The organism is Mycobacterium sp. 852014-52450_SCH5900713 (assembly GCF_001667075.1).
In the GTDB taxonomy this organism is placed as follows: domain Bacteria; phylum Actinomycetota; class Actinomycetes; order Mycobacteriales; family Mycobacteriaceae; genus Mycobacterium.
The window spans coordinates 1-56,880 of record NZ_LZIL01000070.1 but is presented as its reverse complement, the minus strand read 5'-3'; the positions used below and the strand labels follow the sequence as shown (position 1 = coordinate 56,880).

The following is a 56,880-nucleotide window of genomic DNA, read 5'->3' as shown; positions in this document are numbered from 1 at the left end:
GATCGGGATGGCGTTCGGACGGGCGAACGGCGGCCGGCCGGGCGGTCGCACCGTGGTGATCGCCGGGGACGGCGCCTTTTTCATGCACGGGCTGGAGGTGCACACCGCAGTGCAGTACCGGCTTCCCGTGACCTTCGTGTTGTTCAACAACAACGCCCACGCGATGTGCGTGACCCGTGAGCAGCTGTTCTACGGGGACCGCTACAGCTACAACCGCTTCCGGCCCAGCGCGCTGGGAACCGGTCTGGCGGCGATGTTTCCCGGGCTGACATCGGTCGATGTCAGCGACCCCGCCCAACTTGCCGCGGCGCTTCGGGTGGCGCTGGAAATCGAGGGCCCGGCGGTGGTCAGCGTCGAATGCAACGCCGACGAAATCCCGCCGTTCGCTCCATTTCTCACCGCGCTCTCAGGCAGTGCGGCTGTCACAGAACAGGTTCCGACCGTGAAGGAGAACCAGGCCGATGTCGCTGCCAGCGCTTGAGGATATCCCCACTCCCATCGACGGGGTGGTCCGAATCGAAACCAGCCCGCGGGAGAAGGCAACCCCGATCATCATGGACATGATGCGGTCGGTCTACCCGCACGATGAGGTCTTCGGGGAGTACTGCACGGTCAACGATTACGTTGCGTGCCCGCCCGATGAGTTGTACGAGTACCTGGCCGACACCCGCAGCCTCGAGGAGTGGACGTACAGCCTGCGCGGTTTCACGCCGACCGACGAACCCGGCCTGTGGCTGGCCTACGATCGGCTCGGCTCGGAGACCGAGATCTATACCCGGACCATCGCCAACGCGGCGGCGCGGACCGTCGACTACCACTGCGCGTGGGATCAGGGCAAACACCTGTGGATGGTCTATCTGATGCGCGTCGTCGACGCACAGGTGGTCCTGGACAAGCCGGGATCGGTTGTGCTGTGGACGAACTGCCACCACCCGTTCTATGACAACAACCCGTACCCGGAGGCGGCGCCGACGCAGCGGCCGGTGTGGGTGGGCGACTTCTGGGACATGTTCGGCGCCGGCCACGCGCTGGAGCTGCAGAACCTCAAGGCGATCGCCGAATACCGGCACCGCAACGGCCTGCCGGTGACGCCGAAATGGATGAGGTAGCAACATGAGCCAACCGAACGTCAGCCTGATCGACGTCTCCACCTATCTGCCCGGCGAACCGATCGGCGCCGACTACTACGCGCAATTCGCCGAGTCCGACGACCTGCGCGAGCACGTGATGTTCCGCGCCCCGAAGTTTCGCCACCACGTCGGGCCTGACGAGAGTTCGATCGACATGATCGAGTGCGCCGCGCAGGGCCTGATCGAGCGGCACGGCCACGACGTGGTCGAGGGCGCCGACGTGCTCATCACCCACACCCAGGTGCCCGACATGGCCTTCTACGGGCAAGGCGGCGGCATCGCGCACCGCCTGGGCATGCGACCGTCCTGGGTGCTCGACCTCAACAATGGCGGCTGCGCGGCGTTCGTGTTGGCGCTCAACGTGGCTCGCAAACTGCTGTCCTCCGGCAACGGGCACACCGCGCTGATCGCCATCGCCCAAAACGCGGCCGGACAGTTCTTCGATCAGCCGACCATCCGCCGCAAGGCGCAGTCCGCGGTGCCCGGGGACGGTGCGGCCGTGGGTCTGGTCACGCTCAGCGACCAATCACCCATCCTCGACGTCGAGTGCCGCACCTACGGTGAATACGCCGGCGAGATGACGCTGTCCTACGACCCGCCCCGCAAGTGGTGGCAGGCCGGGGCCGGCGAGGGCAGCATCGGCTTCACCGAGAGCAAGATCACCAAGGTGCTGGCCCGCGGCAACCGGCAGGTCCCCGAGGTGGCGCTGGCGGTGTGCGACCGAATAGGCCTGCGCGCCAAGGACATCGATCTGCTCGTCACCAACCAGCCGAACCGGGTTTTCCTGCGCAACTGGCGCGAGGCGCTCGAGTTGCCGCCCGAACGCCATCGAGACACCTTTGACGAGTGTGGCAACCTGTTCGGCGCCGGGATTCCGATCAACCTGGATCGCGCGATCTCCGATGGGCAGGCCGAGGCCGGGGATGTCGTCATGATGGCCGCCTTCGCGCACGCCGGCGACTTCGCCGGTGCGGCTGCGGTGCGCTGGGGTGGGCGAGGGTGATGCAGCCCGCCCCGAGCCCGTTGGCCGGCGACGGCTTCGATGCGTTGCCCGACGCGGTGGATCCGTTTGCGTTGTCGCTCAACGAGAATCCCTTCCCGCCGCTGTCGGCGGTCCGGTCGGCGTTGATGCGGTCCGTCCACGCCGTGAACCGCTACCCCGAGTTCCTGCCCGAGCGGCTGCGCGGTGTGATCGCCGACCACATCGGGGTGCCGGCCGACCGGGTGGTGCCGGGCGCCGGCGCGACGGGTGTCGTGCTGCTGGCCCTGCAGGCGCTGACCGCTCCGGGCGACACGGTGGCGATGGCGACGCCCACCTTCGACGGTTACCCGATCCTCACGCGGATGGCGCGGCTTAAGACACGGACAGTTCCCCTGGATGCGCATGGTCACCACGACCTCGACGGGTTGGCCCGCGCCGCCGCCGATGCCCGGGTGGTCGTCCTGTGCCGGCCGCACAACCCCACCGGAACGCTGGAATCCGCTGCCGCCGTTTCGGCGTTCCTGCGCCGCGTGCCGCGTGACACAGTCGTCCTGCTCGACGAGGCGTACATCGAGTTCACCGCGCCCGAGCACCGCATCGCCGTGTCGGCATTGGTCTCTCGCTTCCCCAATGTGGTGGTGGTGCGGACCTTCTCCAAGGCGTACGGGCTGGCGGGGCTGCGGATCGGTTATGGGGTGGCCTCGAAGGAGCTGGCCTCAAAACTGTGGTCCCATCAGCTGCCGTTCGGCGCCCCGATCACCAGTCTGGTCGCGGTAGCCGCGTCGTACGCAGCGGAAGACCAACTGCTGCAGCGGGTCCGGTTGATCAACGCCGAACGCTGTTATCTGCGGATGCGCCTCAGCGCGCTGGGGATCTACACGACGGACGCGCACGCAAACTTCATGTACCTGCCCGCCAAAAAGGATGGGCGGGGTGCGCGGTGGCATGAGGTCTTTGCCGATGACGGGCTACGGGTGCGGTGCTACCCGGACGGCGGCGCGCGGATCACCGTGGGCAATCGTGCCTCGACACTGGCGGTGCTCTCGGCGCTGGGGAAAGCCCACGCCCGCGCGCCAAGTGCGGTATGAAGGGGCGTGGCTGCCTCACGACCGCCGAAGCGTGATCCGATCGCCGCGGCGCGCGACAACTGGGAGCGCTCCGGTTGGAGCGACGTGGCCCAGGGCATGGTCGCGGTGACGTCGGTGATGCGGGCGCACCAGATCCTGCTGGCCCGCGTCGAGACGGCATTGCGTCCCTACGACCTGAGTTTCTCCCGGTATGAGTTGCTGCGCCTGCTGGCGTTCAGCCGGACCGGCGCGCTGCCGATCACCAAGGCGTCCGACCGGTTGCAGGTCCACGTCACCAGCGTGACGCACGCGATTCGCCGGCTGGAAGCCGACGGGCTGGTGCAACGGGTACCGCACCCCACCGATGGGCGCACCACTCTGGTGCAGATCACCGACCTGGGCCGCTCGACGGTCGAGGACGCCACGGTAACGCTCAACGAGCAAGTGTTCGCCGATATCGGCATGTCCGAAACCGAAGCGCGGGCGCTGGTTTCATCGATCGAGACGCTGCGCCGCGACGCGGGCGACTTCGCGGATTGAACGAGAAGAAGGCCATCCTTCGCCGAACGTGCACTGAGTGCGATTTTTCCCGCGCTATTTCGCAGTGAGTACACGCTCGGCGCGCCGCTGTGCCCGATCTAGCTGTCGCGCAGCAATTCGATCACTGCGCTGAAGTCCTTGTCGGCGTGGTCGGCCGCGAATTTGGCGTAGATCTCGGCGGCGTGCCTGCCCAGCGGCGCCGCGGACCCGGTCGAGGTCACCGCGTCCATGGCGAGGCCGAGGTCCTTGTTCATCAGTGCGGTCGCGAAACCCGGCTTGAAGTCGTTGTTGGCCGGCGATGTCGGCACCGGTCCCGGCACCGGGCAGTTGGTGTGCACGGCCCAGCAGTTGCCGGTCGCGCCGGTGATGACGTCGAAGAGGGACTGCGCCGAAAGCCCGAGCTTCTCGGCCAGCACGAACGCCTCACCGACGGCGATCTGCTGCACCGCCAGCACCATGTTGTTGCACACCTTGGCCGCCTGGCCGGCCCCGGCCGCGCCGCAGTGAATCACCTTGCCCGCCATGGGTTCCAGCACGGGCCGGGCGCGCTCCAGGGCGGCCTCGTCACCGCCGACCATGAACGCCAGCGTCCCGGCGACGGCGCCCTTCACCCCGCCGGAGACGGGCGCATCCAGCTGCGCAACCCCCTGCGACTCCGCGAGCGCGTGCACCTCGCGGGCGTCGTTGACCGAGATCGTGGAGCTGTCGATGAACAGTGCGCCCGACCGGGCGGCCGGCAGCACATCGGCGTAGCAACGCTTGACCAGGTCGCCGTTGGGCAACATGGTGATCACGACGTCGGCCCCCGTCACCGCGTCGGCCGCGCTGTCGAACGTCGTGACCCCGTTGCCTGCCGCCGCGGCGATGGCGGCGGGCACGGGGTCGAACCCGCGCACCGCATGCTTGGCGGCAACAAGGTTCGCCGACATCGGCCCGCCCATATTGCCCAGACCCAGGAAAGCCACCGTCAGGTGCTCGGTCATCGCCGACCTTTCTACGCGCTCGCCCGCACGCGCGCGGCCTCGGCCCTGCCGATGACCACCCGCATGATTTCGTTGGTCCCTTCCAGGATTCGATGCACCCGCAGATCGCGGACGATCTTTTCCAGACCATACTCACGCAGATACCCGTAGCCGCCGTGCAGCTGCAGGGCCTTGTCGGCCACCTCGAAGCAGGCGTCGGTGACGTAGCGCTTGGCCATCGCGCACAGCTCGACCTTGTCGGGGTCGTCGTTGTCCAACGCATCCGCGGCCCGCCACAACATCATTCGCGACGTTTCCAGCCCGATGGCCATGTCGGCCAGGGTGAACCGGATGGTGGGCTCGTCGAGCAGTGCCTTGCCGAACGCCTGCCGGTCGCGGACGTAGGCGCCCGCCTTGTCGAAGGCGGACTGGGCGCCGCCCAGCGAGCACGCCGCGATGTTGAGCCGACCGCCGTTGAGGCCGTTCATCGCGATGCCGAATCCGGCGCCTTCGCCCTCTGGGCCGCCCAGCATGGCCTCGGCGGGTACCCGCACGCCCTCCAGGATCACCTGTGCGGTGGGCTGGGCATGCCAGCCCATCTTCTCTTCCAGCGCCCCGAAACTGAGCCCGGGAGCGCCCTTTTCGACGATGAAGGCCGAGATTCCGCGCGGACCCTCACCGCCGGTCCGAGCCATCACCACGTAGACGTCCGAGGCCCCGGCGCCGGAGATGAACTGCTTGACGCCGTCGAGCACGTAGTCGCCACCCTGGCGGATGGCTCGGGTGCTCAGGGCGCTGGCGTCCGAGCCCGCGCCCGGCTCGGTGAGGCAGTAGCTGGCGATGACGTCCATCGCGGCCAGCCGAGGCACCCATTCCTTGCGCTGTTCGGGGGTGCCGAACTTGTCGATCATCCACGCGCACATGTTGTGGATGGACAGGAACGCCGCGATCGTCGGGCACGCGATGGCCAACTGCTCGAAGATCCGGACCCCGTCGAGCCGGCGCAGGCCGCTGCCGCCGACGTCCTCGCGGCAGTAGATCGCGGCCATGCCGAGCTCGGCGGACTCCCGCAACACGTCCGTCGGAAAGTGTTTGGCGGCATCCCATTCCAGGGTGTGCGGGGCCAGGCGTTTGGCGGCGAACGCGGCCGCCGTCTCGGTGATGACCCGCTCGTCGTCGTTCAGGGTGAACATAGGGCCCTAATCCATTGTGGGGATGACGAATTCGGCGCCATCCTTGATGCCGGACGGCCACCGCGACGTCACCGTCTTCGTCTTCGTGTAGAAGATGATGGACGAAGGGCCATGCTGGTTGAGGTCGCCGAAACCGGAGCGCTTCCAACCGCCAAAGGTGTGGTAGGCAACCGGAACCGGGATCGGCACGTTCACGCCGACCATGCCCACCTGCACCCGGGAGACGAAGTCACGGGCCGCGTCGCCGTCGCGGGTGAAGACCGCCACACCGTTGCCGTACTCGTGCTCCGAAGGCAACCGCAGCGCCTCTTCGTAGTCGTGGGCGCGCACGATGCACAGCACCGGCCCGAAGATCTCGTCGGTGTAGATCGACATGTCGGCAGTGACGTGGTCGAACAGCGTTGGGCCGATGAAGAATCCGCCCTCGAGGCTGGCGTCGTCGAATGTCAGGTCGTCGCTGGCGCGCTCCCGGCCGTCGATCACCAATTCGGCGCCCGCCTCGACGCCCTGGCCGATGTAGTCGCGCACCCGCGCCAGCGCGGCTTCGGTGACCAGCGGGCCGTAGTCGGCCTTCGGGTCCAGGCTGTGCCCGACGCGCAGGTTGTTGATCCGGTCGACGAGCCTGGCGCGCAACCGCTCCGCGGTCCGCTCGCCGACGGGCACCGCGACGCTGATTGCCATGCACCGTTCGCCCGCGCTGCCGTACCCGGCCCCGATCAGCGCGTCGACGGCCTGGTCCAGGTCGGCATCGGGCATCACGATCATGTGGTTCTTGGCGCCGCCGAAGCACTGCGACCGCTTGCCGGTGGCCGCGGCCGTGGCGTAGATGTACTGGGCGATGTCGGAGCTGCCGACGAAACCCACCGCCTGTATGTCGGGGTGGTGCAGGATGGCGTCGACGGCCTCCTTGTCGCCGTGCACGACCTGGAACACACCGGGCGGCAGGCCCGCTTCCAGGAAGAGTTCGGCCAGTCGCACCGGAACCGACGGGTCGCGCTCGCTGGGCTTGAGCACGAAGGCGTTGCCGCATGCGAGGGCCGGCCCGGCCTTCCACAGCGGGATCATGGCCGGGAAGTTGAACGGGGTGATGCCGGCGACCACCCCCAGCGGCTGGCGCAGCGAGTAGACGTCGATGCCCGGACCGGCGCCTTCGCTGTACTCGCCCTTGAGCAGGTGGGGGATGCCGATGGCGAACTCGATGACCTCGATGCCGCGCTGGACGTCGCCGCGCGCGTCGGCCAGCGTCTTGCCGTGCTCGAGGGACAGCAGCTCGGCGAGCTCGTCCATGTGGTCGTTGACCAGTTCGACGAATCGCATCAGCACGCGCGCGCGCCGCTGCGGATTCCACGCCGCCCAACCCTTCTGCGCCTCGACGGCCGAGGCCACCGCGGCGTCGATTTCGGCCTTGCCGGCCATCGGCACCTGCGCCTGCACCTCGCCGGTGCTCGGGTTGAAGACGTCGGCGGTGCGGGTGGACTGGCCGGCGGTGCGCTCCCCATCGATGAAGTGGGGGATTTGTGTGGTCATGGTGTCCTCGAGTTGTACGCGCGTGAGAGGCGGATACTTGGATATCCTAGTAACCGCGGACGGGCGCCGCAAGGACACCGGTTTTCACGCCGGATAGCCGCCGGCCGCCAGGTCTTCGAGCAGGCTCGGATGGGTGGGTCGCCAACCGAATCGCCGGCGGGTCAACTCGCTCGAAGCCGGTTGGTCCGCCTCGAAGACGGCACCGAGGAAGCCGAAATGGTCGGCCGGGACCGGCGCCGGGGGCACGTTGAGTTCGCGCCCGATGGTCTCGGCGAGCGCGCGCATCGGATCCCCCTCATCGGCAACCGCGTGCGCCACCGTGCCTGCGGTGGCCTCCTCGAGAACCAAACGGAACAGCCGCGCGGCGTCGAGGACGTGCACGGCCGGCCAGCGCTGGCTGCCGTCGCCGACATAGCCCGACACCCCGGTGCGTCGAGCGGTCTCGATGAGCAGGGATGCGAACCCGCACGGGCCGGCCGCCCGGTGCACGGACCGGGGGAGGCGGACCACCGAAGACCGGACCCCCTTGTCGGCCAGGTCCAGGGCGGCCCGGGCGTTTCGGCCGCGTCCGCGGATGGGTCCGTCGGTCGGCATCGGGTCCTCCTCGGTGGACGCACGGCCGGGCACCACCGGTGTCCCCGAGGCCATGACGAACGGCTTGCCGGTTCCCTCGAGGGCGGCGCCGAACGCCTCGACCGCACCGGACTCCTGGGTGACCGCCTTGGCGAAGTCGTCGAAGTGCAGGAAGGCGAGGTGAATAACGGCATCGGCCTCCGCGGCGCCCCGGCGCAGGCTGTCCGTGTCGTCGAGGTCGCCGCGCAGCACGTCGGCTCCCATGGACTGGGCGGCCTGTGCCGACGCGTCGGAGCGCGCCAGCGCGAGGACCTGGTGGCCTGCGCCGGTCAGCTCGGGCACGACGGCCGAGCCGATGCCGCCGGTGCCACCCGTGACGAAAACCCGCATGAGCAACTCCTCCGAGTGATGGGACTGATGTCTCATCACGCTAGCAGAGTGATGGGACAAAAGTCCCATCGCTACGATGACGGCATGCCCCGATGGGAACCGGATGCGCGAGCACGGCTGGTCGTCGCCGCGCTGCAACTGTTTTCCGAGCAGGGCTACGACCGGACCACCGTCGCCGAGATCGCCGATCAGGCCGGCCTGACCAGGAGCACCTTTTTCCGGTATTTCCCTGATAAGCGGGAGGTCCTGGCGGCCGGTCAGGAGACGCTGGCGCAACTCCTGACGGACGGCATCGCCTCGGCGCCCGCGGGGGCGAGCCCACTCGCCGCGGTGGCCGCCGGGCTGGAGCGGGCTGCCGGGCCGATGACGCCGTTCAATCGCGAGCTCGGCCCCCGGGTACAAGCGGTCATCGCCACCAGCACCGAGTTGCAGGAGCGCGACGCGCTCAAACAGGTCGGCCTGGCCGCGGCGATGGCGGACGCGCTGCGCGCACGGGGGGTTCCGGGCCGGCCCGCGGCCCTGGCCGCCGAGCTGGGGGTGCTCGCGTTCAAGGAGGCCTACGCCGAATGGGTTGCCGCAGAGAATGAGCTAGACCTTGCCGAACTGGCTCGCAAAGCCCTGGATGACCTCCGCGCCGCGGCGGTCGACCTCGGCTGAGCAGGCTAGCCTTCAGGCGTATGCGCACCATCGAGGCCGATTACCTGGTGGTCGGCGCGGGCGCCATGGGCATGGCGTTCGTCGACACGCTGGTGTCCGAGACGGACGCCCGCGTGGTGTTGGTGGACCGCAACCACCAGCCGGGCGGGCACTGGAACATGGCCTACCCATTCGTGCGGCTGCACCAGCCCTCGGCGTTCTACGGCGTCAATTCGCTGCGCCTCGGCAGCGACTCCATCGACGAATTCGGTTGGAATCAAGGGCTTTACGAGTTGGCCACCGCGGGGGAGGTGTGCGCCTATTACGACCATGTGATGCGCCGGCAGCTGTTGGCGAGTGGCCGGGTCTCCTACTTCCCGATGAGCGAATACCGCGGTGACGGCCGCTTCACCACGCTCGCCGGCGCCGACCACACCGTCACCGTCGCGCGCCGCATCGTCGACGCCACCTACATGCACGTCACGGTGCCCGCCATGCGGCCGGCGCCCTACGCCGTCGCGCCCGGCATCACCTGCGTGCCGCCCAACGACCTGCCGAAACTGGGAGCGCACGAGCGTTACGTGATCGTCGGCGCGGGCAAGACCGGCATCGACACCTGCCTGTGGCTGCTCGGGCAGGGCATCGCGCCGGACCGGCTGACCTGGATCATGCCCCGTGACTCCTGGCTGCTGGATCGCGCGACGATGCAGCCGGGACCGCTGTTCGCCGAGAAGATCAAAGCCGGCTTCATCGCGCAGCTGCGCGCGATCAACGATGCCGCGTCGGTTGATGATTTGTTCTCCCGCCTCGAGGAGGCCGGCAGCGTGTTGCGGATCGATCCGGCGATCCGGCCGACGATGTATCGCTGCGCGACCGTCACCCGGGCCGAACTCGAACAGCTGCGACGCATCGGCGATGTAGTGCGCAAGGGGCACCTGCTGCGCGTCGACGCGGACCGAATGATCCTCGAGGACGGCGCGGTGGCGCGCGAAGGTGACGCCCTGTTTATCGACTGCACCGCCGACGGTGCCGAAAAGCGCCCGGCAACACCCATTTTCGACGCCGGCCGGATCACGCTGCAAAGCGTGCGCGGATGCCAGCAGATTTTCAGCGCCGCGCTGATCGCCCACGTCGAAGCCGCGTATGCCGACGACCGGCTGAAGAACGGGCTGTGCGTGCCGTTGCCCCACCCGGACACCGATCTGGACTGGTTGCGGTTGGCGCTGGCGGATTACAGCAATCAGCTGCGCTGGCTCGATGATCCGGACCTGACCGCGTGGCTGTCCGCGGCGCGCCTGGACCTGTTCGGCCATCTGGTCGGTCATCTGCTGCCGCCGGCTTCGGCGAAGCCCCGCGTGCGCGACCGGCTGCTGAGCATGGCCAAATCGGTGTTCTCGGCGACCGCCACCAAACTCGACGAGCTGCTCAGTGAACAAACCTCGCTTGCGGCACCGTGATAACCGGTGTAACCCGGCTCGATATTCATCGGGTAGAGGAGGCACGTGGCGGCACAAAGCGAACCCGTCAAACGGCCGCTGCGGGCGGTGCCCGACAGCGGCTTTGACGATGGCTATCCGGACTGGGAAGCGGTATACCAGGACAACGCGTCCTGGGTCTACCGCACGCTGTTCGCCCGGGTCGGCAACCGGGCCGACGCCGAGGACCTCACCGCCGAGGTCTTCCTCGCCGCGCTGCGGCCGCTGCGGCTGACCGCGAGCGTCGGCGAGGTGCGCGCCTACCTGCGGGTCACCGCGCGAACGGTGCTGGCCGCGCATTGGCGGGAGACCCTGGGCCGGGAGATAACCTCGATCGACGACATCGAACAACCACCGGAAAGCGAGGAAGCGATCAGCACCGCGCCGCAGCGTGTCGCCCGGGTTCTGGACAACCTGCCGGACCGCTATCGGCATATCCTGGAATTACGCTTCCTGCAAGGGCATTCGATCAAGGATTCCGCCGCGGAACTCGGGGTCAGCGTCGCCAACGCCAAGGTGCTCCAGCATCGCGCGCTGCGGTTGGCGGCGCAGGTCAACGATGGGGGCTCACCATGAACGCGCGAGGGCTGCGCCGATACGTCGACGACCTGTTGCGGGGCCGGCGGCCCAGGCCGTTCGCCCCCGACGACTTCGAGGCGGCACAGCTGCGCACGGCGATCGAATTGCGCGCGGCCGGGCGCCGGGGCGAGGCCCCGCGCCCGGAATTCCTCGACGAGCTGCATGATCGCCTCGCCGAGCAGATGTCCGACGCGGGACCCCAACCGGCGCAGAAGCACAGCAGCACCCGCCGCCAGGTCATCGTCGGCACGTCGGCAGCGGCGGCCGCCGCGGTCACCGCGGTGTCCATCGACCGAGCCGTTGTTGTCGGCCACCCCGGCGGGGTTCCCGCCGCCGACAACGCGCCGCTCACGCCCAACGCCGGGACATGGCAGCGGGTGGCGGCCAGTTCGCAGGTACCCGACGGGATCATGCATCCGTTCGACCTGGGTTCGGTGAGCGGATTCGTCCGCCGAGTCGACGGTAAGCCGCAGGCCGTCTCCGGGGTATGCACTCACCAGGGGTGCCGGCTGTGGTTCGACGCGCCCGACGACACGCTGCGCTGCCCCTGCCACTCGACGTCGTTCTCGCCCGCCGGACAGGTGCTCACCCACCAACTGCCGATCGCCCCGAAGCCGTTGCCGGCGTTGCTGGTTCGTGAGATCGACGGCGTCATCGAGGTGTTCGCGCCGGCGCGTCCCGACCAGCCCGCCTGATTGGTGTAACCCGCCGCCCTATTCCTGGGCATGATGCTTCGAAAACATTCGGCGGTCGCCCTGGCCGCCGCAGTCCTCCTGGCGGGGTGCTCGGCCTCGCGGCCCGCCACCGGCTCCAGCACCAGCATGCCCATGGGCTCAGTGACGGCGCCCGCGGCTCCGGTGAGCGGCAATCAGGTCAACATCGACGGCTTCGCGTTCGCGCCGGCCACGCTGACGGTCCCCGTGGGCACCACCGTCACGTGGACCAACCGCGACGAAGAACCGCATACGGTGGCCGCATCCGACGGTTCTTTCCACTCACCCGGGATGGGGACAGGGGCCACTTTCACCCACACCTTCTCCGACGCCGGAACTTTCGACTACGTCTGCTCCATTCACCCGATGATGCGCGGGAGCGTGGTGGTGACGCGATGAACCCGAACATGAGTCGCCGCCAGCTGATGCGACACACGGCGTGGTTCGGGGCGGCGGTGGGCTTCGCCGTGGTTGGCGGCGAAGTGATTTCGCATGTTGCGGGTACCGCGGCGGCAGAGCACGCGCACGCCCGGCCCACCCTGCGTTTCGCCCAGATCAGCGACAGCCACATCGGATTCACCGGGGCGCCCAACCCGAACGTCGCCGGCACGTTCGGCCACGCGATCGGTCAGGTCAACAATCTCGGCTACACACCGGATTTCGTCGTGCACACCGGCGACCTGACGCACCTGTCCAGCCCCGAGCAGTTCGACCAGGTGAAGCAGATGATGACCGCCCTGAAGACGCCGCACGTGTTCACCGTGCCCGGGGAGCACGACTCGGTCGACGACGCGGGCCAGAAGTATCGAAGCGCCTTCGGTGCGGGATCCGTCGGCGACGGCTGGTACAGCTTCGACACCGCAGGCGTGCACGTGATCGCACTGGTCAACACGCTGAACCTGCACAAGCTGGGACATTTGGGGGCGGACCAATTGGAGTTCGTCGAGAAGGACGTCGCGCGGCTGTCGAGCGATACCCCCATCATCGTGTTCAGCCACATCCCGTTGTTCGCGATGTACCCCAACTGGGGCTGGGGCACCGACGACGCGGCCCAGGCGCTGAGCTACCTGCGCCGGTTTTCGTCCGTCACCTGCCTCAATGGGCATGTGCACCAATTGTTTTCCAAGACGGAAGGCAACGTGACGTTCTACAGCGGGACGACGACCGCGTACCCGCTGCCGCGTCCCGGTGACGGGCCGGCGCCCAAGCCGGTCACTCTGCCGTCCGGCAAGCTCCGCGATGCCCTCGGCATCCGCGAGGTCTCTTACACCCGGGGCGAGGCCGCCCTGGCGTTGAAAGAGCAGGCGTTGCAATGACTCTTCTGCTTCGCATCGGGCTGGCCGCGTCACTCGCGGTCAGCGCCCTCAGCCACGCCTACCTCTACGTGCACGGCTACCGACACATCCCGGATATCGGCGCCGCCTTCCTGATTCAGGCCAGTGCGTCGTTCGCCATAGCCCTGCTGATCCTCCTGGGCGGTCCCGGCTGGCTGCGTTGGGCTGGCGCGGCCGTGGCGGGCGGCTCGCTGATCGCGTTCGGCCTATCGAGAACGATTGGGATTATGGGCTTTTCGGAGCAGGGCTGGCAGCCCGCGCCCCATGCCGCGATCAGTGTGACCGCGGAGGTGTTGACGGTGCTGCTGTGGGCGGGGGATCTGGCGACTGCGCGGGGTCGGGGAGTTCGGCAACTTCAGCAAGGTCGCGGACAGACCACTTCCGCTTGAGACGAGACCTCAAGTTTTGCGCGGGCTTCTCGACCAAATACCAGCTCAACGCCGCCAGAGGCAGGGTGGCCAGCGCCGAAACGAGAAAAAACCCAATCGGATGCAGCCAGATAAGCCCACAGACCGCCAGCAACTGCTGCATTGGGTACGCGTATATGTAGACGCCGTAGGAGAGATCCGTGCGTAATCTCAGCCGTTGGTTGTGGATCAACGCACCCGACACGATCACGGCATACGCCAGCGGAAGGGCAGCCACCACACGGTAATCGGGCAATAGACCGGCCGCCACGACGATCACCACGCTCACCGCGACCAGTGACCACCGGGCGGGAATCACGTCTCGCCATTGATAGAGGACCGCGCCGGCGGCGAACATGATCGCCGATCGCACGGCCAACTGGGGGATGGTCCATACCCCGGGAAATGTCAGCGGCGGCAACAACAACGCCCCAAGCACCGCCAGGACCAAAATTGCAGGGGACACCCAACGGCGATTGGCGAGTCCGATGACACCGATGACAGCCACGACCAGGTAGCACATCAATTCCCAGACCAGGGACCACAGGGAAGCATTCCATTTCCCCGCATCCGGAATCCCGCTCGGGGTGGCACCGACACCCTGATGAAGGTAGGCCACCGCAGCGTTTTTCCAGACATACTCGATCGGGTCGCTGGACAGGAGCAGTTTGACGGCCGAGCCACCTTGAATCGCCACGCTTATCGGGGCGATGACGAACGCGGTCACGATCAAGCAGACGTAGAACCCGGGAAGGATGCGCAAGGCTCGAGCGACGAGATAGTCGCGGACTCGTGGGTCGTTGAGCCAGCTGGCGGTGATGAGAAATCCTGAGATCGCAAAGAAACCGTCAACACCCACCGAGAAGAACAGCTGAAGTATCGCCGCGGGCGGCATGCGACCCGTGATCGGCCAGGAGTGGAAGAGCATCACCTCTGCCGCCAGCGCCAACCGGAATGCGTTCAGCGCGTTGTTCCGCGGATCGAATACCACTCCGAGCTTCATCCGCCTCCGCCTGTCGTCGATACCCAGCGCCGTCGGCGTCATCGTATCGGCCGTGACTAGGCGGTGCCCCGGATTTCCGGAGGAAGCCCGGTACCTCGAACCTCCGTGGGCAGCACGAGCACCGTATGACTTGTCTGCTCTCGGGGGGCGGGCGACTTCCGCTTGAGACGACGTTTGAGAGACCGCGCGGGATTCTCGACTAAAGACGAGCTTGCGGCGGCCAGCGGCAGGGTCGCTGCCGTCGCAACGACGAAGAACGCGAACGGGTTTAGGTGTTGACGGTGTTGATGTGGGCGGGGGATCTGGCGACTGCGCGGGGTCCGGGAGTTCGCCAGTCGGCGTGATTCATCGATCGGGTGCGTGCCCGAGTTTCATCCGAGTCCGCCAGTCGCCGTGCGATTCGGACGCAATCGTACGACGACGTTGTTGGGGACCGTCGGGATCTCCAGCTGCTCGGGGTGGGGGCGGGAGCCATTGGTGGCTGGTGCATCCAGTTGGGGGCTGAGTACCTCGGGCACCGACGCGCGCGGTGGTAAAGCATCAGCAGGGGCGGCCGGCCGGTCTGTGACGACGACTGGGTCGCCACAGCTGCTACCTTCGGCGACGTCGGAGGCGGCCAACCCCTTTCGTTTGAATCGATGTTTCAGCGCTTGTGCTGGCTTCTCCACCAGGAACCAGCTCAGCGCGGCAAGCGGCAACGTCACCGCCATCGACAGGGCGGCGAAGGCCAACGGAGTAAGCCAGATAAGCCCGTTCATGGCCAGGAGTTGCTGCATCGGGCTCGCATAGATGTAGACGCCATACGACAAATCAGTACGCAATCGAAGGCGCCGGCTGTGGACCAGCGCTCCCGAAACGATGACCGCGTAGGCAAGCGGGATCGCGGCGACCATCCGGTAGTTAGGGAGAACGCTTGACGCTGCAACGATAACCACGCTCACGGCGACGAGTGACCACCGAGCGGGGATCACATCTCGCCACTGGTACAGGAATGCGCCCGCCGAGAACATGATCGCCGCCCTTGCGGCCAAATAGATCAGCGCGATGGCCGCGCCGCCTTGCTGGTGATCAGCAGTGCCTTCGGCGAGCGAGATCGTCGGCAAGGCGATGGTTCCGAGTAGAGCCGCTATAAATATCGCCGGGGAAATCCAACGGCGGCTGGCGAGTCCTATCACGCCGATCACGGCCACTACGAGGTAGCACATCACTTCCCAGATGAGGGACCACAGCGAACCATTCCAGGCACCCGCGGCCGGAATGCCGTGCGGCGTGCCGCCAATATCGAACTTGACCAGCGCCACCGCGCTGTTTTTCAAGACGAACTCCAACGACGCGCCGGAGGTTATGAGCTTCGTACCAGAGCCACCTTGCATTGCCACGCCGATCGGGGCGATGACGAAGGCCGTCACCAGCAGGCACACGTAGAACCCGGGAAGGATGCGAAGGGCCCGCGCGCCGAGAAACTGACGAAGTCGCGGGTTGCTGAGCCAACTCGCGGTGATGAGGAATCCCGAAATCGCAAAGAACCCGTCGACGCCTACGTTGAGAAGCAACTGATAAGCCGGCCGCAGCGACGGGACGCGGCCCGTCATCCCCCAGGAGTGGCACACGATCACTTCGGCCGCCATCACCAGCCGCCATGCATTCAGCGCATTGCTCCGCGGATCGAATGCGCGCCCTAGTTTCATCGACCCCCATCCGCCGGCCATACCTCGCTACCAGGGCCATCGTAATCGTCACCGACGGCGAATTGAGGGAATTCGCGTTTCCAGATCGTTCAACTACTCGCCGCAAAGGTGGTGTCGACTCAGAGGGCTCGATGGTCTAAGGGCCACACGCCCTCCCTGCGGCTTGGCGGCATAACGACGCCCATGTTCCGGCGCCGATTATTTGCTGCGCATCCCGTCGATAAACTTCTGCGTGTCGTTCCAGCTGGGCAAAAGACCAGCGCCGCGGACTTCTTCCAAGCTGGGGGCCGCGGCATCGCGGTCGGACAGGCTGGGAGCCGCGCCGTTCACCAGCGGCCAGTCGACCCCGATCGCCGGATCGGTCGCGCAGATGGTGCGCTCGCGCTGCGGGTTGTATTCGGTGGAGCAGAGGTACATCACCGTCGAATCGTCCTGGAGGGCAAGGAAGCCGTGCGCCAGGCCTTCGGAGAGGTAAATCGTCCTGCGGTCCTGGTCGTCGAGCAACACCGAGTCCCATCGCCCGAACGTCGGCGAACCCTCGCGGATGTCCACCACGACGTCAAAAACCGAGCCACGCACGCAGGTCACATATTTGGCTTGGCTTGGCGGCAGCTGGGCGAAGTGCAAGCCGCGCAACACACCGGCCGACGAAACCGAACAGTTCGCTTGCCGAACATCCAAGCGGTGACCGGCGAACTCGGTGAACCCGTGGTCGGTGAGCCATTCGAAGAACAGTCCACGGGAATCACCGTGAATGGCGGGGGTGATCTCCCAGGCGCCGGGGATGTCGAGTTCGCGAACCTTCATCTACTGACCACGCTCTTCGTATCGGGCTTCCGCAGCGTCCTTCAAAGGGCGCCACCATGATTCGTTGGCACGATACCAGTCGATGGTGGCGCTCAATCCCTCTTCGAAATCGGTATGCTTTGGGGCCCAACAAAGTTCGTCGTACAACATCGACGGGTCGATGGCGTAGCGCAGGTCGTGCCCGACGCGGTCGGTCACGTGGTCGAAGTCATCAGGTTCGCGGCCCATCATCTTCAGCAGCGTGCGCAGCACGCTCAGATTGTCTCGCTCGCCCTCGGAACTGATCAGGTACGTGCGGCCGATTTCGCCCTTTTCCAGGATCCGTCGCACGGCGCTGTTGTGGTCGTCGACGTGGATCCAGTCGCGGACGTTGGCGCCGCTGCCGTACAGCTTGCACCGCCGGCCGGTGAGCACGTTGGTGATCTGGCGCGGGATGAACTTCTCGACGTGCTGATAGGGCCCGTAATTGTTGGAGCAGTTCGAGATCGTCGCGCGCACTCCGTAGGAGCGCACCCAGGCCCGGACCAGCATGTCGGCGCCGGCCTTGGTGGCCGAGTACGGACTCGACGGGTTGTACGGCGTCGACTCGGTGAATCGGTTGGCGTCGTCGAGCTCGAGGTCGCCGTAGACCTCGTCTGTCGAAATGTGGTGCAGCCGCACGCCGTGGCGCCGCACCGCTTCCAGGATGGTGAACGTCCCGACGACGTTGGTGTGCAGGAAGGGCCCCGGGTCGTCCAGCGCGTTGTCCACGTGGCTCTCCGCGGCGAAGTGCACCACCGCGTCGGACTCGGCGACCAGCCGCGAGACCAGCTCGGCGTCGCAGATGTCGCCCACCACCAGCCGGATGGCGTCCTCGACGTCGGCCAGCGACTCCCGCCGGCCGGCGTAGGTCAAGGCGTCGAGCACCGTCACGGAACCCTCCGGATGCTCCCGGACCGTGCTATGCACGAAATTCGCGCCGATGAAGCCAGCGCCGCCGGTGACCAGTAACCGCATGCCCAAACCCTAACCGAGCGAGTCGGTCAGCTTGCGACAGTCAGCCCCAGCGGCCCGGCCAATTCGCTCAGCACGCGAATCACCTCGTCGTCGTCGGCCGCGTCGAGCACTTGGACCGCCACGTGGTCGGCGCCGGCGTCGATGTGTTCGTTGAGGCGTTGCGCGATGGCCTCGGGAGTGCCGTACGCCACCACCGCGTCGATGAGGTTGTCGCTGCCCGGCTTGCGGACGTCGGCCTCGCTGAAGCCTGTGCGCAGCCAGTTGTTCACATAGTTACTCAGGTCGAGGTAGAAGTCCGCATACCTGCGGCCGACCGCGCGGGCTTCGTCCGCGTCGGTGGTGAGCACCACCTTGTGTTCGGGCGCGAGGAACACGGAGTTCCCGATCAGTTCGCGCGCCTTGGCGGTGTGTTCCGGGGTGGTCAGGTAGGGGTGCGCACCGGCGCTGCGCTGCGCGGCCAGCCGCAATACGCGCGGCCCGAGCGCCGCGAGCACCCGGCGACTGGTGGGCACCATCGCCGCGTCGAGCTCGTCGAGATAGGACACCAGCGCGTCGTACGGCTTGACGTACTCCTGGGTGTGCTCGGGATGTCCCACCCCAACGCCGAGCAAAAACCTTCCGGGGTGGGCGTTTTCGATGCGCGTGAAGGACTTGGCGACGGCCGGGGCCGGCGCGTTCCAGATGTTGACGATCCCAGTGGCCAGTTGCAGCGACGTCGTCCGCTCCAGGGCCGGTTCCACCCACGACAGCTCGGCATCCGGTGAACCGCCGATCCAGGCGGCGCCGTAACCCAGCGACTCGATCCGCGCCGCCAGTTCGGGGGTGATGGAGCGGGTGGGCAGCCACACGCCGAACCGGCCCAGGTCGGGTTTGAGTGCTACTGGCTCGGTCATCTACGTCCCCCTCGTGCGTCGTCTGCTAGCTCAGGCCGAGCGGCCCGGCCAATTCGGCCAGAGCCGGAACCAGGTTTTCATCCTTCGTCAGGACCTGCACGGGCACGTGGTCGGCGCCCGCATCGAGGTGCTCTTTCAGCCGGGCCGCGATCGCGTCGGGCGTGCCGTAGGCCACGACCGCGTCGACCAGGCGGTCGCTGCCCGGCTTGGTGACCTCCTCGTCGGTGAAACCGAGCCGCTTCCAGCTGTTGCGGTAGTTGGCGAGCTGGAAATAGATGTCGAGTGCCCTGCGGCCTACCGCACGGGCCTTCTCGGGGTCGGTGGTCAGGACCGCCTTGTGTTCGGGCGCCAGGAACGCCGACGGGCCGATCAACTGGCGCGCCTGAGCGGTGTGCTCGGGCGTGGTGAGGTACGGGTGCGCCCCGGCGGCTTGCTCGGCCGACAGCTTGAGGACGCGCGGGCCCAGGGCGGCCACCACCCGGCGGTTGGCGGGCACCCCGTAGTCGTCCAGCTGCTGCAGGTACTCGGCGAGCGCGTCGTAGGGCTTGCGGTACTCGGTGTGCGCCTCGGGATGGCCGACCCCGATGCCCAGCAGGAAGCGGCCGGGGTAGGCCTTGTCGATGCGGTGGAACGACTCCGCCACCGGCTTGGCCGCCGCCGTCCAGATGTTGACGATGCCGGTGGCCACCTGCAGGGTGGTCGTCGCTTCGAGGATGGGCTCCACCCAGGCCAGCTCGGCCGGCGGCGAACCGCCCACCCACACGGCCCCGTAGCCCAGGGATTCGATGTCTTTGGCTTGTTGTGGCGTCACGCCGCGTCCGAACGATCCGAACCGGCCGAGGTTGGGCTTGCTCGCTGCATCGGTCATGGTTGTTCCCAACCGGGGGCGTGGTGCGGCTATTCCGGAAGGTCTACCTCCGCGGGCGGCGGCGTCTCGAGCGGCAGCAGCACGATGAACCGGGTATCGCCGGGCGTCGATTCCACGCGCAGATCCCCGCGATGCTTCTTGACGACGATGTTGAAGGCCAGATCCAGCCCCAGGCCGGTGCCCTCGCCGAACGGCTTGGTGGTGAAGAACGGCTCGAAGATGTGCTCGCGCACCTCCTCGGGCACCCCGGGTCCGGTGTCGCAGATCTCGACGCGGGCCATGTTCTCACCCTCCCGGCAGGTGCGGATGGTCAGCGTGCCGCCGGTGTCGCGCATCGCGGCGATCGCGTTGTCGATGATGTTCGTCCACACCTGATTGAGATCGCCTGGGTAACAAGGGATTTCGGGAAGTGATTGGTCGAAGTCCTTGGCCACGGTGATCACGGGGTGCTTGCCGGCCTCCTTGCTCGGGTCCTTGGTCAACCGGTCGGCGAACATCACCAGCGTGCTGCGCAGCAACTCATGCACATTGGCCACCTGGAACGGGGCCCGATCAAGCTGCGAATACTGCTTGGCGTCGGCGACCAGCGCCGAAATCCGCTTGCTCGCCTCCAGAACCTGGTTCATCAGCAGCTCGCTCTCGATGGTGTAGTTGATCCACCGGATCGCCTCCTCCAACGAGGTCGACGCGAGTTCCTCGCTGACCGTGGAAATCCGCTCCAGCCAGTCGGTGTCGATGCCGCCTTCGACGAAGGTCGGCGCGATGTCCCAACCGCCCTCGACGCCGTGGTCTTCCAGCCAGTCGCCGACGGCGTCCTCGCGGTCAGCGGTTTCCATGGCGCTCAGGTGCTCCGACGCCGACTTGGCGACCTGCTCGGCCACCTCCTGCTGCAGGTGGACCAGCGCGCTGAGCGCCTCCGGACTGACCGTGCCGTCGGCGAGCATCGCCAGCTTGCCCCGCATGCCGGCGACCCGGCCGCGCAGGTCGGCCGCCGCACGGGCGATGGCCGCCGCGGGATTGTTCAGCTGATGCGTCAGCCCGGCCGACAACCGGCCCAGCGCCAGCAGCTTCTCCCGGTTGTCGATGATCCGGCGGGTCCGGTCGGTGCCGACGGCGATGCCGTCGAGCAGGTGGACCGCCATCGGGAACTGGTCCTTCATGAACCGGGCGAACACCGGCGCGTCCATCACGAAGAACCGCGACGGCTTGGTCACGTGCACCGAGGCGTCGTAGCTCTTCTGCTTCCCACCGGTGAACGCCCGCCACGCCCCGCAATACACACCGCGCTGCGAGGTGCGGTTGGTTTCGATGTCCTGGCCGCCGGAGAGCTTGGACATCATCAGCTCGCCCTCGATGAGGACGTAGAAGCAGGTCGCCGGCTCGCCCTCGACGCAGATCGGGCCCGGTCCGTAGTTCTCGATGTGCCCGTTGGCACACAACACCGCCAGCTGCTCGTCGGTGAGCGCCTCGAACAGGAACAGGCTGCGCAGCTCGTCGGGCTCGCACGGCGTCTTGGCGGTCACGATTCCGCCAGGTAGCGGTGCACCAGCATCACGGCCATCGATCCCTCGCCGACGGCGGCCGCGACGCGCTTGGCGGACTCGGCCCGCACGTCGCCGGTGGCGAATACGCCCGGCACGCTCGTCTCGAGGTGGTGGGGCGGGCGGTCCAACGTCCAGCCACAGACGTTGCGCAGGTCCGGCCCGGTGAGGACGAAGCCGTGGTTGTCGCGGGCGAGCACCCCGTCCAACCACTCGGTGCGCGGCGCGGCGCCGATGAAGATGAACATCCGGGCGCAGGTGACGTCCTCGGTCTCCCCGGTCTGGTTGTCGACCAGCGTCAGCCGCTCCAGGTGGTCGTCCCCGACAGCGCGGCGCACCTCGGTGCAGGTGCGCACGGTGATGTTGGGTCGCTGCCGGATCTGCTGGATGAGGTAGTAGGACATCGAGGCGTCCAGCGACGGCGCCCGAACAACGATGGTCACCGACTTGGCCTCGCGGGACAGGTACATCGCGGCCTGGCCGGCGGAGTTGGCCCCGCCGACGACGTAGACCTCCTCGCCCGCGCATTCCGACGCGATGGAGACGGCGGCCCCGTAGTAGACGCCGCGCCCGGTCAGCTCGCCGCAGCCCTCCGCCGGGAGCTGGCGGTAGGCGACTCCGGTGGCCAGGATGACGGCGTGCGCGTCGACCGAACCGCCGTCCGCGAACCGCACGGTGCGCTTGGGGCCGTTGACCTCGAGCGCCGTGGCGGTGCGGGCGGTGATGAGTTCGGCCCCGAACTTCTCGGCCTGCCTGCGGGCCCGGTCGGCCAACTGGCCGCCAGACACCCCGTCGGGGAAGCCCAGGTAGTTCTCGATGCGTGAGCTCTGGCCCGCCTGACCGCCCGTCGCGGTGCGTTCGATGAGCACCGTGCGCAGCCCCTCGGAGGCGCCGTACACGGCGGCGGCCAGACCCGCCGGCCCGCCGCCGATGACGATCAGGTCGTAGAACTCCTGCGACGGCGTGGTGGTCAGGCCGAGGGTGTCGGCCAGCTGCGCGTCGGTGGGCTCGATCAGGGTGTCGCCGCGTTCGGTGACGACGACGGGCAGCCGCAGGCCGTCCTCACCGGCGGCCTTCAGCAACCGCTCGCCGTCGGGGTCGTCGGCCATGAACCACGAGTAGTGCAGCCCGTTGCGGGCCAGAAAGTCGCGCACCTGCCAGGACCGCTCCGACCAGCGGTGCCCGATCACCTTGGTGTGCGGGATGGGGTGTTCGGGTGCCGCGCGCCAGGCGTCCAGCAGCGCGTCGACGACGGGGTAGAACTTCTCCTGTGGCGGGTCCCACGGCTTGAGCAGGTAGTGGTCCAGGTCGACGACGTTGATCGCGTCGATGGCGGCGTGGGTGTCCGCGTAGGCGGTCAGCAGCACGCGTCGCGCCGCCGGGTACAGGTCCATCGCCTGCTCGAGGAATTCGATGCCGCTCATCTGCGGCATCCGGTAGTCGGCGATCAGCACCGCGACCGTCTCGCCCCGCAGCTTGAGCTCCTTGAGCGTGTCCAGGGCGTCGGGACCCGACTCGGCGCGCACGATCCGGTGCCGGTCCCCGTATTGGCGACGCAGGTCGCGGGCGACCGCGCGGGAAACCGAGGGATCGTCGTCGACGGTCAACAGGACCGGCTTGCGAGGCTGAACTGAAAGGGTTGCGGGGCTCGCGGGACTCGTCATCGGGATTAAGTATGCCCTCGTCAGGGCGTTGGCGGCAGGTCAAGGAGGCGGTTTATCGGCCGGTCGGATTTCGCTGCCAGCGATTTTGGGTCAGGGCGCTGACCAGGTATCGTGGGACAACGGTGCGTCATCCGCGCCGACTTTTTGCGTGCCCTGTCTTAGGAATTTCCTGGAATTTCCTGCCCTTGGCTCACGTTTCTAGTCGGGCGAATGCTGCGCCGGTATAGGCGCACACAAGGATACGAAACCAAAGACGAGGATTTGACGAGAAGTTATGGCCAAGAAGGAAGGCGCCATAGAGGTCGAGGGCCGCGTGGTCGAGCCCCTGCCCAATGCGATGTTCCGCATTGAGCTGGAGAACGGTCACAAAGTACTCGCCCACATCAGCGGCAAGATGCGGCAGCACTACATCCGCATCCTGCCCGAGGACCGGGTGGTGGTGGAGCTGTCTCCGTACGACCTGTCCCGGGGCCGCATCGTGTACCGGTACAAGTAAGCCCGAATCTGACAACGAGAAAGAACAGGATCGATCAGCCGTGAAGGTGAACCCGAGCGTCAAGCCAATCTGTGACAAGTGCAGGGTGATCCGTCGGCATGGGCGGGTCATGGTGATCTGCTCCGATCCGCGCCACAAGCAGCGCCAGGGCTAACCGCTAAGCGCTTGCTACACAACTGAATGCAGACCTCCCAGCACCACTGAACGGCTGGCATATCTAGATATGGGCCAGTTCACCCACGCCCGGACGGAGGCCGGGCCCCGCGAAGCGGGAACGGGCTGGGAAAAGACCTCCGCCGAGAAAAAGAGGAAACGCCACCTATGGCTCGACTAGTAGGCGTCGATCTGCCGCGCGACAAGCGGATGGAGATCGCGCTGACCTACATCTTCGGCGTCGGCCGCACCCGGTCGAACGAGATCCTGGCAGCTACGGGAATCGATAAGGACCTGCGCACCAGGGACCTGACCGACGACCAGCTGACCCACTTGCGTGACTACATCGAAGCGAACCTCAAGGTCGAGGGTGACCTGCGCCGCGAGGTGCAGGCCGACATTCGCCGCAAGATCGAGATCGGCTGCTACCAGGGCCTGCGACACCGCCGCGGCCTGCCGGTGCGCGGCCAGCGGACCAAGACCAATGCGCGCACCCGCAAGGGCCCCAAGCGCACCATCGCAGGCAAGAAGAAGGCCAGGTAATCGCCCATGCCACCAGCCAAGAAGGCATCCTCTGCGCCCAAGAAGGGGCAGAAGACCCGCAAGCGGGAAAAGAAGAACATCCCGCACGGTGCCGCGCACATCAAGAGCACGTTCAACAACACGATCGTGAGCATCACCGACCCGCAGGGCAACGTCATCGCCTGGGCATCGTCGGGTCACGTCGGCTTCAAGGGTTCGCGGAAGTCGACCCCGTTCGCCGCGCAGCTCGCCGCCGAGAACGCCGCACGCAAGGCGCAGGAGCACGGCGTGCGCAAGGTCGATGTGTTCGTGAAGGGCCCGGGCTCGGGCCGCGAGACGGCGATCCGGTCGCTGCAGGCGGCGGGCCTGGAGGTCGGCGCGATCTCCGACGTCACCCCGCAGCCGCACAACGGCTGCCGTCCGCCGAAGCGCAGAAGGGTCTAGGAGAAATCATGGCACGTTACACCGGACCCATCACCCGCAAATCGCGCCGGCTGCGCACCGACCTCGTCGGCGGCGACCAGGCGTTCGAGAAGCGCCCCTACCCGCCCGGCCAGCACGGCCGCGCGCGGATCAAGGAGAGCGAGTACCTGCAGCAGCTGCAGGAGAAGCAGAAGGCCCGCTTCACCTACGGCGTCATGGAGAAGCAGTTCCGCCGCTACTACGAAGAGGCCACCCGCCAGTCTGGCAAGACGGGTGAGGAGCTGCTCAAGATCCTGGAAAGCCGGCTGGACAACGTCGTGTACCGCGCCGGGCTGGCCCGCACGCGCCGGATGGCCCGCCAGCTGGTCAGCCACGGCCACTTCAGCGTCAACGGCGTGCACGTCAACGTCCCCAGCTACCGGGTGTCGCAGTACGACATCATCGACGTGCGGGACGGCTCGCTGAACACGGTGCCGTTCCAGATCGCGCGGGAGACGGCGGGCGACCGCCCGATTCCGAGCTGGCTTCAGGTGGTGGGGGAGCGTCAGCGCATCCTCATCCACCAGCTGCCCGAGCGGGCGCAGATCGACGTGCCGCTCGCCGAGCAGCTGATCGTCGAGTTCTACTCGAAGTAACGGACTTTCGAGCCGCCCGGCTCGGAAACCTAACGGCATCAAATAGCGGGTGCCGAGAAGGAGAAGAAGAAACAAATGCTGATTTCTCAGCGACCCACATTGTCGGAGGAAGTCCTCACCGACAGCCGCTCGCAGTTCGTCATCGAGCCCCTGGAGCCCGGATTCGGTTACACCCTGGGCAATTCGCTGCGCCGGACGCTGCTGTCGTCGATTCCCGGCGCGGCCGTCACCAGCATTCGCATCGATGGTGTGCTGCACGAATTCACCACCGTCGCCGGGGTGAAGGAAGACGTCACCGCGATCATCCTGAACCTCAAGGGACTGGTGGTGTCCTCCGAGGAGGACGAGCCGGTCACCATGTACCTACGCAAGCAGGGTCCGGGCGCGGTCACCGCGGGTGACATCGTCCCGCCGGCCGGTGTCACGGTGCACAACCCCGACATGCACATCGCGACGCTGAACGACAAGGGCAAGCTCGAGGTCGAGCTCGTCGTCGAGCGTGGCCGCGGTTACGTCCCGGCGGTGCAGAACCGGGCCTCCGGCGCCGAAATCGGCCGCATCCCGGTCGATTCCATCTACTCGCCGGTGCTCAAGGTGACCTACAAGGTCGACGCCACCCGTGTCGAGCAGCGCACCGACTTCGACAAGCTGATCCTTGACGTCGAGACCAAGAGCTCGATCACCCCGCGCGACGCGCTGGCATCGGCCGGTAAGACGCTGGTCGAATTGTTCGGCCTGGCACGCGAACTCAACGTCGAGGCCGAGGGCATCGAGATCGGGCCGTCGCCGGCCGAGGCCGACCACATCGCCTCGTTCGCGCTGCCGATCGACGACCTGGACCTGACGGTGCGGTCGTACAACTGCCTCAAGCGCGAGGGCGTGCACACCGTCGGCGAGCTGGTGAGCCGCACCGAGTCCGACCTGCTCGACATCCGCAACTTCGGTCAGAAGTCGATCGACGAGGTGAAGGTCAAGCTGCACCAGCTGGGCCTGTCGCTCAAGGACAGCCCGCCGAGCTTCGACCCGTCGCAGGTCGCCGGCTACGACGTGGCCACGGGCACCTGGTCCACCGAGGGCGCCTACGACGACCAGGACTACGCGGAAACCGAACAGCTGTAATAGAAGTCCGTCCCGGCCCTACCTGATACGGGGGTCGGCCCCCGATGAGGAGATAGTGCAATGCCCAAGCCCACCAAGGGCCCCCGCCTCGGCGGATCGTCTTCGCACCAGAAGGCCCTGCTGGCCAACCTGGCGACGTCGTTGTTCGAGCACAACCAGATCAAGACGACCGAGCCGAAGGCGCGCGCGCTGCGTCCGTACGCGGAGAAGCTGATCACGCACGCGAAAAAGGGCACGCTGCACAACCGTCGCGAGGTGCTCAAGAAGATCCGCGACAAGGACGTCGTGCACAAGCTGTTCGACGAGATCGGGCCGTTCTTCGCCGACCGCAACGGCGGCTACACCCGCATCATCAAGGTGGAGCCGCGCAAGGGCGACAACGCCCCGATGGCGGTGATCCAGCTGGTGCTGGAGAAGACGGTGACGTCGGAGGCCGACCGGGCGCGCCGGGTGAAGGCGACCAAGAAGTCGGACGCGCCCGTGGCGGCAGCGGCGGCGCCTCAGGCGGCGGTCGAGCCTGAGGAGGCCGTCGGCCCGACGGCCGAAGAGGTGACCGAGCCGGCCGAGACCACCGAGTCCTCGGAGTCCGGCGAGACCACCGAAGCCCAGGCCAAGGCCGAGGAGAAGGCCGACAAGGCCGTTGCCGCGAGGGCCGAGGCCGAGAAGGCCGCCGAGGCCGACGAGGCTGACGAGAGTTAACGACGCCGTCCGTCTGCGGCTCGACATCGCCTACGACGGAACGGAATTCGCTGGCTGGGCACCTCAGTCCGGCCAGCGCACCGTCGCCGGAGTGCTCGACGAGGCGCTGACGACGGTCTTCCGTGCGCCCATGCGGCTGCGGGCGGCCGGGCGCACCGACACCGGGGTGCACGCCACCGGTCAGGTTGCGCACGTCGACGTGCCGCCGGCCGCGCTGCCGCACGCCTACCCGCGCTCGTCGCGCGTCGGGGAAACGGAATTCGAGCCCCTGGTGCGCCGGCTCGGGCGGTTCCTGCCCACCGATGTCCGCGTGCTCGACATCGCCCGCGCCCCAGCGGGTTTCGATGCCCGGTTCTCGGCGCTGCGACGCCATTACGTCTACCGGCTGTCGACGGCGCCCTACGGGGTGGAGCCGCAGCAGGCCCGCTATGTCACCGCGTGGCCGCGCCCCCTGGATTTGGACGCGATGACCGCTGTGTCGCGAGACCTGCTGGGGCTGCACGACTTTACCGGGTTCTGCCGTCATCGGCCCAACGCCACCACGATCCGCGACCTGCAGCGCCTGGACTGGTCGCGCGACGGTGACCTGATCACCGCGTATGTCAGCGCCGACGCGTTCTGCTGGCAGATGGTGCGCTCGCTGGTCGGGGCGCTACTGGCCGTGGGCGAGCACCGGCGCCCGGTGTCGTGGTGTCGTGAATTGCTCACCGCCGCAAGTCGTTCCAGTGACTACGCGGCCGCGCCGGCGCACGGGCTGACGCTGGTCCGCGTCGACTATCCGCCCGATGACCAGCTGGAGGCGCGCAACCTGGTCACCCGGGACCTGCGCACCCGTTAAACCTTGGCCGCGACGAAACTGGCCGCCTGGTTGGTCAATCCGGGCACATAGCTCAGGTGGGACGCCCACCGGCTTCCGCCCGAGCAGATCGGGTCGCCGGGATTGCACAGGTCGATGGTCTTGCCGGCGAATTCCGGGGTCAGGGCGTTCATCAGCCCGCCCGCCCGGCTCGACGGATTCCCGAACAGGGCGACGGCGGCGACGTGATCGGCGGCCGCGGCCGGCAGCGGCTGGCGAAAGCCCAGGCCGGGCATCGGTGCGGCCGTGACGATGTCGACGACGGCGGCGCCCTGCGAGTAGCCACCGAGCACCAACTTGGTGTTGGGGCAGTTGCCCGCCATCTGCTGGATATGGTTGCTGGCGTCGTTGGCGCCGTCCGCGGCGGCCAGGAAGTCCTTGTTTGCCGGGTAGTTCACCCCATATGAGCCAACGCTTTTGCCGGTCTGCTGGCGCAGCGAGTTCACGAACGCCCCGCCGACCTTGCCGACGCCCGGTGGTTCGTCGGTTCCGCGGGCGAACACCACCTCAACGCCGGGGCACGAGGCGAAGGCCTGCGGAAGCAGTTGGGGAGCAACCACTATCGCGGCGCCGGCGAGCAGCCCGGCGCCCAGCGTCAATGGAATGAGCCGCACCCCACGATGTTAGGGGCGCGTTGATCTCGCGCCGGTAACGATTCAGACGAGAGGTGCTTGCGGAGTCACCGTGGTCGGCGCGGCCGGCGACGGCGTCGGACCGGTTCCGCCGTGGATCGAGGGCGGCGACCCGGGCGGGGTCTGCTGCCCGTAGACCGGCGACGGCGTGGCACCGGGCTGGTTCGGAACCGGGCCCAGCGGCGGCCCGAACGCGGGGTTCGACTGACCGGCGGCGGCCAACTTTTGGGCGACGAACGCCGCGGCCTGGGTGGTGTAGACGGGGACGTAGCCCTCGGTGTGCCCGCTCCACTCGTTACCGGGGCCGGCGTGGCAGATCGGGTCGTTGGGGTTGCAGTAGTCCTGCGCCTTGGAACCCAGCAGCGTGCTCTGCGTGGGCAGCGTGCCGCCGGCGCGGTCGGCCACGTCACCGAAGGTGACGACGGCGGCGATGTTGTCCGCGTATTGCGCCGGGAGCTTGTTGCCCCAGCTGATGCCGCCGATCGGGACGCCGGCGACGATGTCCATCACCGACGCGCCCTGCGAGTAGCCGCCCAGCACGATCTTGGTGTTGGGGCAGGTTTCCACGCTCTTCTTGACGCGGTCGATGGTGTCGTTAGCGCCGTCCCCGCCGTGTAGCTGCAGCTTGCTGGCCGCGTAGTTCACCCCGTAGGGCAGGATGTTCAGGCCGGTCTGCTGGCGCAGCGAGTCGACCAGGGCGTCACCGACGCGGCCCAGCCCGGCCGGCTCGTTGGTGCCGCGCGCGAAGATGACCTCGACGTCCGGACAGTCGAAAGCGGAGGCTGTCGGCGCCGCGGCGGGGGACAAGAGCAGGCCGGCGGAGGTAACCACTGCAGAAACCCCCGGACCCACCCAGCGACCTAACCGGTGGGAAAACACGCCGTAACTTTACCTACCCTAAGCACGGTTCGAAAGTTCGCTGACCTGTGGATCAATTAAGCGCCCCCGCCGACGGGCGATTTAGCGTATGCGCAACGACTACGCAGGTTGGGGGAATCAGTGCAGCGTGAGCCCACCACGTGGCTGCACGTCAGCGGCTACCGATTCCTGCTGCGTCGCGTCGAGTGCGCGTTGCTGGGCGGGAACATCCACACCCTCAGCGCCGGCTCGCGTACGCAGACGGCGGCGCTGACGATCGGGTGCGTGCTGGCGGCGGTCGCCGTCGCGGGGGCTGCGCTCCTTGCTTTGCTGCGGCCACGGGCGGCGCTCGACAGCGCCCAACTGGTGATGGGGCAAGAATCCGGGGCGCTGTACGTACGGGTGGGCGATACCTGGCACCCCGTCATGAACCTGGCGTCGGCGCGGTTGATCGCGGCAGTGGCGGCGAATCCCCGGCCGGTGCCCGAAGCGGACTTGGCCCGGGCCAAACGCGGCCCGCTGCTGGGTATCCCGGGTGCGCCGCATTCCATCGGCGATCCGTTGTCGGCGGACGAAGCGGCCTGGACGATCTGCGACGCCGACGGCGCCGGCACGACGACGGTTGTTGTGGGCCGCACCGACGACGCGGCGGCCGGGCGACTGGGTTCCGGGCAGGCCGCACTGGTCGCGCCAGCCTCGGGTTCGCCGGCCTACCTGCTCTACGACGGGAAGCGGGCCGTGGTGGACGTCGCCGACGTCGGGGTCGTGCGCGCGCTTCGGCTGGAAGGCCGCAAACCGCGACGCGTCTCCGCGGCGTTGCTGAACGCCATCCCCGAGGCCCCATCGATCAGGACACCCCTTATCCGAGGCGCCGGCGACAAGGCGTCCGCGCTACCCGGTTTCGCGGTGGGCAGCGTGGTGCGCATCACACGGTCTGGGGGTGACGAGTATTACGCGGTGGTCGCTGCCGGGGTTCAGCGGATCGGACAGGTGGCCGCCGACCTCCTGCGCTCCAGCAATTCCGAGGGCACCGCTAACGCCGTCACGGTGGCGCCCGATGCGATTCGCGCCGCTCCGATCGTCGATGTGCTGCCGGTCGCCGGCTTCCCCGACCGGGCCCCCACCCTGTCGGACGGCAGCGCTTTGTGCGTCTCGTGGCAACCGGCGCCACCCGGCCGATCGGGCGTCACGTTTCTGACCGGCGCTCGGCTGCCGATACCGGCCGGTCAGGCACCCGTGACGTTGTCCCAGGCCGACGGCCCCGGCCCCGCACTGGACGCGGTGTACATGCCGCCCGGCCGAAACGCCTATGTGCGAGTCGGTACGCGGTACCTGGTCACCGACAGCGGGGTGCGGTTCGCGATCCACGACGACGACGCCGCACATGATCTCGGGCTACCGGCGGCTAACCCGGCGCCGTGGCCCGTACTGGGGGCCCTTCCGGCCGGGCCGGAACTGAGCAGAGAGAAGGCGTCAATCGGCCGTGACGTTGTCGCGGGGGTGCCGTAGTCGCCCCCTGGCCACACCGGCGGCCAGCGCAACCCCCAGCGCGGCGAGGCACAGCGCGACGCCGCGCAACGCGGTGTTCCGCGCGTGTGCGTTCTGCGGCGCGGGTGGCGGCGGCGCGGCGATCGTCGCGGGGGCAGGCCTCGATACGGTCCCGGGTGGACCGGCATCGGTGCTGATTGCCGCCAGCGCGTCGATCGCGCCGTTGCCCACGAGCGGGTCCCAACCGGAGGGCGGGTGATGGGCTGTGGACTCGATGCGCTGCATCACTTGCCGCGCGGTCAACACCGGGAACCGCGCCCGGATCAGCGCGGCCAGCCCACTGACCACTGGCGCGGCATAACTGGTGCCGGACACCGGTTCCGAGCCGAGCGGCGTCACCGCCTCGCCGGGCGCCGCTACGTCCACCCAGGGGCCTGCGAGGGTGAAGTCCGACGGCGCCCCTTCAGGATCCACCGAACCGACGGTCAGCACGAAGTCGTCGTACCACGCCGGGCTGACCGCAACCGTGGCCGTCTCCCAGGTGGCGTCTGAGCGCTGGGGAGGGCAATGCGCAGCTCCGCCGGCGTTGCCGGCCGCGGCCACGATGACGGCGTTTTTGACATCGACGGCGTAGGCCAGCGCGGCGCCCAGTGCGCGATCGTCGAGCGCCGACGCGACCGGAACGCAGGCCACCGAGGAGATGTTGATCACCGAGGCGCCGAGATCGGCGGCAGTGCGGACGGCCTTCGCCATGGTGTCGACGTCACCGACGCCCCCACGGGACCGGTCATCGGCGGGGGAGAACTTAGCGCTGGACTGGCGAATGCTGATCACGGTGGCTCCGGGGGCAACGCCAGCCGAACCCGAATCCGCTGTGGCAGCGATGATTCCGGCGACCAGAGTGCCGTGCGCATCACAATCCTGGGTCCCGTCGCCCCCGGACACATAATCCCCGCCCGGCACCACATCGGATAGCAGGGGATGCCGCGAGACACCGGTGTCGATGACCGCGACCCGTTGGCCGGTGCCGCGGGTGAGCTGCCAGACCCGCGACAGATCGAGGAGGTTAGCGAGCCGGTCAGGCGCCGATCCCGTCGTCAACTTCGCGCAAACCTCGCGTTGCACCGTCGGCCGCGTGGGTGCGGGCCGTGCGGGCTTCGGTAACCACCTGTCGTCGACCTGAGGCGGCGGAACCGCTTGGGCCACTGGCAGCCCCAGCACCGTCAGCCACGCCAGCGCAGACACCGGCAGGAGGCGGACGACGCGCGACGTCCTCACTTGAGGTTCAATTCCCGGACTGCGCCACAGAGTCCGCATATCCAGCACGCCAACGGGACCAACGCGACCAGTGCCAGCCACTCCAACGCATCGAAGCTGCGGCGAACGATCGGCGAAAACGACATCGTCGGAGCGGCGAAACCGAGGTAAAGCGCCGCGGCGCTCAGCGTCGCCGCAGCGGCGGCGACCCACGGCCCGTGGCCAGTTGTGCCCATGGCGGCCACACCGAAAGTCGTCCCCACCACCGCCATTCCCGCGATGGCGAACGTTTGCATCCTTATGCCGGCACCGGACCGCGCACGTAAGAGCAGCAAACCGCCGGTGAGAGTGCCGAATGCCATGCAGGACAGGCGCGATGCGCCGGCCAGCACGGTCACGACCGCACCGACGGCCGCCGATGCCGAGAATCCGGCAAGCAGGCTCGACAACCGCGCATCGGCGCGGCGCGCCTGCACCGTCAGGCGAGCCACGCTTGCTTGGCCCTCGTCCATGTCCGATGGCGGCAACAGCTGGGGCGATAACCCCGCCAACACGATCGAAACCCGCGCCGAGGCCCCAAGCAGGCCGAGTGACACCAGCGCCGAGCCCGCGCCGAGGGCGCGCGGCGGGGCCGCGGTGATCAGCCCCACCAGTGCGGCCACGGCGACCACCGTCGTGACGCACGATACGGCGGTCAATGCGACCACTCCGCAACCCGATGCCCGCATCGCCAAAACGCAAGTCATGGTCGCCGCTGTCGCGGCCAGCAAGACATTGCAGACGCCAGGGCGGCCGGGTACCGCCAGAAAACCGGCGAGCGCCGCAAACGCGGTGGCCATCGCGTTCAGCGCCAGCCCGGCGACCGCATTCCGATAGGCCCGGTGCACAACCACAGCGGACAGCAGCGCAACCAGGCCCGTGCCCGCCGCCACGCCCACCGTCATGTTGATCGCGTGGTCGGGGTTGCCGCTGAGCGCATTTCGGATGAGCGCCAGCACGCCGATGGCGATCGAGCAGCTCGCCGCGACCGTACCGGTGCGCCGGGCCGCCGGTCGATTCCGGGCATCGGTCCCAGGTTCTGCAGCCGACGCCAGCGCCTCCGTCACGGCCTCCGCGATGTCGTGGTGACGAGTTACGGGTGGCGGGGCGGGCTGCTGGCTCAGTAGCAGAACTGCGCCATCTGCAATGTCGTTCTGCGCCAGCGTCTTCGACGGGTCCAGAGCAGAGTATCCAGGGAGTGAAAGGTGGTAGCGCTTGGCGGTCAGATCTTCGTCGCCGTCACGGACCCTCAGGAGGTCGACGATCGACGGGGTCAGTATGGCGATGGGAATCTCGGCCGGTAGGGACACGTCGGTGGCGGTGGCGCCGGAATGGATTGACACCCGGCGCAGCCCCGGATCGGTCGCAGGCAATGGTGCCCCCTTCAGTCGGATTGCCGCCAAAATAGCCAGGTTTCGGCCGCCGGGTATCTGACTGTCCACAGGTGACTTGTCGTGGCCCTCGGTGCTGCCTACGGTCGCGCGAGGGAGGGGACGAGATGACCCGAGTTTTCGTGCCCGTGGCGCGTTGCCAGCCACCGGCAGTAGCCACCGCTGACCTCCCTGTCGATCCGCCGCCCGCCCCGCCGTCTTCGCCGACACCGGGCCTGCTGCGCATGTTGCCGGCCCTCCTGGCCGTCGCCGGAATGAGTGCGATGGCGGCGGCATTCGGGTCGGGGCTGGGCGGCAACCGTACCCCCATGTTCCTGGGCTTCCCGATCATGATGATGGCCTCGTCGCTGGTGACAGCGATGGCTGTGCGCGGGCGCCGCCAGGGCGGCGGCATCGAAGGCGAACGCCTCCGCTACCTCGGATACCTCAGTCAGCTACGCGCAACCGTCACCGAAACCGCTGAAGCACAGCGTTCCTCGCTGACATGGAGTCACCCCGACCCCGACACGCTGTGGACATTGATCGGCGGCCCCCGAATGTGGGAGCGCCGAGCGACCGACCCCGACTTCTGCCTAGTCCGAGTCGGCACCAGCACCCAGCCGCTGGCCACCCGGCTGGTAGCCCCGCCGACCAGCGAACCTGCCGACCCGGTCACCACCACCGCCCTGCAACGCTTCCTGCGCGCTCATTCCACGATCGTCGGACCGGTCGCGATCGGCTTGCGGGGAATCCCACGTGTGACGATCGACGGCGACGAGACCGCGGCGCGGGGAACGCTGCGGGCGATGATTTGCCAGCTTGCCGTCTTGCACCCTCCCGATCAGTTGCTGATCGTCGCCGCGATCAGCGACCGGAACCGTAGGCACTGGGAGTGGCTGAAATGGTTGCCGCACAACCAACACCCGAGCGCGGCCGACGGGTTGGGCGCCGTGCGGATGGTGTATCGGAATGCGCGGGATGCGCGAAGCGCGCTCACCGGTGTGCGGTCGACGCACGCGGTGGTGATCACCGACCTGGGTGACAGCGTCGCCGAAATCGCGGGTGCGACCGTCGTCGAAGTCGGTAGCGGCCGCGACGGCGCACCGGTGACGATAAGCCCGTTAGGTGAAGATCAGACGCTGACAGAGCCGGACGGGTTGGCCCCCTTGGAGGCGCTGGTGTGTGCCCGCCGGTTGGCGATGTACCGGGCCGGCACGGCCTTTCGCGGCAACAACGCCGCGACTTGGCCGAGCCTGATCGGCATCGACGAGGTGTCCTGCTTCAATCCGGTCGCATTGTGGCACAACCAAGACCACCGCGATCGGCTCCGCGTCCCGATCGGAAGCCGGGCTGATGGCGCGCGGCTGGAGCTAGATATCAAAGAGGCCGCGGAAAACGGCATGGGTCCACACGGGCTCTGCATCGGCGCCACGGGGTCGGGCAAGTCTGAGCTACTGCGCACGATCGCACTGGGGATGATCGCGCGAAACCCGCCCGATGTGCTCAATCTGCTGCTTGTCGACTTCAAGGGCGGAGCAACGTTTCTCGATTACGCCCGGGCACCGCACGTGGCGGCGGTCATCACCAACCTTGCCGACGATGCGCCGCTGGTGGCCCGGATGCGTGACGCCTTGACCGGTGAAATGAACCGTCGGCAAAGGCTTTTGCGCGCGTCGGGCGTGGCCAGCGCCGCGGCGTACGAACGTGCGCGCGGGGACGGCACCGCATCGACGACTCTGCCTACCTTGTTCATCATTGTCGACGAGTTTTCCGAGTTGCTGAGCCAGCATCCGGATTTCGCCGACCTTTTCGTGGCGATCGGACGGCTCGGCCGGTCCTTGGGCATGCATCTGTTGCTGGCTAGCCAACGACTCGACGAGGGTCGGCTGCGCGGGCTGGATGCCCACCTGTCCTATCGGCTCTGCCTGAAAACCCTGTCGGCCGGTGAATCACGCGCGGTGCTGGGAACACTCGATGCCCATCAACTGCCGAATATTCCTGGGGCGGGTTACCTGCGGACGAGCGACGGAGAGCTGACCCGGTTCCACGCCGCATACGTTTCGGGACCGCTGCCGGCCGGTCCGCCGGCCGCGACGCCCGTGTCTGAGCCTTCCGTGCGCGCGTTCGGGACTCAGAGGGTCGGCGAGATCATCCACGCCATCGAGACCGGTGGGGCGTCAGAGCGAACGGCCGTGCACGCGGTCCTGGACCGGTTGTCCGGCCACGGGCCGCCCGCGCACCAAGTCTGGCTGCCACCGCTAGGCCCGGCGCCCGCGCTGCACACCGTGCTTCGCGATGCTCCTCGCGGGTCGGCAGCCCTGACGGTTCCGCTCGGCATCGTCGACCGGCCCTTCGAGCAGTCCCGAACACCGCTGATGGTCGATTTGCGAGGAGCCGCAGGCAATGTGGCGGTCGTCGGCGCGCCGCAGTCGGGCAAGTCGACGGCACTGCGCACGCTGATCACAGCGTTGGCAGCCACACACGACCCGCGGCAGGTGCAGTTCTACTGCCTGGACTTCGGCGGCGGGGCGCTGACGTCGACACGGACAATCCAGCATGTCGGTGCGGTCGCCGGAAGGGCCGAACAGCGACTCGTGGCGCGGATCGTTGCCGAATGTGAGTCGGTTATCCGTTCACGGGAGGCCATCTTCAGTGTCCACGGGATTGGGTCGATGGCGGAATACCGACAGCTGCGGGCGCAGCGCAAGGCGCCCGACACCGATCCTTTCGGGGACATCTTCCTTCTCGTCGACGGTTGGGCGACTCTACGTGAGCAATTCGCCATACTGGAGTCATCGGTCACCGCCATTGCGACACAGGGTCTTTCGTTCGGCGTGCACGTGGTGGTGTCGGCGTCGCGGTGGGCTGAGGTCAGGCCCGCATTGCGGGACCAAATCGGCACCCGCATCGAGCTGCGATTAGGTGATCCCGCCGATTCCGAGGTGGACCGAAAAGCGGCGCAACACGTGCCCCAGGGCAAACCGGGCCGCGGTCTTTCCAGCGACGGGTCGCACATGATGATGGCCTTACCCCTGGCCGAGATCGGTCCCACCGAATTTCGTGCGCCACCAATACCCGTGCTGCCCAAGGTAGTAGAGCGTGACACCGTCGTGACCCGAGTGGGCGACCGCATCGTCCTGGGCATCGACGAGCATCGGCTGCAGCCGGTGACATGCGAATTCGACCGGCACGCCCATCTTCTCGTGCTCGGCGACAAGGGGTGCGGCAAGACCGCGACATTACGCACACTGTGCCGTGAGTTAGTCCGGACGAAGACCCACGCGCAGGCGAACCTCGTGATCGTCGATTTCCGGCGCTCGCTGCTCGGCGTCGTCGAGACCGAGCATCTCGGGGCGTACGCCATCTCGCCGGGCTCCCTGGCCGGGATGCTGCCAGACCTGCTCGACCTGTTGCGGCGTCGAATGCCCCCGGTCGACGCCACCCCGACCCAGCCGCGAGCCGGGTCGGGGTGGTCTGGGCCCGATATCTACCTTGTCGTCGACGATTACGATCTGGTCGCCGGCCCAGCAGGCAATCCGCTTGCGCCGATTACCGAATATCTGCCGTATGCGACGGATCTGGGGCTGCACCTGCTCATAACGCGGCGCAGCGGTGGGGCGGAGCGCGCGTTATTCGAGCCCTTGCTCGCGGCCGTACGTGATTTCGGTTGCACGACACTGATGATGAGCGGATCTCCCGGCGAGCACGTGCCGTTCGGGTCCGGTCGCCCAGCGCTATTGCCGCCCGGACGCGGTGTTCTGCACACCGGCGCGGGCGACGAACAGCTCGTCCAGGTGGCTTGGAGTGCGCCTTGAACGCACATCGCATCGTCATCGAAGCAGGGCCAGGCACGGTCCGCCGATTATGTTGCGGGGCAAGCGCGGTCGCCGAGCACGAGAGGTCCGAGATCGTCGGGGCGGCGCTCGGTGCCATAGACGATCGGGTCACGGTGGTGGGCGAGCACCCGGTCGCCGTTGCTTCGCTGTGGCGTGACGCGCTGCGATCGGCGGCTTGTGCGCGCGGCAACGACGTCGTCGTGGTCTATCCATCTTGGTGGTCGTCGTCGCGTGTCGGGATGGTGAGCGCGGCAGCGGCGACCGTGTTCGATCGCGTGCTGGCGCGACCCCGGTCGTGGTTGCTGGCGCGGGCCGCCGGTGCCGATGCGGAATCGACGGTGGTCGTGGAGATCACCGAGCGGATGGTGGTGATCGGTGGCGCCGAAGTCGTGGCCATACCGCGTCGGCCGCAACCGCGTCCTGTCGCCGACGAGGTGGCGGCCACCGTCGCCGGCACGCCCGCGGTCACTGTCCTCATCGACACGCCTGGGGCCGTGGCCGGGGCGGCGACCCTTGCGGCGTCGATCGCTGGTGCCGCGCGCGGCAACGGGCAGACGGTGGTGTGCATCGACGACGCCCGGCTGGCCCGGCTGGCCCGATCGGTCGCGTCCCATCACGACGAGCCGACTGAGTCGCGCGGACCCGGCGATCGTGTCCGATCTCGCGCACGGACACTGAGCGGCCTCGGTGCGGCCGCCATGGTGCTGGCCGCTGCGGCCCCGGCGGTCGTCACCGTGGACCGGCACGCCCCGGTGATTCCGCCGCAGGCGGAAGCCGTGCCGACAAAATTCCTGGTGGAAGGCCGGGTCGCAGTTACGGTGCCCGCGGATTGGCCCACCCAGCGGGTGGTCGCCGGGCCGGGATCGGCGCGGGTGCAGGTCACCTCCCCGTCCGATCCCGAAGTGGCGTTGCACCTCACGCAGTCGCCGGTCGTCGGCGAGACGCTGAGTGGCACGGCCGAGCGGTTGAAACGCGCGATCGACGCCGAGCCCGCAGGTGTGTTTGTCGATTTCAATCCCTCCGGGACCAGCGCCGGCAGGACGGCGGTGACGTACCGCGAGGTCCGCGCCGGCCATCACGTGCGGTGGACGGTGCTGCTGGACGGCCCGGTCCGGATCAGCCTCGGATGCCAGAGCCCGCCCGGGATGGAAGACGCCGTCCGGGTGGCCTGTGAGCAGGCCGTGCGGTCCGCCCACGCCATCGGATGAATCGCGAATCGAGTGGAACCAAATGCGCGTCGTCAGGGTCGAACTCAATATGGCTGCAGCGAACACACTAAACGCCGATTTCGACCTGATGCGGTCCGTTGCGGGCATGACGGACGCCCGCAACGAGGAAATCCGGGCCATGCTGCAAGCGTTCATCGGCCGCGTGAGCGGAGTGCCGCCATCGGTCTGGGGCGGGGCCGCGGCTGGGCGGTTCAAAGACGTGGTGGATCGCTGGAACGCCGAGTCGTTGCGGCTCTATCACGTCCTGCACGCGATCGCCGAGACCATTCGGCACAACGCGGCCAGTCTGCAGGCGGCCGGCCACGACCACGCAAGCCACATCACCGCCGCCGGCGGACAACTCTGACCGAAAGGACCATCCGTGGAATCGGCGCTCTCCTACGACTTCGGCGAAATCGAGTATTCGGTTCGCCAGGAGATCCACACCACATCGGCCCGCTTCAACGCGGCGCTGGATGAACTGAGGTCGCAGATCGCCCCGTTGCAGCAGCTCTGGACCCGTGAGGCTGCGGCCGCCTACCAGGTTGAGCAGCAGAAGTGGCACCAGGCCGCGACCGCCCTCAACGAGATATTGGTAGATCTCGGAAACGCGGTGCGCGATGGCGCGGACCAGGTGGCGGACGCCGATCGGCGGGCGGGCCACGTCTGGGGAGGGTAGCCGCGCCCATAGTCGTCTGTGTGGTCCCGGTGGGGGAGAGCCGTCGGGACCACACAGTCGTTTTGACCTGCGGGGACACCCGTCGGTAAGCTGCTCGGTTGGCGTGCGGTACGCCGGGGCCTCGGGTCAATGTCGGTCGCCGAGATATCCCCACCGCAAACGCCTGACCGGCACCCGGCTCGACCCGGGATCCACCTCGAGAAAGAAAAGGTAAGCGCTGTGCCCACCTACGCGCCAAAGGCGGGTGACACCACGCGGTCGTGGTACGTCATCGACGCCACGGACGTGGTGCTTGGCCGCCTTGCCGTCGCGGCAGCCACCCTGTTGCGCGGCAAGCACAAGCCGACGTTCGCCCCCAATGTCGATGGCGGTGACTTCGTCATCGTCATCAACGCCGACAAGGTCGCCCTGTCCGGCGACAAACTGCAGAACAAGCTGGCTTACCGCCACTCGGGGTATCCCGGCGGCCTGCACTCGCGCACCACTGGCGAGCTGATGGAAAAGCACCCCGACCGCGTCGTCGAGAAGGCGATCGTCGGCATGCTGCCCAAGAACAAGCTCAGCCGTCAGATCCAGCGCAAACTCCACGTCTACGCCGGCCCGGAGCACCCGCACGCCGCTCAGAAGCCGGTTCCGTACGAGATCAAGCAGGTGGCCCAGTGACCGAAACGACCGAGGCCCTGGAAACCACGGCCACCCCGGAAACCCCGGACGTTCCGGCCGAGGCGCCCGCCCCCGCGGCCGCCGAGTCCTTCGTCTTCGACCGGCCCATCCAGACCGTCGGCCGCCGCAAGGAGGCCGTGGTGCGGGTGCGCATGGTCCCCGGCACCGGCAAGTTCGACCTCAACGGCCGCAGCCTGGAGGACTACTTCCCCAACAAGGTGCACCAGCAGCTCATCAAGGCCCCGCTGGTCACGGTCGACCGGGCGGAGAGCTTCGACATCTTCGCCCTGCTGCACGGCGGCGGACCCTCGGGCCAGGCCGGTGCGCTGCGTCTGGGCATCGCCCGGGCGCTGATCGTGGCGCAGCCGGAGGACCGGCCCGCGCTGAAGAAGGCCGGGTTCCTCACCCGTGACCCGCGCGCAACCGAGCGCAAGAAGTACGGCCTGAAGAAGGCCCGCAAGGCGCCTCAGTACAGCAAGCGCTGATCAACCATCACTTTCTGGCCGCAACGGGGCCTCAAACGGGGAAGGCACGCGCTTTCTTCGGCGTGTCTGCGCGCAAACGCGCCCCGTTTCGGTCAGAAAAGAACGGGCACGTTAGGTGCTAAACCGTCGATTGTGAGAGGTTTGTCCGCATGGGCCGACTATTCGGCACCGATGGTGTCCGCGGGGTCGCCAATCGGGAGTTGACCGCCGAGCTGGCGCTGGCGCTGGGCGCCGCCGCCGCTCGGCACCTGGCGAGCTCGGGCGGACCGGGCCGGCGCGTCGCCGTGATCGGGCGCGACCCCCGGGCCAGCGGCGAGATGCTGGAGGCCGCGGTGATCGCCGGGCTGACCAGCCAGGGTGTCGACGCGCTGCGGGTAGGGGTGCTGCCCACCCCGGCGGTGGCCTACCTGACCGGCGCGTATGACGCCGACTTCGGGGTGATGATCTCGGCGTCGCACAACCCGATGCCCGACAACGGCATCAAGATCTTCGGCCCCGGCGGCCGCAAGCTCGACGACGACACCGAGGACCGGATCGAGGCGCTCGTGACGGCGGAACCCGGGCTGCGCCCGGTCGGCGCCGGCATCGGCCGCGTCATCGACGCCGAGGACGCCGCCGACCGCTACCTGCGCCACCTGAGCAAGGCCAGCACGCTGCGGCTCGACGGCCTGACCGTGGTGGTCGACTGCGCGCACGGCGCGGCCTCGTCGGTGGCGCCGCGGGCGTACCGCGCCGCCGGCGCCCGGGTGATCGCGATCAACGCCGACCCCAACGGGCTGAACATCAACGACAACTGCGGCTCCACCCACCTGGACTCGCTGCGCTCGGCGGTCATCGCGCACCGGGCCGACCTCGGCCTGGCCCACGACGGGGACGCCGACCGCTGCCTGGCCATCGACGCCAACGGCGACCTCGTCGACGGCGACGCGATCATGGTCGTGCTCGCGCTGGCGATGCGGGACGCCGGCGAGCTGGCCTCGGACACGCTGGTGGCCACCGTGATGAGCAACCTCGGGCTGCACCTTGCCATGCGCTCCGCCGGGATCACCGTGCGCACCACCGGCGTCGGTGACCGCTACGTCCTCGAGGAACTGCGGGCCGGCGAGTACAGCCTCGGCGGCGAGCAGTCCGGCCACATCGTGATGCCCGCGCTGGGCTCCACCGGGGACGGCATCGTCACCGGGCTGCGCCTGATGAACCGGATGGTGCAGACCGGCTCGTCACTGACCACGCTCGCCGCGCCGATGAAGACGCTGCCGCAGGTGCTGATCAACGTGCGCGTCGCCGACAAGGACGTCGCCGCCGCCACGCCCGCGGTGCGCACCGCGGTCGGCGACGCCGAGGCCGAACTCGGCGACACCGGCCGAATCCTGTTGCGGCCGTCGGGGACCGAGCCCCTGATCCGGGTCATGGTGGAAGCCCCCGAGGCGGACGTCGCGCAGCGCGTCGCGAATCGGGTGGCCGAGGCGGTCAGCTCCGCGCGCTGACTTGCGGCCGGACTCCGGGTGCATTACCACGCCACCGGCGATCTCGACTGAATTGATCCCCAGGCCTGGGGCAGTAATCTTGTCGCCAGCGCGGAAGGGGTGGGGATGCTCGTCGGTAGCGGTGCGCGGCGAATCGGGGTTCGCTTCGCTGGTCGGCGTGCGCAGAAAGCGGTCGGCCGGCGATCGCGGCGCGGCGTGGAGGTGCGGTGCAGCTGAAGTATCTCACCAAAGGGGAGCTGGTGGCCGGGGCCGGCGGTGATCCGTGGGAGATCAACCGGACCCTGCAGGCGGGCCAGCCGGGGCAGATCTCCAACCTGGCCAACGCCTTTCATGGCGGCGGGCGCTCTACTGCCGAGGCCGACCATGCCTTCGAGCAAGCCCGCAAGCGATTCGAGGCGGCCTGGAATCGCCAGAACGGGGATCACCCGATCAACGCCTCCGCCGAAGTCCAGCGCACGACCCAGGCGCTGGGAGCCCAGTCCGAACAGTTGCCCAAGATCGGCGCCGACCTGGAAAACATCGCCGCCGCGCTGGCCGAGGCGCAGAAAAGCGGCGCCGCAGAGATCGCCACCTTGGAAGGCCAGTTGGAGCACCTCGATCAACTGATCGACCTGGCGATGAAAGATCTCCAGGACCACCCGGACGCGGCGAGCCAGCAGGAGCTGCACACGATCATCAAGATGCTCAAAGCCTCCGCGGTGAGCGACACCAAAGACGCGCTCGACCAGCTGCAGGCAACACGGCACAACTACTCCGACTCGCTACACCAGGCGCAGACCAACCTGGCGAACGACGGGTACGACCCCGGCCACGTCCTCGGTGTCGACGGTCACGAGGCCGAGACGCCCGAGCAAGCCGAACAAGACGTCAAGGGAGCGCTCGGGGGTGATAAAGGGGCCGCCGCCCGCGTGAACGGGGTGCTGAACTCGATCACGCCCGACCAGCGTGCCGGGAAGGTGCCGTTGACCGCCGAGCAGGCGTCGGTGTTGAGCCAGCTGCAAGCTCAAGAGCACGGGATGTCGATCGATGCGCTCAACACCGCCGAGCAACGGCTCGGCGACGAAAAGGGCATGATCGGCAACTCCTGGCAGTTGATGAGCAACCCCAACCTCACGTTCCCCAAGACGCCACTCCAGGTCGGTGCGAAACAGGGGACGGACACGGTCAAAGGCGGGGCCGCGCAGCTGCCGGAAAGTGTTCAGCAGGCGCTGAATTCGTCTGGCCTGGAATACATGCGCCAAACTAACGACATCGCCATCATCGTCAAGGACGGCGACAAGTCCTTCCAGACGAACACCGATCTGGATCGGGCGATGGTCCGCAAGGCCGGGGCCATGATGGACACCCCGCTCTGGCAGCACGACCCGGCCAGCCAGGGCCAAAACGTCGAGCGCGATCCCGCCATGGACCCCACGGTGTCCAACGTGTTATCCGCGATGTCGCCCGATCACCAGGTCGTCCACGACACCATGACCGGCAGCGATCACGACAAGTTCCTGCAGAACCTGACCCATCACGCCTGGAAGGACAACGGCCAGGCGGTCGGTTCGCTGTTCTCCTGGACCGGCGACGCCGCGCAGGGGCCGGAAGCCAAAATCGCCGGTGAAACCGCCCGCGCGTACGCGGATTACGTCGGCCACCATGCGTCCACGGACTTGCTGCATCTCCCGGGCAACCACACCTTGGGGCAAGTGAACCCCAACCTCGTCCAAGCGATGGGCCACGGCCTCGACCCGTACGTCAACAACATCGCCGGAACATCCAATGGACTGCCGGAATTCGGTAAACCGCTCGACAGCACCGGTGACGTCCATTCCGGCGCACTGCCTCTCGCCAAGGGCATCTTCTCGGTGATGGACAGCGACCCCACCGCGGCGCGGGACTTCAACAAGAACGCGTACACCCAGGCGTTGCTGCACGACTCTTCGTTCGCGCTGAATCCGCATCATGACGGTTACAGCGACCAGCTCTACGACGCCGCCACGTTGCGGGGGCTGGTCGATGTCGGGACTCACAATGCCTACGAAGCGAACGAACAAAACGGTTACCACCAACAACTCTCGGAATACGACTCGAAGAAGCTGGCCTACGAAGACAGCGTCCAGGCCGCCAGCACGGTCGGCGGTTGGGTCCCGGGGGTGGGCAAAGTCGCCGGACCCACGATCGGAATGGTCGGGCATAACCTCGAAAACGACATGTTGGGGCCGGCGCCCACAGCGCCGGGCCAAACGCCGATCCAACCCATGGACATCGGGAACGCCGACGAACACATGCTCGATGCGCTGCTCGGGGCAAACCAGCACATCTCGGGATTGCCGCCCGAATATCTTGTCTACGACCATGATCACCCCAATGGGCGAATCGCGACGCTCGACGAGATGCAGGCCAAACATCCCGATCTCACCGCCGGTCAATACAACAATGTGCTCGGCCCCGTCTTGTCTCAGACACTTGAGCTGCCGCCGAATGAGAAGATGTCGCCGGATCAATACATGGTCGATCGCTACAACAACGTCATCGGGGTACCGCAACCCCCTGGGAAGTAATGATGAGCATCCGGCGCGGACTGCGCACTTTCACGGCACTGTCGACGGTAACCCTCTCGTTGGTCACCGGCTGCGCCTCGGGCAATCATCCCGGCCCGGCCGCGTCGCCCACGTCCACGACGCCCGCCGGCTGGCCACCGACGCTGAACGACTTCAGCGTGGTGTGGAGCGCGGAGCAGGGTATCGACCTCACCACCGCGCCCGCCGCGGTGGTCCGCGCCTACACCGAGTCCTACCTGCTGGCCTCCGTCACGGGTGACGAGAAATTCCTGTACCCGGGATTCAAGCAAGCGGTAGACCCCAACAAGTCGATCGACAACCCGACCGGCAGCCGGTTCCGGTGGCCGAAGACCGACCGCAGGCCGGAAAAACCCTGGGTGGGAACCGAACAGGCCCATATCCTTTCCATCGGGACATCTGGCCGTGACGTGACGGTGGTGGTCTGTGAATATCTGTTCGGCACCGCGCAGGCACAGGGGCACGGATACACCCCGAACATTGCCCAGCCACCCCCCGATTCGGGCATCGACCCGATGCGAATCACGATGACGGCGCCCGCCACCGGCCCGCAAATGCCCGCCCAACAGGGACCGGCTCGCGCCCCGTCGACCGATGTGTTCGGCGGTTGGAGGATCACCGGCCATCAGGGTGGTTACTTCGCCGAATCCGGGCTCGCAGCTGAATGGCCTGGTATCGCTCAGGACACTGATGCCTGTCGTTCCAAAGCGCCCCCACACCCCGAACTCATCCGCGGCGGTGAATATCCCCGCACCGACTTTCCCACCCTGCCGCCGTCTCCCGGCTGGCCGGCTCCCAGCCCGAATTCGTGAGGAGGGCAGTCAATCCTGCTCAGCCTCTACCAATTTCGATATCGCGCTGGTATCGTCCGGCCGGCGCGCGCGTGATAGCCGCCAACGCCGACCCAGTCACCGAATCCTGCTGCGCCCGTTGAAAATCAAGCCCCTCATCGCTTCACGGTGGAAGCTCCCGAGGCCGCGGCGCCCACCGCATCTCGGAGGTGGTCAGCGCGTGCGTTGATTGCGGCCGGAACCACCGGGCGTTCCCGGGCGTCGGACTAGGCATGAGATTCGACAGGGGAGTACGACCGGCCACCGTGGCGCGTACCGAGATCGACGTCCCGGCGACGCACCGCATCGCCGACCAGTTCAGCACCGCCGCCGACATCATCGACCGCGCCCTCAGCGATCAGCTGGGCCGATTGGCTTTCGGCGGGCCCAGCGCGGGGCGGGCGCACACCGCGCGCGGCGAGGCGCTGCGGGTTGAGCTGGAGCGCCTGGCCACCGAAGTCGCGCAGTGGTCGCGCGCGTCGGTCGAGATCGCCGCGGCCCTGCGGGTCAGCGCCGACCGCTACGCCGACGCCGAACGGTATGCCGTGGCGCGGATCGCTTGATCATGGCCGAACGGTTGGACGTCGCGGAACGCCTCGCCGAGGGTCTGCCCGCCGTCGAGCACACCCAGAGTTATGTGCAGGCCTGCCACGTCGTGGGCTACCACCATCCCAACCTGACGGCGCACGTCGCCCAGGTCCGCGACTGGTACGACACCGAAGACGGCCTGGACCTGCGCGCCCTCGACCGCGACTGCGCCGAACTGCGGTCGGCGGGCGAGGCGGTCATGGAAGCCCTGCGGATACAGCGCGCCCAGGCGGCCGAGCTGGCCGCGGCGTGGACCGGGCCGGGCGGGGACGCCGCGGCGCGGTTCCTGGAGCGCCACTGCGACACGGCCAGCACCCTGGCCACGGAACTGCGTGCGGCGGCCCAACGGTGCGAATCCCTGCGCGACAACCTGTGGTACCTGGTCGACACGAAGGTTGCGACCACCATCGCCATCGACGACCGCACGCAGGTGCAGCGACCGGCGTGGTTGGCGGCCTCCGCCGCGGTCACGGCCGGGATGGGCGATCGCCAAGCCGCCGAAGAGGTTGTGCGCGGGCAGGTAATGCCGTACGTGGACAATGAGATTCGCGACGACTGGCTGACCACGATGCGCTCGACGCGCGACGGTGTGGCGACCTCCTACGACATGGTCACCGACAGAATGGCCGCCGCGCCGGCGGCGCGCTTCGAAGCCCCCGGTGATCTCGGGCCCGGCTATCAACCGTTGCGGCCGTCCGTGTCCAGCGCCCCGCCCGTCGCGGTCACGCCCGCGGCCGTGGCGGTTTCGAGCCCGCCGGCGGATCCGGCTCCGAGCCCGCCGGCGGATCCGGTACCGACCGCGGCGACGCTCGCGCCGGCTCCGGTCCCGGCCGCGCCGCAGCCGGACTGGGGCACCGCGCTGGGGGACGGCGCCGGCATGCCGGCGGGCGATCTGGGCGGTGGGCTCGGCGGCGGTGGTGCCGGTCTCCTCGGGTTGGCCAGCAGGATCGTCGACGCGGTCGGCGGTCTGCTCGGCTCGGCCGGCGACGAGGCGGGCGCCGCCGATCCCTTCGGCGACGGAACCACGTTCGACGAGGACCCCTTCGAGGCCGACGAAACGGACGGCACCGACGACAAGGACGACGAGCCCGCGAAAACGGAAGATGTCGAGGAGGCCGAGGAAGCCAAGCCCGACGCGGCGGTTCAACCGGTCGACGCGCCGATGCCGGTCGATGCGTCGGCACCCGCGGATCCGCCACCACCGGCTGCCCCGCCGGTCGACGCACCCGCACCGGTCGACGCACCCGCACCGGTGGCCGCTCCAGCGACGGGCGAGCCTTCGCCTCCGGCCACCGACGGGAAGACGCCCTGCGAGATCGCCGCGGACCAGCTGCCGCAGGCGGGGCAGTGACGGCTCAGGCCGGGCGCAGCCGCAGCACGTCCTCGACGAAGCGCAAGGATTCGGCGCGGTCGGTGGCCAGCGGGCTGAGCAACAGCGTCGTCACCCCGGCCTCGGCGAAGGCGGCCAGGCGTTCGGCGACGTATCCGCGAGGGCCGACCAGCGACATGCCGCGCACCAATTCGTCGGGCACCGTATCGATGGCCTCTCGCTTACGGCCGGACAGGTACAGCTCCTGGATGCGGTCGGCGACCTCGCCGAACCCGTAACGCGTCGCCAGGGCGTGATAGAAATTGCGGCCCTTGGCGCCCATACCGCCGAGGTACAGGCCGAGCTGCGGCTTGACCCACGCCAGCCGCTCGTCGACGTCGTCGCCGATGGCCACCGACGCGTGCACCATGACGTCCAGCGGCCCCAGCGCCGGATCCCGCTTGGCCGCACCGGCCGCCAGCGCATCGCCCCACACCGATGCGGCCTTGTCCGGGAGATAGAAGACGGGCTGCCAACCTTCGGCGATCTCGGCGGTGAGCTCGACATTCTTCGGGCCCAGCGCGGCGATCGTGATGGGAATGCGTTCGCGCACAGGATGATTGATTAGCTGAAGGGCCTTGCCCAGCCCCGTTCCGCGGTCGGGCGGCAACGGAATCTGGTAGTGCTTGCCGTTGTGCTGCAGCCGTTCCCGGCGCCACACCTTCCGGCAGATCTCCACGATCTCGCGGGTGCGGCCCAGCGGCGCGTCGAACTCGACGCCGTGGAAGCCCTCGATCACCTGCGGCCCGGACGTGCCGATTCCCAGCCGGAAGCGCCCGTCGGACACGAAGTCCAGCCCCGCGGCCGTCATCGCCAGCAGCGAGGGCGTGCGGATGTAGATGGGCAACACCCCCGAGGCCAACTCGACGGTGTTCGTCTTGGCTGCCAGGTACCCGAGCTGGCTCACCGCGTCGAAGGCGTACGCCTCGGCCACCACGGCGATGTCGATGCCGGCCTTCTCGAGTTCGACGACGCGGTCCACGGCCTGGTGAAAGCCGCCCGAATAATCCAGAGCGATCCCGATGCGCATCCACGACAGATACCACGGCGGCACCCGCGCGCCGCGCGGGCTCGGGAACTTCAGCCGCCGAGGTGCCCGGTTACCGCATCACTTCAACAGCGCGACGATCTTCTCTTCCAGGGCGACCGGCGGGGCCTCGGGATCCAGCGGATCCGTCTTGGGCAGGTGGGCGTCGGGATCGGCGAAGTCGCGGTAGGTCTTGTCGCCGCCCAGCGTGTAGAGCAGGTAGCCGGTGAGCAGTGCGCGGACCGTGCGCTGCGTGCGCCGGTGCGGGCTGGCCAGGCCGAACACCTTGGTCAACCGCCGGCCCTCCGCGAGTCCGCCCGGTTGGGCCTTGCTGACGATGCGCAGCGTGGCAGCGTCCCATGCGCGCGACAGCGACAGGGCGTTGGACGTCAGCGACTGCGGATCCCCCGGAGCGGTCAAGATCAGCCCGGGGAGCTTCAGCGTCGTCGCCGGGGCCTCGGCCGGGGGGCTGGTGACGGCGGGAAACAGCGCCGCCGCCGCGGCCAGTTTGTTCGGCATGCCGGCCGCCGCGAACACCGCGGCCGAACCGCCGAAACCGTGCCCGGCCACGCCGAGCTTCGCCGGATGCACGCTGATCTTGCCCGGCCCGAGCCGCACACCGGACACGATGTCGAGCGCGGTGCCGAGGTCGAAGGCGAAGTTCAGGACGGACGGGGCCAGCCCGCGCTCGGTGTCGGGAGCGCCGGCCACGATGCCCCACGAAGCGAGATGCTCGAGCAGACCCGAATAGTTGCCGGCCTTGGTGAGCCAGTCGTGACCGAAAGCGATCCCGGGCAGATTCAGCCCTTCCTCCGGCGTGTACACCACCCCCGGCAAACCGGCAAACGCCAGGTCACCGCGCAAAACGCGATGCGGGCCACGGCGGCTGAGGGCTGCGACGAGCTTGCGGGTGCGGGCCACTCGTCGACGTTAGCGCATCGCGCTCAGGCCCTGACCTCGATCACGCCCACCCGCCAGAGCACCGCATACACCTGGCGTAGGGGGATGCTCAGCAACCGGGCGGCCGCGTCCACCATTGGGTCGCCACCACCGATCGGCTCGCGCCGGCGCCGCTTGGCTGCCGGTCTCGGTGCCGGCGCCAGCGTCAAGCTGGCCGCAGGCGAAGTAGTCACCACATCGTCGAACAGAACCGCGGTCATGATTCTCCCCTTGAAGAAGGCTACAAAAATTTCGGATTAACACTTATGAACGTTTATCTATCCGGCGGTTTACTTGCCTGTTCACAATCGAATTAACGGCAGGGTTTGAAACTTGCTTACCGGGTAGCTGGACTATCGGCTTTGATGTCAGTCATAAACAATTATTCTTGAAAAGATTTGGTCGCGCTGCGCGCATGAGCACCGGCAAATCCTGCGATTTACCAGGTAGCGAGGGTCAAGCGGGCGTCAACAAGCTGTCCTTTCTGCTGGCTTCGGCGGTTGCCAGTCATGGCCGATAAGCAGAATTCTAGGTAGCTGGCTTGCTGGATCGATGGCGCAGACGAAAACGCCACAAATACATCAGGTGAAAACGTTTCTACCGTTTATGAAGACGGCATGAAGTGGACCGTCAGCGTCCTTGCGATGGAAATCCGGGCGGATTGGTCCACGGCGTCCACCCGCCCCCGTCCCAGTAATGGTGCTCGGGTCCCGCCGTACCACCCACCGGATAGCGCTCCGATCGGAGCTCAGCGGCGGTAAGGCGCGGTCAATGTGGGCCTTTCGCGCAGGTGGGCGCCCTAACGCTCGCGTCGGCATGCCGTGGCGGGCCGACGGCTGCACTACCCTGGTGTGAATGTGCGGAATCGTCGGCTATGTCGGGCAGCAGCCCGCCTGCAAGGTCGTGATGGATGCGCTGCGCCGGATGGAGTACCGGGGCTACGACTCTTCGGGCATCGCACTGGTCAATGGCGCCGGGACGCTCACCGTGTGCCGCCGCGCCGGGCGGCTGGCGAACCTGGAGGAAGCGGTCGCACAAATGCCGCCGGAGTCGCTGGGCGGCACGACCGGCCTCGGCCACACTCGCTGGGCCACCCACGGGCGGCCCACCGACCGCAACGCCCACCCGCACCGCGATGCCGCCGGCAAGATCGCCGTCGTCCACAACGGCATCATCGAGAACTACCCGAGCCTGCGCCACGAGCTGGAGGCCCTGGGCGTGGAATTCGCCAGCGACACCGACACCGAGGTGGCGGTGCACCTGGTGGCGCGGGCCTACCTGCAGGGCGAGACCGCGGGTGACTTCGCCGCCTCGGTGCTGGCGGTGCTGCGGCGGCTGGAGGGCCACTTCACCCTGGTGTTCACCAACGCCGACGAGCCCGGCACCATCGTGGCCGCCCGCCGGTCCACGCCGCTGGTGATCGGGATCGGCGCCGGCGAGATGTTCGTCGGCTCCGACGTGGCCGCGTTCATCCCGCACACCCGCGACGCCATCGAACTCGGCCAGGACCAGGCCGTGGTGATCACCGCGGACGGCTACCGGATCACCGACTTCGACGGCAACCCCGACGTCGAGTACCGCGAGTTTCACATCGACTGGGACCTGGCCGCCGCGGAAAAGGGCGGCTACGAGTACTTCATGCTCAAGGAGATCGCCGAGCAGCCCGCCGCCGTGGCCGACACCTTGCTCGGGCATTTCGTCGACGGCCGGATCGTGCTCGACGAGCAGCGGCTCTCCGACCAGGAACTGCGCGAGATCGACAAGGTGTTCATCGTCGCCTGCGGCACCGCGTACCACTCCGGGCTGCTGGCCAAGTACGCCATCGAGCACTGGACGCGGTTGCCCGTCGAGGTGGAGCTGGCGAGCGAATTCCGCTACCGTGACCCGGTTCTGGACCGCAGCACGCTCGTCATCGCCATTTCGCAATCGGGGGAGACCGCCGACACCCTGGAAGCCGTCCGGCACGCCAAGGAGCAGAAGGCCAAGGTGCTGGCGATCTGCAACACCAACGGCTCGCAGATTCCCCGCGAATGCGACGCGGTGCTCTACACCCGCGCCGGTCCCGAGATCGGCGTCGCGTCGACCAAAACGTTCCTGGCGCAGATCGCCGCCAACTATCTGGTCGGGCTGGCGCTGGCGCAGGCGCGCGGCACCAAGTACCCCGACGAGGTCGAGCGGGAGTACCAGGAGCTGGAAGCCATGCCGGACCTGGTCGCGCGGGTGCTCGCGATGATCGAGCCGGTGGCCGCCCTGGCGTACCGGTTCGCGCAGTCCTCGACCGTGTTGTTCCTCGGGCGCCACGTCGGCTACCCGGTGGCGCTGGAAGGCGCGCTGAAGCTCAAGGAACTGGCCTACATGCACGCCGAGGGATTCGCCGCCGGCGAGCTCAAGCACGGGCCCATCGCGCTGATCGAGGACGACCTGCCCGTCATCGTCGTCATGCCCTCGCCCAAGGGGCAGGCCACGTTGCATTCCAAGCTGCTGTCCAACATCCGCGAGATCCAGGCCCGCGGCGCGGTCACCATCGTGATCGCCGAAGAAGGCGACGACACGGTGCGGCCCTATGCTGACCACCTGATCGAAATCCCATCGGTATCAACCCTTTTGCAGCCGCTGCTGTCGACCATCCCGCTTCAGGTGTTCGCCGCGTCGGTTGCCCAGGCCCGCGGTTACGACGTCGACAAGCCGCGAAACCTGGCCAAGTCCGTCACCGTCGAATAGTCAGTCGCTTCGGCTGTATCGCCGCCAGACCCGCCGCGGTTCCGTTAGATTGCCCTGGGGAAACAAGCCTTCCATAGCGGTAGGAGAAGCATGCGGTCGGCGGCCAGAAGATTCGCCGCGGTGGGCATCGTCGTGCTCATCGTCGGGACCTACGTCGCGTTGGTCGGGCTCTACCAGAACACGGTGGAAGCGGTTTCGGCCGGCACACTGAGCGACAACGCGGAGACGGCCGCCCAGACCATGGCGACTTTGACCGCGGAGGAGATGCAGTCGAACTTCAGCGCGGTGGTTGTCAACGTGGCTGTGGCACCCGGACCCGCGATGTTGGATCCGGTCACCCACCGTCTAAATGAAGACCTCATGGTGCGCGTCAGGTCGTCGGCCCAGCCCAGCCGACGCGACTACACGAAAGGCATGCTTCCCGGCGTCTTTCCGCTCCCGCTGACCATTGCGGGCCACGTCGAGCGTTGGCCGTTCGACAACTACACCTCGGGACCGATCGAGGTGCAGTTGTTCCATGGTGGCGATACGACGAAACCGCCGGAACTCATTCCGGTGCGGCTCATCGACCACTTGCCCGGATTCAAGGTTTCCGCCACCAAGTTCGCCGGCCACGAGGGGTACCGACTGAGCGTGCGCCGCGCGCCGAGTACCGCGGTGTTCGGGATCGTGATTTGCGGCGTGCTCATCGCCATCGCCGCCCTGGGCCTGATCGTGGCCATTCAGACGATGCGTGACCGGCGAAAGTTCCAGCCGCCGATGACGACGTGGTATGCGGCGATGCTCTTCGCGGTGGTACCCCTGCGCAATGCGCTTCCCGGCTCGCCCCCATTCGGGGCGTGGATCGATGTGACCATCGTGCTGTGGGTGATCGTCGCGCTCGTGGTAGCGATGCTGCTCTACATCGCCTGCTGGTGGCGGCATCTCAGGCCTGAGGTCCCTGAGGTCGCCGCCGCCCCGCCGCCGGAGCCGGTCCCGGCGCCGACGGGCTGACCTTCGGTACTTGAATCGACTTCCTTCCGTTTCAAGACGTTTCCGCCAGCCGTTCAACTACATTGCCCCGTGGGCAAGCGATTCATCCGTTAGATGGCCTCGGGGGCCAGTTCGGGCAGGGGGCGTCGTGAGATACGGAATCATCGCTTTGATCGTGGGCGTCGTTGGGGCGTACGTCGCGTCGGTCGCGCTATACGCCAACAGCGGAGGTCACCACCACCCGAACATCCCGGCCGGCGGTGACCGGAGCACGGCCACGTTGGTCATCGAAGACATTCAGTCGAACTACAGCGTGCTGATGGCCAACCTATCCATCTCGCCGGGATCGGCGCTGCTGGACCCGCAGACCCAGCACCTCAACGAGGACCTCAGCCTTCGAGTGCGATCCGTGGCAACACCGACCCGTCGCACGTGGACCAAGGGCATGCTGCCCGGTGTCTTCCCCGTCCCGCTCACCATCGCGGGTGAGATCGAGAATTGGCCCTTCGACCACTACGGTTCCGGGCCGGTCGAGATCGAGCTCATGCACGGCCCCGGGAACGTGCCCGAACGTGTGCCGGTGACCATCGTGAACCACCTCTCCGGTTGGCGGGTGACCACCGAGGGGTCCGGCCCCTATCAGGTGAGCGTGCACCGTTCGCTCAGCGCGGCGGGGTTCGGCATCGTCATCTGCGGTGTGCTCGTCGCCATCGCCGCCCTGGGCCTCTTCGTCGCCGTTCAGACGGTGCGTGACCGGCGGAAGTTCCAGCCGCCGATGACGACGTGGTATGCGGCGATGCTCTTTGCGGTGGTGCCGTTGCGGAACGCGCTTCCGGGTTCGCCGCCATTCGGCGGGTGGATCGACATCACGCTCGTGTTGTGGGTGCTCGTCGTCCTGGTGGTGTCCATGCTGCTCTACATCATGTGCTGGTGGCGGCATCTACGGCCCGAGGTTGTTGGTGCGCCGCCGAATCCGGCGCCGTCGCCATCGAGTTGAACTTAGCCGCTCATAGGCAGGTCAGTGGGGGAGTAGTCATGAGGTTCGCCGTGGTAGGTCTCATCGTGTCGATCGTTGCGGCATACGTCGCGTCGGTGGCGCTGTACGCCCAAAGCCGTACGGTGCATCACCGGGCGGAGGTTCCCGCTGGAGGCGATACCAGTACGGCGACCTTTTCGGTCGAAGACATTCAGTCGAATTACAGCGTCCTTGTTATCAACTTGGCGATTTCACCCGGATCGGCGCTGCTGGATCCGCAGACCCAGCACCTCAACGAAGACCTCAGCCTCTGGGTCAGATCCGCGGCGACGCCCACCCGCCGGACCTGGACCAAGGGCATGCTCCCCGGCGTGTTCCCCGTCCCGGTGACCATCGCGGGTGAAATCGAACGATGGCCCTTCGATCACTACGATTCGGGGCCGATCGAGGTGGAACTTCTGCACGGCGGCGAAGGTGGCGTTCCCGAGCGCTTGCCCGCCACGTTCGTGAACCACCTACCCGGCTGGCAGGTCACCGCCAGTAACGGCGGCGGGCTCGGTCCGTACCGAGTGACTCTGCAGCGGTCCCTGAGCGCAGCGGCGTTCGGCATCGTCATCTGCGGTGTGCTCATCGCCATTGCCGCGCTCGGTCTATTCGTTGCGGTGCAGACGCTGCGTGACCGGCGAAAGTTTCAGCCGCCGATGACAACCTGGTACGCGGCAATGCTTTTCGCGGTGGTGCCGTTGCGCAACGCACTTCCGGGTTCGCCGCCATTTGGCGGTTGGATCGACATCACCATCGTTCTCTGGGTGCTGGTCGTGTTGGTGATCTCGATGCTGCTCTACATCGCCTGCTGGTGGCGGCATTTGCGACCAGATGCCCCTCAGCCCGGCGCGCCCGCCGCTTAGGTGAAGCAGCGTGACGGTCCGCGTGCGAAGGTAATGACGTGACGAAAGCACCGGTGCGGTCCCGACTGCGCAGCATGGGGCTCGCGGTCTGGCACTACGTCAGCCACGCGCCGCTGACGTACGGGTGGCTGCTCGTGCTGCTGGTCACGACGCTCGCCCAGCACTGGCTGCCCCGGCGGCAACTGCACTCGATGCTGATGCACCATTCCACCAACATCCACGGGTTGGCGCGGGACCCGCTCGATGTCCTGTTTTCCAGCCTGCTGTGGATCGACGGCGACAACCTGGCGCCGTATCTGATCCTGTTCTCGTTGTTCCTGGCCCCGGCCGAACACTGGCTGGGCCAATTGCGCTGGCTCACAGTGGGATTGAGCGCCCACATCCTGTCCACATATTTCAGTGAGGGGCTGCTCTACCTCGCGATCGAGCAACACGACGCGTCGGAACGGCTGGTGCACGCCCGCGACATCGGCGTGAGCTACTTCCTGGTCGGGGTGATGGCCGTGCTCGCTTATCACATCGCTCGCCCGTGGCGCTGGGGTTACCTGGGCGTCCTGTTCATCATCTTCGGCTTCCCGTTGATCGCGATGGACCGGATTGAGCTGAACTTCACCGCGATCGGGCACTTCACCTCGATCCTCGTCGGGCTCTGCTTCTACCCGATGACGCGGCACATGGACCCGCGGCAGCTGAGCCCGGCACGCCTGCGGGCCATGGGGCGACGCCGCCGCTCGCCCGAGGCATCGGCCTGAGCCAAGCGGCCGCTGACCCGTAATGTGGCACTCGTGCGGCACTACTACTCCGTAGACGCGATCCGCCAGGCCGAGGCGCCGCTGCTGGCCAGCCTGCCCGACGGAGCCTTGATGCGGCGCGCGGCCTTCGGGCTGGCCGCCGAGATCCTCGCCGAATTGCGGGCCCGCACCGGCGGGGTGGCCGGGCGCCGGGTGTGCGCGGTCGTCGGCTCGGGCGACAACGGCGGTGACGCCCTGTGGGCCGCCACCTTCGTGCGCCGGCGCGGCGCGGCCGCCGACGCGGTGCTGCTCAACCCGGAACGCACCCACCGCAAGGGGCTGGCGGCGTTCACGAAGGCCGGTGGGCGCATCGTCGAAAGTGTCTCACCGACAACCGATCTCGTCATCGATGGGGTGGTGGGCATCTCCGGATCCGGGCCGCTGCGCCCGGCCGCGGCCGAGGTTTTCGCCGCGGTGGATGAGGCGGGCATCCCGGTGGTCGCCGTCGACATCCCCAGCGGCATCGATGTGGCGACCGGGGCGATCACCGGTCCGGCGGTGCACGCGGCGCTGACGGTCACCTTCGGCGGGCTCAAACCTGTGCACGCGCTCGCCGATTGCGGCCGGGTGAAGCTGATCGACATCGGGCTCGATTTACCGCATACCGACTTGCTGGGTTTCGAGGCCGCCGACGTGGCCGCGCGCTGGCCGGTGCCCGGGCCGCACGACGACAAGTACACCCAGGGCGTGACCGGGGTGATGGCCGGCTCGTCGACGTATCCGGGCGCGGCCGTGCTGTGCACCGGCGCCGCCGTCGCGGCGACGTCCGGCATGGTCCGCTACGCCGGCAGCGCGCACCGGGAGGTGCTCGCGCAGTGGCCCGAGGTGATCGCGTCGCCCACCCCCGCATCGGCCGGCAAGGTCCAATCCTGGGTCGTGGGGCCAGGATTGGGCACCGACGACACGGGGGCCGCCGCGTTGTGGTTCGCGCTGGAAACCGACTTGCCGGTGATCGTGGACGCCGACGGGCTGACCATCCTGGCCGCCCACCCCGAGCTGGTCGCCAACCGCGGCGCGCCGACGGTGCTGACCCCGCACGCCGGTGAATTCGCCCGCCTGGCGGGTAGCCCCCCGGGGGACGACCGGGTCGGGGCGTGCCAAAAGCTGGCCGACACCTTCGGGGCCACCGTGCTGCTCAAGGGGAACGTCACCGTCGTCGCCGATCCGGGCGGTCCGGTGTACCTCAACCCCGCCGGGCAATCCTGGGCGGCCACCGCCGGTTCCGGGGACGTGCTGTCCGGCATGATCGGCGCGCTGCTCGCCGCGGGCCTGCCGGCGGCCGAGGCGGCCGCGGCGGCCGCTTACATCCACGCGCGGGGGGC

At 67.7% G+C, this 56,880-nt stretch carries 55 protein-coding genes and 3 pseudogenes (1 of these 58 only partly in view); 38 read left to right on the top strand and 20 right to left on the bottom strand.

All coding sequences use genetic code 11. The features are described from left to right. The 5 genes in view from A5773_RS21620 to A5773_RS21600 are tightly spaced (at most 6 nt apart) and all read left to right on the top strand, a layout consistent with a single transcriptional unit that may run on beyond the window. On the top strand, window positions 1–481 hold the final stretch of the coding sequence (locus A5773_RS21620) for a thiamine pyrophosphate-binding protein (RefSeq protein ID WP_067792514.1). 1,262 nt of this gene lie to the left of the window's left edge; only the last 481 of its 1,743 coding nucleotides appear in the window; the start codon falls outside the window, past its left edge; the stop codon is at window positions 479–481. Further along, on the top strand, window positions 462–1,109 hold the full coding sequence (locus A5773_RS21615; RefSeq protein ID WP_066945789.1) for a hypothetical protein: 648 nt from the start codon (window positions 462–464) through the stop codon (window positions 1,107–1,109). The genes A5773_RS21620 and A5773_RS21615 overlap by 20 nt, the downstream gene beginning before the upstream one ends. Before the next feature lie 4 nt (window positions 1,110–1,113). After that, window positions 1,114–2,133 (top strand): 3-oxoacyl-ACP synthase III family protein, encoded by a 1,020-nt coding sequence (locus A5773_RS21610; RefSeq protein ID WP_066945786.1) that lies wholly within the window; start codon window positions 1,114–1,116, stop codon window positions 2,131–2,133. Then, complete coding sequence (locus A5773_RS21605; protein WP_067263527.1) at window positions 2,133–3,200, top strand: histidinol-phosphate transaminase; 1,068 nt, start codon at window positions 2,133–2,135, stop codon at window positions 3,198–3,200. The genes A5773_RS21610 and A5773_RS21605 overlap by 1 nt, the downstream gene beginning before the upstream one ends. A gap of 6 nt (window positions 3,201–3,206) precedes the next feature. Continuing rightward, window positions 3,207–3,719 carry a MarR family transcriptional regulator gene (locus tag A5773_RS21600; RefSeq protein ID WP_066945783.1) on the top strand — a complete coding sequence of 171 codons (513 nt, stop codon included), beginning with the start codon at window positions 3,207–3,209 and terminating at the stop codon, window positions 3,717–3,719. A gap of 98 nt (window positions 3,720–3,817) precedes the next feature. On the opposite strand, the gene mmsB is transcribed toward A5773_RS21600, so the two are convergent. From mmsB to A5773_RS21580, 4 genes are all read right to left on the bottom strand, one after another. Then, window positions 3,818–4,702 carry a 3-hydroxyisobutyrate dehydrogenase gene (mmsB, locus tag A5773_RS21595; protein WP_066945778.1) on the bottom strand — a complete coding sequence of 295 codons (885 nt, stop codon included), beginning with the start codon at window positions 4,700–4,702 and terminating at the stop codon, window positions 3,818–3,820. Window positions 4,703–4,713: 11 nt separating this feature from the next. Further along, complete coding sequence (locus A5773_RS21590) at window positions 4,714–5,874, bottom strand: isobutyryl-CoA dehydrogenase (protein ID WP_066945775.1); 1,161 nt, start codon at window positions 5,872–5,874, stop codon at window positions 4,714–4,716. Between the two features lie 6 nt (window positions 5,875–5,880). Next, the gene (locus tag A5773_RS21585) at window positions 5,881–7,401 is read right to left on the bottom strand and encodes a CoA-acylating methylmalonate-semialdehyde dehydrogenase (protein WP_066945772.1); all 1,521 of its coding nucleotides are present in this window, start codon (window positions 7,399–7,401) and stop codon (window positions 5,881–5,883) included. A gap of 84 nt (window positions 7,402–7,485) precedes the next feature. Further along, window positions 7,486–8,364 carry an SDR family oxidoreductase gene (locus tag A5773_RS21580; RefSeq protein ID WP_066945769.1) on the bottom strand — a complete coding sequence of 293 codons (879 nt, stop codon included), beginning with the start codon at window positions 8,362–8,364 and terminating at the stop codon, window positions 7,486–7,488. Window positions 8,365–8,448: 84 nt separating this feature from the next. Between A5773_RS21580 and A5773_RS21575 the strand changes: the two genes are divergently transcribed. Genes A5773_RS21575 through A5773_RS25720 form a run of 7 tightly spaced genes read left to right on the top strand, consistent with a single transcriptional unit; the run spans window position 8,449 to window position 13,490 of the window. Beyond that, window positions 8,449–9,021 (top strand): TetR/AcrR family transcriptional regulator, encoded by a 573-nt coding sequence (locus tag A5773_RS21575; protein WP_067792512.1) that lies wholly within the window; start codon window positions 8,449–8,451, stop codon window positions 9,019–9,021. A gap of 20 nt (window positions 9,022–9,041) precedes the next feature. Continuing rightward, complete coding sequence (locus tag A5773_RS21570) at window positions 9,042–10,457, top strand: NAD(P)-binding protein (RefSeq protein ID WP_067792457.1); 1,416 nt, start codon at window positions 9,042–9,044, stop codon at window positions 10,455–10,457. A 45-nt stretch (window positions 10,458–10,502) separates the two neighbouring features. Continuing rightward, on the top strand, window positions 10,503–11,051 hold the full coding sequence (locus A5773_RS21565) for an RNA polymerase sigma factor (protein WP_066945763.1): 549 nt from the start codon (window positions 10,503–10,505) through the stop codon (window positions 11,049–11,051). Beyond that, entirely contained in the window at window positions 11,048–11,749 is a 702-nt protein-coding gene (locus A5773_RS21560) for a Rieske (2Fe-2S) protein (RefSeq protein ID WP_067792454.1), read from the top strand. The genes A5773_RS21565 and A5773_RS21560 overlap by 4 nt, the downstream gene beginning before the upstream one ends. Before the next feature lie 30 nt (window positions 11,750–11,779). After that, entirely contained in the window at window positions 11,780–12,166 is a 387-nt protein-coding gene (locus tag A5773_RS21555) for a cupredoxin family copper-binding protein (protein WP_067263466.1), read from the top strand. Further along, window positions 12,163–13,083 (top strand): metallophosphoesterase, encoded by a 921-nt coding sequence (locus A5773_RS21550; protein ID WP_067263464.1) that lies wholly within the window; start codon window positions 12,163–12,165, stop codon window positions 13,081–13,083. The genes A5773_RS21555 and A5773_RS21550 overlap by 4 nt, the downstream gene beginning before the upstream one ends. Then, the gene (locus A5773_RS25720; protein WP_156664334.1) at window positions 13,080–13,490 is read left to right on the top strand and encodes a hypothetical protein; all 411 of its coding nucleotides are present in this window, start codon (window positions 13,080–13,082) and stop codon (window positions 13,488–13,490) included. The genes A5773_RS21550 and A5773_RS25720 overlap by 4 nt, the downstream gene beginning before the upstream one ends. Here the strand turns inward: A5773_RS25720 and A5773_RS21545 are convergent. The 9 genes and pseudogenes from A5773_RS21545 to A5773_RS21510 form a co-directional block, all read right to left on the bottom strand. Then, window positions 13,375–14,511 carry an acyltransferase gene (locus A5773_RS21545; RefSeq protein ID WP_066945748.1) on the bottom strand — a complete coding sequence of 379 codons (1,137 nt, stop codon included), beginning with the start codon at window positions 14,509–14,511 and terminating at the stop codon, window positions 13,375–13,377. The two genes, A5773_RS25720 and A5773_RS21545, sit on opposite strands and share 116 nt — an antisense overlap. 593 nt (window positions 14,512–15,104) lie before the next feature. Then, window positions 15,105–16,199: pseudogene (locus tag A5773_RS21540) on the bottom strand (acyltransferase family protein); the annotation flags it as partial. A gap of 198 nt (window positions 16,200–16,397) precedes the next feature. Beyond that, on the bottom strand, window positions 16,398–17,006 hold the full coding sequence (rfbC, locus tag A5773_RS21535; RefSeq protein ID WP_066945742.1) for a dTDP-4-dehydrorhamnose 3,5-epimerase: 609 nt from the start codon (window positions 17,004–17,006) through the stop codon (window positions 16,398–16,400). Beyond that, the gene (rfbB, locus tag A5773_RS21530; RefSeq protein ID WP_066945738.1) at window positions 17,007–18,002 is read right to left on the bottom strand and encodes a dTDP-glucose 4,6-dehydratase; all 996 of its coding nucleotides are present in this window, start codon (window positions 18,000–18,002) and stop codon (window positions 17,007–17,009) included. Between the two features lie 26 nt (window positions 18,003–18,028). Beyond that, window positions 18,029–18,895 carry an LLM class F420-dependent oxidoreductase gene (locus tag A5773_RS21525; protein ID WP_066945736.1) on the bottom strand — a complete coding sequence of 289 codons (867 nt, stop codon included), beginning with the start codon at window positions 18,893–18,895 and terminating at the stop codon, window positions 18,029–18,031. 25 nt (window positions 18,896–18,920) lie between these two features. Further along, window positions 18,921–19,763 carry an LLM class F420-dependent oxidoreductase gene (locus A5773_RS21520; protein ID WP_066945733.1) on the bottom strand — a complete coding sequence of 281 codons (843 nt, stop codon included), beginning with the start codon at window positions 19,761–19,763 and terminating at the stop codon, window positions 18,921–18,923. A gap of 29 nt (window positions 19,764–19,792) precedes the next feature. Then, window positions 19,793–20,134, bottom strand: a pseudogene (locus A5773_RS26800) (sensor histidine kinase); the annotation flags it as partial. Between the two features lie 840 nt (window positions 20,135–20,974). Continuing rightward, a pseudogene (locus A5773_RS26795) lies at window positions 20,975–21,100 on the bottom strand (hypothetical protein); the annotation flags it as partial. 182 nt (window positions 21,101–21,282) lie between these two features. Next, window positions 21,283–22,968, bottom strand: coding sequence for an FAD-dependent oxidoreductase (locus tag A5773_RS21510; RefSeq protein WP_066945728.1), 1,686 nt, complete (start codon window positions 22,966–22,968; stop codon window positions 21,283–21,285). Window positions 22,969–23,242: 274 nt separating this feature from the next. Between A5773_RS21510 and infA the strand changes: the two genes are divergently transcribed. The 8 genes from infA (at window position 23,243) to truA (ending at window position 27,853) form a co-directional block, all read left to right on the top strand. Beyond that, the gene (gene infA, locus A5773_RS21505; protein WP_046182346.1) at window positions 23,243–23,464 is read left to right on the top strand and encodes a translation initiation factor IF-1; all 222 of its coding nucleotides are present in this window, start codon (window positions 23,243–23,245) and stop codon (window positions 23,462–23,464) included. A 40-nt stretch (window positions 23,465–23,504) separates the two neighbouring features. Further along, window positions 23,505–23,618 (top strand): 50S ribosomal protein L36, encoded by a 114-nt coding sequence (gene rpmJ, locus A5773_RS25715; RefSeq protein ID WP_003879483.1) that lies wholly within the window; start codon window positions 23,505–23,507, stop codon window positions 23,616–23,618. A gap of 167 nt (window positions 23,619–23,785) precedes the next feature. Beyond that, on the top strand, window positions 23,786–24,160 hold the full coding sequence (gene rpsM, locus A5773_RS21500) for a 30S ribosomal protein S13 (protein ID WP_007167900.1): 375 nt from the start codon (window positions 23,786–23,788) through the stop codon (window positions 24,158–24,160). Between the two features lie 6 nt (window positions 24,161–24,166). Beyond that, entirely contained in the window at window positions 24,167–24,583 is a 417-nt protein-coding gene (gene rpsK / locus A5773_RS21495; protein ID WP_066945725.1) for a 30S ribosomal protein S11, read from the top strand. 8 nt (window positions 24,584–24,591) lie between these two features. Beyond that, on the top strand, window positions 24,592–25,197 hold the full coding sequence (gene rpsD, locus A5773_RS21490; RefSeq protein ID WP_066945719.1) for a 30S ribosomal protein S4: 606 nt from the start codon (window positions 24,592–24,594) through the stop codon (window positions 25,195–25,197). 75 nt (window positions 25,198–25,272) lie between these two features. Beyond that, window positions 25,273–26,316: a DNA-directed RNA polymerase subunit alpha gene (locus A5773_RS21485; protein ID WP_067785597.1), complete on the top strand. Its 1,044-nt coding sequence runs from the start codon at window positions 25,273–25,275 to the stop codon at window positions 26,314–26,316. 60 nt (window positions 26,317–26,376) lie between these two features. Continuing rightward, window positions 26,377–27,015, top strand: a complete 639-nt coding sequence (rplQ, locus tag A5773_RS21480) for a 50S ribosomal protein L17 (protein WP_066945713.1) — start codon at window positions 26,377–26,379, stop codon at window positions 27,013–27,015. Continuing rightward, window positions 27,002–27,853 (top strand): tRNA pseudouridine(38-40) synthase TruA, encoded by an 852-nt coding sequence (gene truA, locus A5773_RS21475; RefSeq protein WP_232001934.1) that lies wholly within the window; start codon window positions 27,002–27,004, stop codon window positions 27,851–27,853. Before rplQ ends, truA begins: the two co-directional genes overlap by 14 nt. Here truA and A5773_RS21470 read toward each other — a convergent pair. Together A5773_RS21470 and A5773_RS21465 are read right to left on the bottom strand one after the other, a co-directional pair. After that, the gene (locus A5773_RS21470) at window positions 27,850–28,470 is read right to left on the bottom strand and encodes a cutinase family protein (protein ID WP_066945968.1); all 621 of its coding nucleotides are present in this window, start codon (window positions 28,468–28,470) and stop codon (window positions 27,850–27,852) included. The genes truA and A5773_RS21470 overlap by 4 nt on opposite strands. A 57-nt stretch (window positions 28,471–28,527) precedes the next feature. Then, window positions 28,528–29,382, bottom strand: a complete 855-nt coding sequence (locus A5773_RS21465) for a cutinase family protein (protein WP_066945710.1) — start codon at window positions 29,380–29,382, stop codon at window positions 28,528–28,530. Between the two features lie 120 nt (window positions 29,383–29,502). Between A5773_RS21465 and eccB the strand changes: the two genes are divergently transcribed. Beyond that, window positions 29,503–30,870, top strand: coding sequence for a type VII secretion protein EccB (gene eccB, locus A5773_RS21460; protein ID WP_066945707.1), 1,368 nt, complete (start codon window positions 29,503–29,505; stop codon window positions 30,868–30,870). Here eccB and mycP read toward each other — a convergent pair. Together mycP and eccD are read right to left on the bottom strand one after the other, a co-directional pair. Beyond that, complete coding sequence (gene mycP, locus A5773_RS21455; RefSeq protein WP_066945704.1) at window positions 30,835–32,127, bottom strand: type VII secretion-associated serine protease mycosin; 1,293 nt, start codon at window positions 32,125–32,127, stop codon at window positions 30,835–30,837. The genes eccB and mycP overlap by 36 nt on opposite strands. Further along, window positions 32,124–33,518, bottom strand: coding sequence for a type VII secretion integral membrane protein EccD (gene eccD, locus A5773_RS21450; RefSeq protein ID WP_232001926.1), 1,395 nt, complete (start codon window positions 33,516–33,518; stop codon window positions 32,124–32,126). Before eccD ends, mycP begins: the two co-directional genes overlap by 4 nt. Before the next feature lie 125 nt (window positions 33,519–33,643). Here eccD and eccCa point away from each other — a divergent pair, with 125 nt between their 5' ends. The 11 genes from eccCa to A5773_RS21395 all read left to right on the top strand — a co-directional run bounded on the left by eccCa (window position 33,644) and on the right by A5773_RS21395 (window position 47,206). Beyond that, on the top strand, window positions 33,644–37,330 hold the full coding sequence (gene eccCa, locus A5773_RS21445) for a type VII secretion protein EccCa (protein ID WP_066945701.1): 3,687 nt from the start codon (window positions 33,644–33,646) through the stop codon (window positions 37,328–37,330). After that, on the top strand, window positions 37,327–38,559 hold the full coding sequence (locus tag A5773_RS21440) for a type VII secretion-associated protein (protein ID WP_066945958.1): 1,233 nt from the start codon (window positions 37,327–37,329) through the stop codon (window positions 38,557–38,559). Before eccCa ends, A5773_RS21440 begins: the two co-directional genes overlap by 4 nt. Before the next feature lie 49 nt (window positions 38,560–38,608). Next, complete coding sequence (locus A5773_RS21435) at window positions 38,609–38,926, top strand: WXG100 family type VII secretion target (protein ID WP_066945961.1); 318 nt, start codon at window positions 38,609–38,611, stop codon at window positions 38,924–38,926. Window positions 38,927–38,941: 15 nt separating this feature from the next. Next, the gene (locus tag A5773_RS21430) at window positions 38,942–39,238 is read left to right on the top strand and encodes a WXG100 family type VII secretion target (RefSeq protein ID WP_066945698.1); all 297 of its coding nucleotides are present in this window, start codon (window positions 38,942–38,944) and stop codon (window positions 39,236–39,238) included. A 219-nt stretch (window positions 39,239–39,457) separates the two neighbouring features. Next, entirely contained in the window at window positions 39,458–39,901 is a 444-nt protein-coding gene (gene rplM / locus A5773_RS21425; protein WP_066945695.1) for a 50S ribosomal protein L13, read from the top strand. Between the two features lie 17 nt (window positions 39,902–39,918). Beyond that, complete coding sequence (rpsI, locus tag A5773_RS21420) at window positions 39,919–40,386, top strand: 30S ribosomal protein S9 (RefSeq protein WP_369817388.1); 468 nt, start codon at window positions 39,919–39,921, stop codon at window positions 40,384–40,386. A 149-nt stretch (window positions 40,387–40,535) separates the two neighbouring features. After that, complete coding sequence (glmM, locus tag A5773_RS21415; RefSeq protein WP_067792445.1) at window positions 40,536–41,873, top strand: phosphoglucosamine mutase; 1,338 nt, start codon at window positions 40,536–40,538, stop codon at window positions 41,871–41,873. Window positions 41,874–42,079: 206 nt separating this feature from the next. After that, on the top strand, window positions 42,080–44,419 hold the full coding sequence (locus tag A5773_RS21410; protein ID WP_066945686.1) for a hypothetical protein: 2,340 nt from the start codon (window positions 42,080–42,082) through the stop codon (window positions 44,417–44,419). A gap of 2 nt (window positions 44,420–44,421) precedes the next feature. Next, window positions 44,422–45,249 carry a hypothetical protein gene (locus tag A5773_RS21405; RefSeq protein WP_369817386.1) on the top strand — a complete coding sequence of 276 codons (828 nt, stop codon included), beginning with the start codon at window positions 44,422–44,424 and terminating at the stop codon, window positions 45,247–45,249. A 251-nt stretch (window positions 45,250–45,500) separates the two neighbouring features. Then, entirely contained in the window at window positions 45,501–45,830 is a 330-nt protein-coding gene (locus tag A5773_RS21400; RefSeq protein ID WP_066945683.1) for a type VII secretion target, read from the top strand. Between the two features lie 2 nt (window positions 45,831–45,832). Then, complete coding sequence (locus tag A5773_RS21395; RefSeq protein WP_066945678.1) at window positions 45,833–47,206, top strand: hypothetical protein; 1,374 nt, start codon at window positions 45,833–45,835, stop codon at window positions 47,204–47,206. Between the two features lie 4 nt (window positions 47,207–47,210). Here the strand turns inward: A5773_RS21395 and A5773_RS21390 are convergent, their stop codons facing one another. From A5773_RS21390 to A5773_RS21380, 3 genes are all read right to left on the bottom strand, one after another. Continuing rightward, window positions 47,211–48,254, bottom strand: a complete 1,044-nt coding sequence (locus tag A5773_RS21390) for an LLM class F420-dependent oxidoreductase (RefSeq protein WP_066945950.1) — start codon at window positions 48,252–48,254, stop codon at window positions 47,211–47,213. Between the two features lie 78 nt (window positions 48,255–48,332). Next, window positions 48,333–49,172 (bottom strand): alpha/beta hydrolase, encoded by an 840-nt coding sequence (locus A5773_RS21385; protein ID WP_066945675.1) that lies wholly within the window; start codon window positions 49,170–49,172, stop codon window positions 48,333–48,335. A 23-nt stretch (window positions 49,173–49,195) separates the two neighbouring features. Next, entirely contained in the window at window positions 49,196–49,411 is a 216-nt protein-coding gene (locus A5773_RS21380) for an Rv1535 family protein (protein WP_066945672.1), read from the bottom strand. A gap of 634 nt (window positions 49,412–50,045) precedes the next feature. Here A5773_RS21380 and glmS point away from each other — a divergent pair. The 6 genes from glmS to A5773_RS21350 all read left to right on the top strand — a co-directional run. Further along, the gene (gene glmS, locus A5773_RS21375) at window positions 50,046–51,911 is read left to right on the top strand and encodes a glutamine--fructose-6-phosphate transaminase (isomerizing) (RefSeq protein ID WP_066945669.1); all 1,866 of its coding nucleotides are present in this window, start codon (window positions 50,046–50,048) and stop codon (window positions 51,909–51,911) included. Between the two features lie 90 nt (window positions 51,912–52,001). Continuing rightward, a complete protein-coding gene (locus A5773_RS21370) occupies window positions 52,002–52,904 on the top strand; it encodes a DUF4436 domain-containing protein (protein WP_066945666.1) in 903 nt (300 codons plus the stop codon). Window positions 52,905–53,031: 127 nt separating this feature from the next. Then, on the top strand, window positions 53,032–53,880 hold the full coding sequence (locus A5773_RS21365; RefSeq protein ID WP_066945662.1) for a DUF4436 domain-containing protein: 849 nt from the start codon (window positions 53,032–53,034) through the stop codon (window positions 53,878–53,880). Between the two features lie 38 nt (window positions 53,881–53,918). Next, window positions 53,919–54,767: a DUF4436 domain-containing protein gene (locus A5773_RS21360; RefSeq protein ID WP_066945659.1), complete on the top strand. Its 849-nt coding sequence runs from the start codon at window positions 53,919–53,921 to the stop codon at window positions 54,765–54,767. Between the two features lie 74 nt (window positions 54,768–54,841). Continuing rightward, complete coding sequence (locus A5773_RS21355; RefSeq protein WP_066945655.1) at window positions 54,842–55,519, top strand: rhomboid-like protein; 678 nt, start codon at window positions 54,842–54,844, stop codon at window positions 55,517–55,519. A 33-nt stretch (window positions 55,520–55,552) separates the two neighbouring features. Continuing rightward, window positions 55,553–56,880, top strand: a 1,328-nt coding sequence (locus A5773_RS21350) for a bifunctional ADP-dependent NAD(P)H-hydrate dehydratase/NAD(P)H-hydrate epimerase (RefSeq protein WP_067792504.1), incomplete at its 3' end; no start/stop codon positions are given.

What these genes read in the sequence shown, in the direction of transcription:
- A5773_RS21615 (WP_066945789.1), top strand. Translation starts at nt 462, where the DNA reads ATGTCGCTGCCAGCGCTTGAGGATATCCCCACTCCCATCGACGGGGTG.
- A5773_RS21610 (WP_066945786.1), top strand. Translation starts at nt 1,114, where the DNA reads ATGAGCCAACCGAACGTCAGCCTGATCGACGTCTCCACCTATCTGCCC.
- A5773_RS21605 (WP_067263527.1), top strand. Translation starts at nt 2,133, where the DNA reads ATGCAGCCCGCCCCGAGCCCGTTGGCCGGCGACGGCTTCGATGCGTTG.
- mmsB (WP_066945778.1), bottom strand. Translation starts at nt 4,702, where the DNA reads ATGACCGAGCACCTGACGGTGGCTTTCCTGGGTCTGGGCAATATGGGC.
- A5773_RS21590 (WP_066945775.1), bottom strand. Translation starts at nt 5,874, where the DNA reads ATGTTCACCCTGAACGACGACGAGCGGGTCATCACCGAGACGGCGGCC.
- A5773_RS21585 (WP_066945772.1), bottom strand. Translation starts at nt 7,401, where the DNA reads ATGACCACACAAATCCCCCACTTCATCGATGGGGAGCGCACCGCCGGC.
- A5773_RS21580 (WP_066945769.1), bottom strand. Translation starts at nt 8,364, where the DNA reads ATGCGGGTTTTCGTCACGGGTGGCACCGGCGGCATCGGCTCGGCCGTC.
- A5773_RS21575 (WP_067792512.1), top strand. Translation starts at nt 8,449, where the DNA reads ATGCCCCGATGGGAACCGGATGCGCGAGCACGGCTGGTCGTCGCCGCG.
- A5773_RS21570 (WP_067792457.1), top strand. Translation starts at nt 9,042, where the DNA reads ATGCGCACCATCGAGGCCGATTACCTGGTGGTCGGCGCGGGCGCCATG.
- A5773_RS21560 (WP_067792454.1), top strand. Translation starts at nt 11,048, where the DNA reads ATGAACGCGCGAGGGCTGCGCCGATACGTCGACGACCTGTTGCGGGGC.
- A5773_RS21555 (WP_067263466.1), top strand. Translation starts at nt 11,780, where the DNA reads ATGATGCTTCGAAAACATTCGGCGGTCGCCCTGGCCGCCGCAGTCCTC.
- A5773_RS21550 (WP_067263464.1), top strand. Translation starts at nt 12,163, where the DNA reads ATGAACCCGAACATGAGTCGCCGCCAGCTGATGCGACACACGGCGTGG.
- A5773_RS25720 (WP_156664334.1), top strand. Translation starts at nt 13,080, where the DNA reads ATGACTCTTCTGCTTCGCATCGGGCTGGCCGCGTCACTCGCGGTCAGC.
- A5773_RS21545 (WP_066945748.1), bottom strand. Translation starts at nt 14,511, where the DNA reads ATGAAGCTCGGAGTGGTATTCGATCCGCGGAACAACGCGCTGAACGCA.
- rfbC (WP_066945742.1), bottom strand. Translation starts at nt 17,006, where the DNA reads ATGAAGGTTCGCGAACTCGACATCCCCGGCGCCTGGGAGATCACCCCC.
- rfbB (WP_066945738.1), bottom strand. Translation starts at nt 18,002, where the DNA reads ATGCGGTTACTGGTCACCGGCGGCGCTGGCTTCATCGGCGCGAATTTC.
- A5773_RS21525 (WP_066945736.1), bottom strand. Translation starts at nt 18,895, where the DNA reads ATGACCGAGCCAGTAGCACTCAAACCCGACCTGGGCCGGTTCGGCGTG.
- A5773_RS21520 (WP_066945733.1), bottom strand. Translation starts at nt 19,763, where the DNA reads ATGACCGATGCAGCGAGCAAGCCCAACCTCGGCCGGTTCGGATCGTTC.
- A5773_RS21510 (WP_066945728.1), bottom strand. Translation starts at nt 22,968, where the DNA reads ATGACGAGTCCCGCGAGCCCCGCAACCCTTTCAGTTCAGCCTCGCAAG.
- infA (WP_046182346.1), top strand. Translation starts at nt 23,243, where the DNA reads ATGGCCAAGAAGGAAGGCGCCATAGAGGTCGAGGGCCGCGTGGTCGAG.
- rpsM (WP_007167900.1), top strand. Translation starts at nt 23,786, where the DNA reads ATGGCTCGACTAGTAGGCGTCGATCTGCCGCGCGACAAGCGGATGGAG.
- rpsK (WP_066945725.1), top strand. Translation starts at nt 24,167, where the DNA reads ATGCCACCAGCCAAGAAGGCATCCTCTGCGCCCAAGAAGGGGCAGAAG.
- rpsD (WP_066945719.1), top strand. Translation starts at nt 24,592, where the DNA reads ATGGCACGTTACACCGGACCCATCACCCGCAAATCGCGCCGGCTGCGC.
- A5773_RS21485 (WP_067785597.1), top strand. Translation starts at nt 25,273, where the DNA reads ATGCTGATTTCTCAGCGACCCACATTGTCGGAGGAAGTCCTCACCGAC.
- rplQ (WP_066945713.1), top strand. Translation starts at nt 26,377, where the DNA reads ATGCCCAAGCCCACCAAGGGCCCCCGCCTCGGCGGATCGTCTTCGCAC.
- eccCa (WP_066945701.1), top strand. Translation starts at nt 33,644, where the DNA reads ATGACCCGAGTTTTCGTGCCCGTGGCGCGTTGCCAGCCACCGGCAGTA.
- A5773_RS21435 (WP_066945961.1), top strand. Translation starts at nt 38,609, where the DNA reads ATGGCTGCAGCGAACACACTAAACGCCGATTTCGACCTGATGCGGTCC.
- glmM (WP_067792445.1), top strand. Translation starts at nt 40,536, where the DNA reads ATGGGCCGACTATTCGGCACCGATGGTGTCCGCGGGGTCGCCAATCGG.
- A5773_RS21405 (WP_369817386.1), top strand. Translation starts at nt 44,422, where the DNA reads ATGAGCATCCGGCGCGGACTGCGCACTTTCACGGCACTGTCGACGGTA.
- A5773_RS21400 (WP_066945683.1), top strand. Translation starts at nt 45,501, where the DNA reads ATGAGATTCGACAGGGGAGTACGACCGGCCACCGTGGCGCGTACCGAG.
- A5773_RS21395 (WP_066945678.1), top strand. Translation starts at nt 45,833, where the DNA reads ATGGCCGAACGGTTGGACGTCGCGGAACGCCTCGCCGAGGGTCTGCCC.
- A5773_RS21390 (WP_066945950.1), bottom strand. Translation starts at nt 48,254, where the DNA reads ATGCGCATCGGGATCGCTCTGGATTATTCGGGCGGCTTTCACCAGGCC.
- A5773_RS21380 (WP_066945672.1), bottom strand. Translation starts at nt 49,411, where the DNA reads ATGACCGCGGTTCTGTTCGACGATGTGGTGACTACTTCGCCTGCGGCC.
- glmS (WP_066945669.1), top strand. Translation starts at nt 50,046, where the DNA reads ATGTGCGGAATCGTCGGCTATGTCGGGCAGCAGCCCGCCTGCAAGGTC.
- A5773_RS21370 (WP_066945666.1), top strand. Translation starts at nt 52,002, where the DNA reads ATGCGGTCGGCGGCCAGAAGATTCGCCGCGGTGGGCATCGTCGTGCTC.
- A5773_RS21360 (WP_066945659.1), top strand. Translation starts at nt 53,919, where the DNA reads ATGAGGTTCGCCGTGGTAGGTCTCATCGTGTCGATCGTTGCGGCATAC.
- A5773_RS21355 (WP_066945655.1), top strand. Translation starts at nt 54,842, where the DNA reads ATGGGGCTCGCGGTCTGGCACTACGTCAGCCACGCGCCGCTGACGTAC.